Source organism: Pseudomonas sp. GW531-T4, assembly GCF_017349615.1.
Classification (GTDB): Bacteria; Pseudomonadota; Gammaproteobacteria; order Pseudomonadales; family Pseudomonadaceae; genus Aquipseudomonas; species Aquipseudomonas chlororaphis_I.
This window is the reverse complement of sequence record NZ_JACMZT010000015.1, coordinates 1-54,954: the sequence shown is the minus strand read 5'-3', so window position 1 is coordinate 54,954 and position 54,954 is coordinate 1. Positions and strand designations below refer to the sequence as shown.

At 61.8% G+C, this 54,954-nt stretch carries 58 protein-coding genes, 2 tRNA genes and 2 pseudogenes (1 of these 62 only partly in view); 25 read left to right on the top strand and 37 right to left on the bottom strand.

The window, feature by feature from the left end:
* The 5 genes in view from J4D28_RS14380 to J4D28_RS14360 are tightly spaced (at most 56 nt apart) and all read left to right on the top strand, a layout consistent with a single transcriptional unit that may run on beyond the window.
* Positions 1 to 122 carry the 3' portion of a transporter substrate-binding domain-containing protein gene (locus tag J4D28_RS14380; protein WP_009047357.1) on the top strand. Its footprint begins 661 nt before the window's first position, so only the last 122 of its 783 coding nucleotides appear in the window; the start codon falls outside the window, past its left edge; it ends in the stop codon at positions 120 to 122.
* A gap of 56 nt (positions 123 to 178) precedes the next feature.
* Positions 179 to 907 (top strand): ABC transporter permease, encoded by a 729-nt coding sequence (locus tag J4D28_RS14375; RefSeq protein ID WP_009047356.1) that lies wholly within the window; start codon positions 179 to 181, stop codon positions 905 to 907.
* On the top strand, positions 904 to 1,614 hold the full coding sequence (locus J4D28_RS14370) for an ABC transporter permease (RefSeq protein WP_009047355.1): 711 nt from the start codon (positions 904 to 906) through the stop codon (positions 1,612 to 1,614). Before J4D28_RS14375 ends, J4D28_RS14370 begins: the two co-directional genes overlap by 4 nt.
* Positions 1,615 to 1,634: 20 nt before the next feature.
* Positions 1,635 to 2,753 (top strand): succinylglutamate desuccinylase/aspartoacylase family protein, encoded by a 1,119-nt coding sequence (locus J4D28_RS14365; protein ID WP_009047354.1) that lies wholly within the window; start codon positions 1,635 to 1,637, stop codon positions 2,751 to 2,753.
* Positions 2,754 to 2,766: 13 nt separating this feature from the next.
* Positions 2,767 to 3,531 (top strand): ABC transporter ATP-binding protein, encoded by a 765-nt coding sequence (locus tag J4D28_RS14360; RefSeq protein ID WP_009047353.1) that lies wholly within the window; start codon positions 2,767 to 2,769, stop codon positions 3,529 to 3,531.
* A gap of 77 nt (positions 3,532 to 3,608) precedes the next feature.
* Here the strand turns inward: J4D28_RS14360 and J4D28_RS14355 are convergent, their stop codons facing one another.
* The gene (locus J4D28_RS14355) at positions 3,609 to 3,815 is read right to left on the bottom strand and encodes a hypothetical protein (protein ID WP_009047352.1); all 207 of its coding nucleotides are present in this window, start codon (positions 3,813 to 3,815) and stop codon (positions 3,609 to 3,611) included.
* A gap of 106 nt (positions 3,816 to 3,921) precedes the next feature.
* The gene (gene dcd, locus J4D28_RS14350; RefSeq protein WP_009047351.1) at positions 3,922 to 4,488 is read right to left on the bottom strand and encodes a dCTP deaminase; all 567 of its coding nucleotides are present in this window, start codon (positions 4,486 to 4,488) and stop codon (positions 3,922 to 3,924) included.
* Positions 4,489 to 4,840: 352 nt separating this feature from the next.
* On the opposite strand from dcd, the gene J4D28_RS14345 reads away from it, so the two are divergent.
* The gene (locus J4D28_RS14345; RefSeq protein WP_002554837.1) at positions 4,841 to 5,050 is read left to right on the top strand and encodes a cold-shock protein; all 210 of its coding nucleotides are present in this window, start codon (positions 4,841 to 4,843) and stop codon (positions 5,048 to 5,050) included.
* A 124-nt stretch (positions 5,051 to 5,174) separates the two neighbouring features.
* Positions 5,175 to 6,593 (top strand): toxin-antitoxin system YwqK family antitoxin, encoded by a 1,419-nt coding sequence (locus tag J4D28_RS14340; protein ID WP_039967765.1) that lies wholly within the window; start codon positions 5,175 to 5,177, stop codon positions 6,591 to 6,593.
* A gap of 102 nt (positions 6,594 to 6,695) precedes the next feature.
* On the opposite strand, the gene J4D28_RS14335 is transcribed toward J4D28_RS14340, so the two are convergent.
* Entirely contained in the window at positions 6,696 to 7,703 is a 1,008-nt protein-coding gene (locus J4D28_RS14335) for a DUF481 domain-containing protein (protein ID WP_009047349.1), read from the bottom strand.
* Positions 7,704 to 7,867: 164 nt separating this feature from the next.
* Between J4D28_RS14335 and J4D28_RS14330 the strand changes: the two genes are divergently transcribed.
* The 4 genes from J4D28_RS14330 to J4D28_RS14315 all read left to right on the top strand — a co-directional run bounded on the left by J4D28_RS14330 (position 7,868) and on the right by J4D28_RS14315 (position 12,659).
* Positions 7,868 to 8,221 carry an MGMT family protein gene (locus J4D28_RS14330; protein ID WP_103331127.1) on the top strand — a complete coding sequence of 118 codons (354 nt, stop codon included), beginning with the start codon at positions 7,868 to 7,870 and terminating at the stop codon, positions 8,219 to 8,221.
* Between the two features lie 44 nt (positions 8,222 to 8,265).
* Positions 8,266 to 9,843 (top strand): AmpG family muropeptide MFS transporter, encoded by a 1,578-nt coding sequence (locus J4D28_RS14325; RefSeq protein WP_028681821.1) that lies wholly within the window; start codon positions 8,266 to 8,268, stop codon positions 9,841 to 9,843.
* A 129-nt stretch (positions 9,844 to 9,972) separates the two neighbouring features.
* The gene (locus J4D28_RS14320; RefSeq protein WP_009047346.1) at positions 9,973 to 11,688 is read left to right on the top strand and encodes a proline--tRNA ligase; all 1,716 of its coding nucleotides are present in this window, start codon (positions 9,973 to 9,975) and stop codon (positions 11,686 to 11,688) included.
* A gap of 17 nt (positions 11,689 to 11,705) precedes the next feature.
* Positions 11,706 to 12,659 carry a hypothetical protein gene (locus tag J4D28_RS14315; protein ID WP_103331126.1) on the top strand — a complete coding sequence of 318 codons (954 nt, stop codon included), beginning with the start codon at positions 11,706 to 11,708 and terminating at the stop codon, positions 12,657 to 12,659.
* A gap of 200 nt (positions 12,660 to 12,859) precedes the next feature.
* On the opposite strand, the gene dinB is transcribed toward J4D28_RS14315, so the two are convergent.
* Positions 12,860 to 13,924, bottom strand: coding sequence for a DNA polymerase IV (gene dinB / locus J4D28_RS14310; RefSeq protein WP_009047344.1), 1,065 nt, complete (start codon positions 13,922 to 13,924; stop codon positions 12,860 to 12,862).
* 299 nt (positions 13,925 to 14,223) lie between these two features.
* Here dinB and J4D28_RS14305 point away from each other — a divergent pair.
* The 5 genes and pseudogenes from J4D28_RS14305 (at position 14,224) to J4D28_RS14285 (ending at position 19,579) form a co-directional block, all read left to right on the top strand.
* Positions 14,224 to 14,300 (top strand) — tRNA-Met (locus J4D28_RS14305).
* 206 nt (positions 14,301 to 14,506) lie between these two features.
* Positions 14,507 to 14,583, top strand: a tRNA-Met gene (locus J4D28_RS14300).
* Between the two features lie 279 nt (positions 14,584 to 14,862).
* Positions 14,863 to 17,511 (top strand): bifunctional lysylphosphatidylglycerol flippase/synthetase MprF, encoded by a 2,649-nt coding sequence (gene mprF, locus J4D28_RS14295; protein WP_009047343.1) that lies wholly within the window; start codon positions 14,863 to 14,865, stop codon positions 17,509 to 17,511.
* Positions 17,511 to 18,806, top strand: coding sequence for a virulence factor family protein (locus tag J4D28_RS14290; protein WP_009047342.1), 1,296 nt, complete (start codon positions 17,511 to 17,513; stop codon positions 18,804 to 18,806). Before mprF ends, J4D28_RS14290 begins: the two co-directional genes overlap by 1 nt.
* Before the next feature lie 497 nt (positions 18,807 to 19,303).
* Positions 19,304 to 19,579: pseudogene (locus J4D28_RS14285) on the top strand (DUF3077 domain-containing protein).
* A 199-nt stretch (positions 19,580 to 19,778) separates the two neighbouring features.
* Here J4D28_RS14285 and J4D28_RS14280 read toward each other — a convergent pair.
* A complete protein-coding gene (locus tag J4D28_RS14280) occupies positions 19,779 to 21,620 on the bottom strand; it encodes a potassium transporter Kup (RefSeq protein WP_371920935.1) in 1,842 nt (613 codons plus the stop codon).
* 391 nt (positions 21,621 to 22,011) lie between these two features.
* On the opposite strand from J4D28_RS14280, the gene rimO reads away from it, so the two are divergent.
* The 6 genes from rimO (at position 22,012) to tsaA (ending at position 26,936) form a co-directional block, all read left to right on the top strand.
* Complete coding sequence (gene rimO, locus J4D28_RS14275; protein ID WP_016702026.1) at positions 22,012 to 23,349, top strand: 30S ribosomal protein S12 methylthiotransferase RimO; 1,338 nt, start codon at positions 22,012 to 22,014, stop codon at positions 23,347 to 23,349.
* A 106-nt stretch (positions 23,350 to 23,455) separates the two neighbouring features.
* Complete coding sequence (locus tag J4D28_RS14270; RefSeq protein WP_009047338.1) at positions 23,456 to 23,929, top strand: GNAT family N-acetyltransferase; 474 nt, start codon at positions 23,456 to 23,458, stop codon at positions 23,927 to 23,929.
* 82 nt (positions 23,930 to 24,011) lie between these two features.
* Complete coding sequence (locus J4D28_RS14265) at positions 24,012 to 24,722, top strand: rRNA pseudouridine synthase (protein ID WP_016702025.1); 711 nt, start codon at positions 24,012 to 24,014, stop codon at positions 24,720 to 24,722.
* Positions 24,723 to 24,788: 66 nt separating this feature from the next.
* Positions 24,789 to 25,250: a DUF1456 family protein gene (locus J4D28_RS14260; RefSeq protein WP_009047336.1), complete on the top strand. Its 462-nt coding sequence runs from the start codon at positions 24,789 to 24,791 to the stop codon at positions 25,248 to 25,250.
* Between the two features lie 133 nt (positions 25,251 to 25,383).
* Positions 25,384 to 26,154: an SDR family oxidoreductase gene (locus tag J4D28_RS14255; protein WP_103331125.1), complete on the top strand. Its 771-nt coding sequence runs from the start codon at positions 25,384 to 25,386 to the stop codon at positions 26,152 to 26,154.
* Positions 26,155 to 26,240: 86 nt separating this feature from the next.
* A complete protein-coding gene (tsaA, locus tag J4D28_RS14250) occupies positions 26,241 to 26,936 on the top strand; it encodes a tRNA (N6-threonylcarbamoyladenosine(37)-N6)-methyltransferase TrmO (protein WP_028681824.1) in 696 nt (231 codons plus the stop codon).
* 72 nt (positions 26,937 to 27,008) lie between these two features.
* On the opposite strand, the gene fpr is transcribed toward tsaA, so the two are convergent.
* Entirely contained in the window at positions 27,009 to 27,788 is a 780-nt protein-coding gene (gene fpr / locus J4D28_RS14245; RefSeq protein WP_009047333.1) for a ferredoxin-NADP reductase, read from the bottom strand.
* 133 nt (positions 27,789 to 27,921) lie between these two features.
* Here fpr and J4D28_RS14240 point away from each other — a divergent pair, with 133 nt between their 5' ends.
* Positions 27,922 to 28,848, top strand: coding sequence for a LysR family transcriptional regulator (locus tag J4D28_RS14240; RefSeq protein ID WP_009047332.1), 927 nt, complete (start codon positions 27,922 to 27,924; stop codon positions 28,846 to 28,848).
* On the opposite strand, the gene J4D28_RS14235 is transcribed toward J4D28_RS14240, so the two are convergent.
* The 3 genes from J4D28_RS14235 to J4D28_RS14225 all read right to left on the bottom strand — a co-directional run bounded on the left by J4D28_RS14235 (position 28,845) and on the right by J4D28_RS14225 (position 30,979).
* On the bottom strand, positions 28,845 to 29,207 hold the full coding sequence (locus tag J4D28_RS14235) for a diacylglycerol kinase (protein ID WP_009047331.1): 363 nt from the start codon (positions 29,205 to 29,207) through the stop codon (positions 28,845 to 28,847). The genes J4D28_RS14240 and J4D28_RS14235 overlap by 4 nt on opposite strands.
* Positions 29,208 to 29,283: 76 nt before the next feature.
* Entirely contained in the window at positions 29,284 to 29,934 is a 651-nt protein-coding gene (gene erdR / locus J4D28_RS14230) for a response regulator transcription factor ErdR (RefSeq protein ID WP_009047330.1), read from the bottom strand.
* Between the two features lie 334 nt (positions 29,935 to 30,268).
* The gene (locus J4D28_RS14225) at positions 30,269 to 30,979 is read right to left on the bottom strand and encodes a tRNA-uridine aminocarboxypropyltransferase (protein ID WP_103331124.1); all 711 of its coding nucleotides are present in this window, start codon (positions 30,977 to 30,979) and stop codon (positions 30,269 to 30,271) included.
* A gap of 189 nt (positions 30,980 to 31,168) precedes the next feature.
* Here J4D28_RS14225 and J4D28_RS14220 point away from each other — a divergent pair, with 189 nt between their 5' ends.
* Positions 31,169 to 31,591, top strand: a complete 423-nt coding sequence (locus tag J4D28_RS14220) for a PA3611 family quorum-sensing-regulated virulence factor (protein WP_007923938.1) — start codon at positions 31,169 to 31,171, stop codon at positions 31,589 to 31,591.
* Position 31,592: 1 nt separating this feature from the next.
* On the opposite strand, the gene J4D28_RS14215 is transcribed toward J4D28_RS14220, so the two are convergent.
* Complete coding sequence (locus tag J4D28_RS14215; RefSeq protein ID WP_103331123.1) at positions 31,593 to 31,787, bottom strand: hypothetical protein; 195 nt, start codon at positions 31,785 to 31,787, stop codon at positions 31,593 to 31,595.
* Between the two features lie 483 nt (positions 31,788 to 32,270).
* Here J4D28_RS14215 and J4D28_RS14210 point away from each other — a divergent pair, with 483 nt between their 5' ends.
* Positions 32,271 to 33,386: a TIGR00730 family Rossman fold protein gene (locus J4D28_RS14210; protein ID WP_016702021.1), complete on the top strand. Its 1,116-nt coding sequence runs from the start codon at positions 32,271 to 32,273 to the stop codon at positions 33,384 to 33,386.
* A 45-nt stretch (positions 33,387 to 33,431) separates the two neighbouring features.
* Here J4D28_RS14210 and recX read toward each other — a convergent pair whose 3' ends face one another.
* The 27 genes and pseudogenes from recX to J4D28_RS14075 form a co-directional block, all read right to left on the bottom strand.
* The gene (gene recX, locus J4D28_RS14205; protein ID WP_016702020.1) at positions 33,432 to 33,899 is read right to left on the bottom strand and encodes a recombination regulator RecX; all 468 of its coding nucleotides are present in this window, start codon (positions 33,897 to 33,899) and stop codon (positions 33,432 to 33,434) included.
* 8 nt (positions 33,900 to 33,907) lie between these two features.
* A complete protein-coding gene (gene recA / locus J4D28_RS14200) occupies positions 33,908 to 34,960 on the bottom strand; it encodes a recombinase RecA (RefSeq protein WP_007923942.1) in 1,053 nt (350 codons plus the stop codon).
* Positions 34,961 to 35,043: 83 nt separating this feature from the next.
* Positions 35,044 to 35,544 carry a CinA family protein gene (locus J4D28_RS14195; protein ID WP_103331122.1) on the bottom strand — a complete coding sequence of 167 codons (501 nt, stop codon included), beginning with the start codon at positions 35,542 to 35,544 and terminating at the stop codon, positions 35,044 to 35,046.
* 82 nt (positions 35,545 to 35,626) lie between these two features.
* Entirely contained in the window at positions 35,627 to 36,160 is a 534-nt protein-coding gene (locus tag J4D28_RS14190) for a lysis system i-spanin subunit Rz (protein ID WP_103331121.1), read from the bottom strand.
* Positions 36,142 to 36,705 (bottom strand): glycoside hydrolase family 19 protein, encoded by a 564-nt coding sequence (locus J4D28_RS14185; RefSeq protein ID WP_009047322.1) that lies wholly within the window; start codon positions 36,703 to 36,705, stop codon positions 36,142 to 36,144. Before J4D28_RS14185 ends, J4D28_RS14190 begins: the two co-directional genes overlap by 19 nt.
* Before the next feature lie 21 nt (positions 36,706 to 36,726).
* Entirely contained in the window at positions 36,727 to 37,329 is a 603-nt protein-coding gene (locus J4D28_RS14180) for a tail fiber assembly protein (RefSeq protein ID WP_009047321.1), read from the bottom strand.
* A 7-nt stretch (positions 37,330 to 37,336) separates the two neighbouring features.
* The gene (locus J4D28_RS14175; RefSeq protein WP_009047320.1) at positions 37,337 to 38,419 is read right to left on the bottom strand and encodes a hypothetical protein; all 1,083 of its coding nucleotides are present in this window, start codon (positions 38,417 to 38,419) and stop codon (positions 37,337 to 37,339) included.
* A gap of 392 nt (positions 38,420 to 38,811) precedes the next feature.
* Entirely contained in the window at positions 38,812 to 39,282 is a 471-nt protein-coding gene (locus tag J4D28_RS14170) for a tail fiber assembly protein (protein WP_041985690.1), read from the bottom strand.
* Position 39,283: 1 nt separating this feature from the next.
* A complete protein-coding gene (locus J4D28_RS14165; protein WP_009047319.1) occupies positions 39,284 to 40,837 on the bottom strand; it encodes a hypothetical protein in 1,554 nt (517 codons plus the stop codon).
* A gap of 383 nt (positions 40,838 to 41,220) precedes the next feature.
* Positions 41,221 to 41,862: a hypothetical protein gene (locus J4D28_RS14160; RefSeq protein ID WP_009047318.1), complete on the bottom strand. Its 642-nt coding sequence runs from the start codon at positions 41,860 to 41,862 to the stop codon at positions 41,221 to 41,223.
* 4 nt (positions 41,863 to 41,866) lie between these two features.
* On the bottom strand, positions 41,867 to 42,724 hold the full coding sequence (locus J4D28_RS14155; protein WP_009042431.1) for a hypothetical protein: 858 nt from the start codon (positions 42,722 to 42,724) through the stop codon (positions 41,867 to 41,869).
* A gap of 11 nt (positions 42,725 to 42,735) precedes the next feature.
* Complete coding sequence (locus J4D28_RS14150; RefSeq protein ID WP_103331120.1) at positions 42,736 to 43,335, bottom strand: YmfQ family protein; 600 nt, start codon at positions 43,333 to 43,335, stop codon at positions 42,736 to 42,738.
* Positions 43,323 to 44,363: a baseplate J/gp47 family protein gene (locus J4D28_RS14145; RefSeq protein ID WP_009047316.1), complete on the bottom strand. Its 1,041-nt coding sequence runs from the start codon at positions 44,361 to 44,363 to the stop codon at positions 43,323 to 43,325. The genes J4D28_RS14150 and J4D28_RS14145 overlap by 13 nt, the downstream gene beginning before the upstream one ends.
* Entirely contained in the window at positions 44,353 to 44,751 is a 399-nt protein-coding gene (locus J4D28_RS14140) for a phage GP46 family protein (protein WP_009047315.1), read from the bottom strand. The genes J4D28_RS14145 and J4D28_RS14140 overlap by 11 nt, the downstream gene beginning before the upstream one ends.
* Positions 44,751 to 45,260: a phage baseplate assembly protein V gene (locus J4D28_RS14135; protein ID WP_009047314.1), complete on the bottom strand. Its 510-nt coding sequence runs from the start codon at positions 45,258 to 45,260 to the stop codon at positions 44,751 to 44,753. Before J4D28_RS14135 ends, J4D28_RS14140 begins: the two co-directional genes overlap by 1 nt.
* A gap of 116 nt (positions 45,261 to 45,376) precedes the next feature.
* Positions 45,377 to 46,417 (bottom strand): phage baseplate assembly protein, encoded by a 1,041-nt coding sequence (locus J4D28_RS14130; RefSeq protein WP_009047313.1) that lies wholly within the window; start codon positions 46,415 to 46,417, stop codon positions 45,377 to 45,379.
* A 3-nt stretch (positions 46,418 to 46,420) separates the two neighbouring features.
* Positions 46,421 to 47,659, bottom strand: a complete 1,239-nt coding sequence (locus tag J4D28_RS14125; RefSeq protein WP_009047312.1) for a DNA circularization protein — start codon at positions 47,657 to 47,659, stop codon at positions 46,421 to 46,423.
* Positions 47,646 to 49,721 (bottom strand): tail protein, encoded by a 2,076-nt coding sequence (locus J4D28_RS14120; protein WP_039967758.1) that lies wholly within the window; start codon positions 49,719 to 49,721, stop codon positions 47,646 to 47,648. The genes J4D28_RS14125 and J4D28_RS14120 overlap by 14 nt, the downstream gene beginning before the upstream one ends.
* 130 nt (positions 49,722 to 49,851) lie before the next feature.
* Positions 49,852 to 50,148: a phage tail assembly protein gene (locus J4D28_RS14115; protein WP_007923972.1), complete on the bottom strand. Its 297-nt coding sequence runs from the start codon at positions 50,146 to 50,148 to the stop codon at positions 49,852 to 49,854.
* Positions 50,145 to 50,492 (bottom strand): phage tail tube protein, encoded by a 348-nt coding sequence (locus J4D28_RS14110; protein WP_007923973.1) that lies wholly within the window; start codon positions 50,490 to 50,492, stop codon positions 50,145 to 50,147. Before J4D28_RS14110 ends, J4D28_RS14115 begins: the two co-directional genes overlap by 4 nt.
* 66 nt (positions 50,493 to 50,558) lie before the next feature.
* On the bottom strand, positions 50,559 to 52,055 hold the full coding sequence (locus tag J4D28_RS14105) for a phage tail sheath subtilisin-like domain-containing protein (protein WP_103331119.1): 1,497 nt from the start codon (positions 52,053 to 52,055) through the stop codon (positions 50,559 to 50,561).
* Entirely contained in the window at positions 52,055 to 52,237 is a 183-nt protein-coding gene (locus tag J4D28_RS14100) for a DUF2635 domain-containing protein (protein WP_007923975.1), read from the bottom strand. Before J4D28_RS14100 ends, J4D28_RS14105 begins: the two co-directional genes overlap by 1 nt.
* Positions 52,234 to 52,818 (bottom strand): hypothetical protein, encoded by a 585-nt coding sequence (locus J4D28_RS14095; protein ID WP_103331118.1) that lies wholly within the window; start codon positions 52,816 to 52,818, stop codon positions 52,234 to 52,236. Before J4D28_RS14095 ends, J4D28_RS14100 begins: the two co-directional genes overlap by 4 nt.
* A 178-nt stretch (positions 52,819 to 52,996) precedes the next feature.
* Positions 52,997 to 54,016, bottom strand: a complete 1,020-nt coding sequence (locus tag J4D28_RS14090; protein ID WP_053268350.1) for a contractile injection system protein, VgrG/Pvc8 family — start codon at positions 54,014 to 54,016, stop codon at positions 52,997 to 52,999.
* Positions 54,017 to 54,025: 9 nt separating this feature from the next.
* The gene (locus J4D28_RS14085) at positions 54,026 to 54,238 is read right to left on the bottom strand and encodes a tail protein X (protein ID WP_023969822.1); all 213 of its coding nucleotides are present in this window, start codon (positions 54,236 to 54,238) and stop codon (positions 54,026 to 54,028) included.
* On the bottom strand, positions 54,231 to 54,614 hold the full coding sequence (locus tag J4D28_RS14080; protein ID WP_007923988.1) for a phage tail protein: 384 nt from the start codon (positions 54,612 to 54,614) through the stop codon (positions 54,231 to 54,233). The genes J4D28_RS14085 and J4D28_RS14080 overlap by 8 nt, the downstream gene beginning before the upstream one ends.
* Positions 54,614 to 54,954, bottom strand: a pseudogene (locus tag J4D28_RS14075) (phage tail tape measure protein); the annotation flags it as partial. The pseudogene J4D28_RS14075 and the gene J4D28_RS14080, both read right to left, overlap by 1 nt.

Here is a 54,954-nt window from a genome sequence, read left to right as displayed (position 1 = left end):
AAGGTAACAAAGAGCTCAAGGCCCTTCTGGATAAAGGTATCAAAGCGTTACACGACGATGGCACCTACGCCACCATTCAGAAAAAGCACTTTGGCGATCTGAATCTCTACAGCGGTAAATAAGGTCCTGGCGCCCATCCTCGATGGGCGCCTTTTTTATCGCCACAGGTCTCTGATTTATGTTCGAAGAACTTCTGCAAACCCTTGGGCTTTCCGCCTTCAGCCTCAAGGGGTTCGGTCCGTTGTTGCTGGAAGGCACCTGGATGACCATCAAACTCTCGGTATTGTCGCTGTTACTCAGCGTCCTGCTCGGCCTGCTCGGCGCCAGCGCCAAACTCTCGCAGCTGGGCCTGCTGCGCCTGCCCGCCCAGCTCTACACCACGCTGATCCGCGGCGTACCGGACCTGGTGCTGATGCTGCTGATTTTCTACAGCCTGCAAACCTGGCTGACCACCTTCACCAACTTCATGGAATGGGAATACATCGAGATCGACCCGTTCAGCGCCGGGGTCATCACCCTGGGCTTCATTTATGGGGCGTACTTCACCGAAACCTTCCGTGGCGCCATCCTCGCCGTGCCGCGCGGGCAGATCGAAGCCGCCACCGCCTACGGCCTCAAGCGTGGCCAGCGTTTTCGCTTCGTGGTGTTTCCACAGATGATGCGTTTTGCCCTGCCGGGTATCGGCAATAACTGGATGGTGATGCTCAAGGCCACCGCGCTGGTGTCGATCATCGGCCTGGCCGACCTGGTCAAGGCGGCCCAGGATGCCGGCAAGAGCACCTACCAGCTGTTCTACTTCCTGGTACTGGCGGCCTTGATCTACCTGGTCATCACCAGCGCCTCCAACATTGTCCTGCGCTGGCTCGAACGCCGTTATGCCGCGGGCTCGCGGGAGGCGGTGCGATGATCGAGCTCCTGCAGGAATACTGGAGACCCTTCCTCTACAGCGACGGCTACAACGTCACCGGCCTGGCGATGACCATGTGGCTGCTCAGCGCCTCGATCTTCATCGGTTTCCTGGTGTCGATCCCGCTGTCCATCGCCCGGGTCTCGCCCAAGCTCTACCTACGCTGGCCGGTGCAGTTCTACACCTACCTGTTTCGCGGCACGCCGCTCTATATCCAGCTGCTGATCTGCTACACCGGGATCTACAGCATCGCCGCGGTCCGTGCCCAGCCCATGCTCGATGCGTTCTTTCGCGACGCGATGAACTGCACCATCCTCGCCTTCGCCCTGAACACCTGCGCCTACACCACGGAGATTTTCGCCGGGGCGATCCGCAGCATGGCCCATGGCGAGGTCGAGGCGGCCAAGGCCTACGGCCTCAGCGGCTGGAAACTGTACGCCTACGTGATCATGCCCTCGGCCCTGCGCCGCTCGTTGCCCTACTACAGCAACGAAGTGATCCTGATGCTGCACTCGACCACCGTGGCCTTCACCGCGACCATCCCGGATGTGCTGAAAGTCGCCCGCGACGCCAACTCGGCAACCTTCATGACCTTCGAGTCCTTCGGCATCGCCGCGCTGATCTACCTCACCGTGACCTTCGCGCTGGTCGGCCTGTTCCGTCTCGCCGAACGCCGCTGGCTGGCCTTCCTCGGGCCGACCCACTAGAACAAGGCAAATCATCATCCATGCGCCAACAGACTCATGATCTGCTCGCCCCGGTGCCGGGGACCTCGCGCCAGATCCACAGCTTTCACTTCGGCCCCGAGCGGGCCGAAGGCAAGATCTACATCCAGTCGTCGCTGCACGCCGATGAACTGCCGGGCATGCTCGTGGCCTGGCACCTCAAGGCGCGCCTGGCGGAACTGGAGGCCCAGGGCCGCCTGCGCAGCGAAATCGTCCTGGTGCCGGTGGCCAACCCGGCCGGCCTGGAACAGGTGTTGATGGACGTGCCGCTGGGCCGCTACGAGCTGGAAAGCGGGCAGAACTTCAACCGCTGGTTCCTCGACCTCGGCGAAGAAGTCGGCAACGACATCGAAGGCCAACTGGGCGACGACCCACGGCACAACCGCGAAATCATCCGCGCCAGCCTGCGCGACGCCCTGGCCCGGCAGACCGCCGGCACTCAGTTGCAGTCCCAGCGCCTGGCCTTGCAGCGCCTGGCCTGCGACGCGGACATGGTGCTGGACCTGCACTGCGATTTCGAAGCCGTAACCCATCTGTACACCACGCCCGAGGCCTGGCCGCAGGTCGAGCCGCTGGCCCGCTATATCGGCTCGCAAGCCAGCCTGCTGGCCACCGACTCCGGCGGCCAGTCGTTCGACGAATGCTTCACCCTGCTCTGGTGGCAATTGCAGCAGCGTTTCGGCGAGCGCTTCGCCATTCCCCTGGGCAGCTTCTCGGTCACCGTCGAGCTGCGCGGCCAGGGCGACGTCAACCACAACCTGGCCAGCCGGGATTGCCAGGCCATACTGGATTACCTGGGCCATTTCGGCGCCATCGCCGGCGAGGCTCCGCCCCTGCCCGATCTGCCCTACCCGGCCACCCCGCTGGCCGGCGTGGAGCCGGTGGCCACGCCCGTGGGCGGCCTGCTGGTGTTCACCGCCCTGCCCGGGGAGTACCTGGAAGCCGGGCAACAGGTGGCCGAAGTCATCGACCCGATCAACGATCGCGTCACCCCCGTTCATTGCAGCTGCGCCGGCCTGCTCTACGCCCGCTCGCTGCGCCGCATGGCCACGGCCGGCATGGTGATCGCCCATGTCGCCGGCCGCGAAGCCTATCGCAGCGGCTACCTACTTTCGCCTTGAGGATGCATGCCCCATGTACAAACTGACCATTGAAGGCCTGCATAAATGCTACGGCGACAATGAAGTGCTCAAAGGTGTTTCGCTCAAGGCGAAGACCGGCGACGTGATCAGCCTGATCGGCGCCAGCGGCTCGGGTAAAAGTACCTTTCTGCGCTGCATCAACTTCCTGGAAACCCCGGACGACGGCGCCATGAGCCTGGACGGCCAGCCGATCCGCATGGTCAAGGACCGCCACGGCATGCACGTGGCCGACGCCGACGAACTGCAGCGGATTCGCACGCGCCTGGCCATGGTGTTCCAGCATTTCAACCTGTGGAGCCACATGACGGTGCTGGAGAACATCACCATGGCCCCGCGCCGGGTGCTGGGCGTCAGCAAGAAGGACGCCGAGGAGCGCGCCCGGCGCTACCTGGACAAGGTCGGCCTGCTCCCCCGGGTGGCCGACCAGTACCCGGCCTTTCTCTCCGGTGGCCAGCAACAGCGGGTGGCGATTGCCCGGGCGTTGGCGATGGAGCCGGAAGTGATGCTGTTCGACGAACCCACCTCGGCCCTCGACCCGGAACTGGTGGGCGAAGTGCTCAAGGTGATCCAGGGCCTGGCCGAGGAAGGCCGGACCATGATCATGGTCACCCATGAAATGAGTTTCGCCCGCAAGGTGTCGAGCCAGGTGTTGTTCCTGCACAAGGGCCTGGTGGAAGAGGAAGGCGCGCCGGAAGAGGTGCTGGGCAATCCGAAGAGCGAGCGCTTGCAGCAGTTCCTCAGCGGCAACCTGAAGTAAGCCCTATGGATAAAGGCCAGCCCGCCGGAACTTCGATGAGGTTCGGCGGGCTGGCCTTTTTCTGAGGGTGGCGTCAATCAGGCGACAGGAGCGGGAGGCGGCTCGTCCGGCAAGGTCGGCTCGCCTGGTTCGTTCGGCTCGGCGGGTTGCGGGGTATCCGGGTCGGGCTGACCGGGAATGCCGCCTGCCACACTGGGGTGCGCCAGCAGTGACCAGGCCAGGACGCCGACCTGATTGGGCTCAAGTCTGGCAAGTGTGGCGCTTATAAGCGGATCGATCTTCATGGGGCACTCCTGAGCTAAGCACGGTCCGCTGTGCGCAAACCGGGGCAGTCCTCTGGTTAGAGTATCTGCCCGCTGAGGAATTCCCGCTATTCGTCAGACGACGGAGTCAGGTACGCGGCAGGGTCACGCCACGCTGGCCCTGGTACTTGCCGCCACGGTCCTTGTAGGACACTTCGCACTCTTCGTCGGACTCCAGGAACAGCATCTGCGCCACGCCTTCGTTGGCGTAGATCTTCGCCGGCAAGGTGGTGGTGTTGGAGAATTCCAGGGTCACATGGCCTTCCCACTCAGGCTCGAGAGGGGTGACGTTGACGATGATGCCGCAACGGGCGTAGGTGCTTTTACCCAGGCAGATGGTCAGCACGTTGCGCGGAATGCGGAAGTACTCGACGGTGCGGGCCAGGGCGAAGGAGTTGGGTGGAATGATGCACACGTCGCTCTTGATGTCGACGAAGCTGCCGGCGTCGAAGTTTTTCGGATCGACGGTGGCCGAATTGATGTTGGTGAACACCTTGAACTCATCGGCGCAACGCACATCGTAGCCGTAGCTCGAGACACCGAAGGAAATCAGCCGATCCGAGCCTTCGCCACGCATCTGGCGCTCCACGAAAGGTTCGATCATGCCGTGCTCTTGCGCCATGCGGCGAATCCACTTGTCCGATTTGATGCTCATGGCGGGTGTCCTGAAATAGCGAGGTGGAAAAAATCTGTCCGGCATCTTACCGGGGTGCGCCTGCGGGTTCAAAGTCTGCACCGCTTTTCTCGCTGAAAGCCGCAATACTTGCGGGCTGGAGGCTATGTACGGCACCGCCAGTCACTAAAAGCGCGAATCCTTGGCAAAGAACATTGGCAGGTTCCGGAAAAAGGGTTAAGGTGGCGCCACTGTGCTGCTTGTGTCACTGAGAATCTCTACACGATGTTGAATTTCGATCCAACCATCTCCAAGAATTTTTCCTGCTCTTTGCACTCAGTCTCGGCCAGGGCTTTTCCTGAGTCGCAGTTAACTTTGTCCAAGGAGATACACCATGTCTAATCGCCAAACCGGTACCGTTAAGTGGTTCAACGATGAAAAAGGCTTCGGCTTCATCACTCCACAATCCGGTGACGACCTGTTCGTACACTTCAAAGCTATCCAATCCGACGGCTTCAAAAGCCTGAAAGAAGGCCAACAGGTTTCTTTCATCGCTACCCGCGGTCAGAAAGGCATGCAAGCTGAAGAAGTTCAAGTTATCTAACTTGTACTGAAACAGTAAAAAGCCCCGCCCTCAAAGCGGGGCTTTTTTGTGCCCGGATGTTTTTGCTTAATGGCACCCACGCTATATGATCCGCCCCCTCGGACAATCATATGGAAATAGCAGGATGCCGTTCAGACACTGGAAGTTGTTGAGCGCAGCGGTGCTCACACTCGCCCTCCCTCTCGCACTCAACGCCACACCTCGCCCCGACCATCCAACGGTCATCGTCGGCATGGACAGCAACACCAGCTACATTGCCAAGGACTCGACACAACAACCCGAGTTGCGGCGCGCAGTGCTGCTGGAGCTTTCCAGCGCCCATCGTTGCGGCAGCAACGAGGTTTACCTCACGCCGGAATCCTCAGGCATCCCCGCGGAGTCGTTCGGCCAGGTCCTGGAAGAAATCCAGCAGTTGATCGATGACCAGACCCCACTTTTGCTGACACTTTCAGACTGCGACGGAAAACGAGCCTTTTTCGAAAAAGTGCGGCCCTGCACCGCCCAGGAGTGCGCTGAACTGACAGCCTCCCTGGTCGACGGCAAGCTCTACCTCGACGAACACTATGCGCCGACAGGCCAAGGCCAGGCCTCGTATTTCCTGACGATGCCGATGAGCTACGACGACCGGCAAAAGGCCTGGAACGCAAAAATCTTCTACGTCGAGTCAGGCACCCTGCGCCGGGACTATTTCGTCAGCGCCGAGGACTTCGTTTCGGGCAAGGCTGTTCACGCCTCGAAAACCTACTACCCGGACGGACAGGTCCGCCACAGCGTTGGTTATGACCTCAATGGCAAACGCCAGGGCGAGGCGCTGACCTACTCCGAGAGCGGTGTCGTGGTTAAACGCTCGAACTATCGGGACGGTCTCCTCGAGGGCTGGCAGAGCACTTATCACGACAATGGCAAAGTCGCCGACTCCTACAACTGGCGCCAGGGCAAACGCGTCGACGGCGAATACCTGGAGTACGACGAGAACGGCAAGCGGGTCGGGCGCATCAGCTACCGTACAGATCTGCCGGACGGCCCAGCTATCAGCTACTACCCGGATGGCCAGATCAAAGACAGCGGACAGTTCGTTGCCGGCAAGAAAGTCGGCCCGAGCCTGTCCTACTACCCTGACGGCACCCTGGAAAGCACAGTCGATTTCGTCGACAACCAGCCCGTGGGCTGGCAAATCCAGTACCACCCCAACGGCAAGGTAAAGCAGAAACAATTCAACGACGAACACGGCACCCAGCGCAGTTATGCCCTCTGGAACGAACAGGGCGCGCAAACCCTCCAGTGGCAATGGGATGAACAGCATCGCGAGCAGGGCGACTTCAAGGCGTGGTACGACAACGGCCAGCTCAAGGATCACAAGATCTACAAGGACGCGAAACTCGAAGGCCCTGCCGTTACCTGGTACGAAAACGGTCAGATGGAATCATCTACGGATTACCTGGATGGCAAAGAGCATGGCTGGATGCGCCTCTGGAACCAGGACGGCAGCCTGCAGAGCGAATGCCAGTACCAGACAGGCGCCCGTCAAGGCGCATGCAGTTGAGCCGGGCATGACACAGCGCTATTGAGACAGCACTTGCGCTGCCAAACAAAAAAGTCCCGCCGGTGCAAACCGCGGGACTTCTTCATTTCAGGGCCTGTGAGCTTACCAGGCGACGCCAAACCCCGCGGTGTAACGGGTCTTGTTGAGATCGCTCTCCTTGGTGCCACTGATGATGTCCCGTTCGGCCTTGAGGTTGAGCGACGCCCACTCCGTGACCTTGTAGCGCAGGCCGATTTCGGCATCCAGGGCGTAATCGGCAATATTGGACAGCGGCCTGCCCACCTCGCCATTGGTAAACAGCTCGACCCGCTTGCCAATCAGGTAACGGTTGTAGTCCCACTTCATGGCCAGGGAATAGAAGTTGTCTTTGCCGCCATCCTTGTACTCGTAGTCGGTGCGGTTGAGCAGCGAACCCAGGGAGAACGCCCCCAGTTCGTTATCCCAGAACTGGTAACCCGGGCCGGTACCCACCACACGCTGGCGGGCCAGATCCTCGACCTTGTCACGCTTGTAGTTCAGCCGCCCTTGCCAGAACCACTTATCGGTGAGGAAGCGGTCCAGCGCGTATTCGGCGCGCCAGTTGTCGGTGGTGACGACATCGTTCTGGAATTCGCGGTTGTACTCGCCTTCCGCCGTGTGTCGCCATTTGCCGTGGCGCGCCGAGGTCTTGAAGTCGATGTCGTAGTCGTCGGTGTCCTTTTCCGCCCGCTGATAGTCCAGCGCCATGTCGACATTGCCCTTCCACACCAGATCCTCGACCACTGGCTTGGGCTTCATGATCTGCTGGATGCTCGCCAGTTCGACGGTCTTCGGCGTCTCTCCATTGGCCAGGGTAACCTTGCCGTCTTCCGCCGCGTGCAGGGACTTGGCCTTCTCGCCGGTGTAGGCATCCTGCTTGACCAGCAGCTCCTGATCGCTCTCCAGCGTCTTGACCTGCTTCCAGTCGATCGGGATGGCCCCGGCATACTCGGTCTGGATCAGTAACTTGCCACCATCGAACACGTTGATCTTGCCGGTCAGACGGTCACCGTTCTTCAACCAGACGGTATCGGCGAGTAAAGGTGTGGAGGTACTGAAAACGGCAAGGCACAACAGGGTTCTGGACAACATAAACAGATACAGGACTCGAGTTTGCGAAAAAAACCGGCATTATCCACATGAATAAAACCTCAGGTAGGGACTGACTCGACTATCTATAGTGAGTTCAATCCTCAACGGTTAATAAACCCTTTGTCCTACAGACGGTTTACAGGCCTGCATCAGGAAACCCGAACGTGATCGAACCGCTCGACACCGACCAAAGCCCCGCCGAAATCCGACGCACGGCGCTCTATCTGACCCTGGCCCAGGTCCCGGAAGGCAAGGTAGTCAGCTATGGACAACTGGCGGAAATGGCGGGCCTGGGTCGCGCCGCACGCTGGGTGGGACGTACCCTCAGCCGGTTGCCCGCCGACACTACCCTGCCCTGGCACCGTGTACTGGGCGCGGGCGGGCGCATCAGCCTGCCCGTGGGCAGTGCATCGGGCGACGAACAGCGCGCGCGACTGCGTATGGAAGGTGTCTCGATCCTGAACAATCGTGTGGATATTCGGCGCCATGGCTGGCGTCCGGTAGAGCACAGCGGTTAGAGTGCGCGCTTTGTTTCCGTAATTCTTGAGGCAGACTCCAGCCCATGCCCCGTAAAACCTGGCGCGCCGCGCTCGCCGCCTATGCCAGCCCCTCGACGCTCGTGCTGTTGCTGCTTGGTTTCGCCGCCGGCCTGCCCTACATGCTGGTGTTTTCGACACTTTCAGTCTGGTTGCGCGAAGCCGGTGTGGCCCGCGAGACCATTGGCTACGCCAGCCTGATCGGCCTGGCCTACGCCTTCAAATGGGTCTGGTCGCCCTTGCTCGACCAATGGCGCCTGCCCCTGCTGGGCAAACTCGGACGCCGCCGCTCCTGGCTGGTCCTGTCGCAATCGCTGGTGCTGCTCGGGCTGATCGGCATGGGTTTCTGCGATCCGCAAAAGCACCTGTCCTGGCTGATCGCCATTGCCGTTATCGTCGCCTTTGCCTCGGCCACCCAGGACATCGCGGTGGACGCCTACCGCCTGGAAATCGCCGAAGACAGCCGCCAGGCTGCCCTGGCCGCCGCCTATATGTCCGGCTACCGCGTCGCCGCCCTGCTGGCCACCGCTGGCGCCCTGTTCTTTGCCGAAGGTTTCGGCTCCACCGGTTTCAGCTACAAGCACTCGGCCTGGACCGGCACCTATGTGCTGTTCGGCGTGCTGATGATCCCGGCCCTGCTGACCACCCTGTTCATGCGCGAACCGCCGGTGCCGCTGCGCACCCAGCTGTCGGCCGGGCGCTACAGCTTCTTGCACCAGTTGGTGTCGGTATTCGTGCTGATCGTGCTGCTGGTGTCCGTGCCGGCGATGTTCACCCAGCTGTACAACACCGACTTCGCCAGCGTGCTGTTCGAAGGTGTCAGCCTGCTGGACCTGCTGCTGGAAGACCGGGCGTTCCTGCGCGCCATTCTCTACACCATTCTGACCGCGCTGTGCCTGTCGGCCATGGGTCGCCGCGGCCTGGCCCCGGTGCTGACGCCGGTCAACGACTTCATCCTGCGCTACCGCTGGCAAGCCCTGCTGCTGCTGGGCCTGATCGCTACCTACCGGATGTCGGACACAGTGATGGGCGTGATGGCCAACGTGTTCTACATCGACCAGGGCTTCACCAAGGACCAGATCGCTAGCGTCAGCAAGATTTTCGGCCTGATCATGACCCTGGTCGGCGCCGGCATGGGCGGCCTGCTGATCGTGCGCTTCGGCATCCTGCCGATCCTGTTCATCGGCGGCGCCGCCTCGGCCGCGACCAACCTGCTGTTCCTGATGCTGGCCGACATGGGCCCCAACCTGCAGATGCTGGTGGTGACCATTTCCCTGGACAACTTCAGCTCGGGCCTGGCCACCTCGGCCTTCGTCGCCTACCTGTCGAGCCTGACCAACCTGAAGTTCTCGGCGACCCAGTACGCCCTGCTCAGCTCGATCATGCTGCTGTTGCCGCGCCTGATCGGCGGTTATTCGGGGGTCATGGTGGAAAAGTTCGGCTATCACGACTTCTTCCTGATCACCGCTCTGCTCGGCGTGCCGACCCTGATCCTGATCGCCCTGCACTGGTTCCAGGAAAGCCGCCGCGCCGAACCGCCGCAAGCGCCCGAAGCCACGCCACCCGCGCCTCCACCCGCTACTGCGATCAGCGAAGAACCCTAGGAAACCCCGGGGCATACCGGCATTCATCCGGCGCCCCGACCTCCCCCGGCCGCAATCCTGTACGCCAACGGTTCTCGCCCGTACAATGCTTCGTCATTTCTAGTCTTCAGCAACCGACAACGGCCTACCATGCGCACCAGTCAATTTTTGCTCGCCACACAGAAAGAAACGCCTTCCGATGCGGTCGTAATCAGCCATCAGCTGATGCTGCGCGCCGGCATGATCCGCAAACTGGCCTCGGGCCTGTACACCTGGCTCCCGATGGGCCTGCGGGTGATGCGCAAGGTCGAAGCCATCGTTCGTGAAGAAATGAACGCCGCCGGCTCGCTTGAAGTGTTGATGCCGAGCACCCAGCCGGCTGAACTGTGGCAGGAATCCGGTCGCTGGGAGGAGTACGGCCCTGAACTGCTGCGCTTCAAGGATCGCCACGGTCGCGACTTCTGCGCCGGCCCGACCCACGAAGAAGTGATCACCGATCTGGCCCGCAACGAGCTGAGCAGCTACAAGCAGCTGCCGATCAACCTGTACCAGATCCAGACCAAATTCCGCGATGAAATCCGTCCACGCTTCGGCCTGATGCGCGGTCGCGAGTTCATCATGAAGGACGCCTACTCCTTCCACGCCGACCAGGCATCGCTGCAGATCACCTATGACCGCATGCACCAGGCCTACTGCAACGTGTTCACCCGCCTGGGCCTGAAATTCCGTCCGGTCGAAGCCGACAACGGCTCCATCGGCGGCGCCGGCTCCCACGAATTCCACGTACTGGCCGAGTCCGGCGAAGACGACATCGTTTTCAGCAACGGCTCTGACTACGCGGCGAACATCGAGAAAGCCGAAGCCGTGCCACGGGAAACCTCGCGTCCGGCGCCGAGCGAAGAACTGCGCCTGGTCGACACCCCTGACGCGAAAACCATCGCGCAGCTGGTGGAAGGCTACAACCTGCCGATCGAAAAGACCGTCAAGACCCTGGTGGTGCACGCCGAGGAAGCCGGCAAGCTGATCGCCCTGATCATCCGTGGCGACCACGAGCTGAACGAAATCAAGGCCGCCAACCAGCCTGGCGTCGCCAGCCCGCTGGTCATGGCTTCGGAAGCCGAACTGCGTGACGCCATCGGCGCCGGCGCCGGCTCCCTGGGCCCGCTGAACCTGCCGCTGCCAATCATCGTCGACCGTTCCGTGGCCCTGATGAGCGACTTCGGTATCGGCGCGAACGTCGACGACAAGCACTATTTCGGCTTCAACTGGGAACGCGACATGCCGGTCCCAACCGTGGCCGACCTGCGCAACGTCGTCTCCGGCGACCCGAGCCCGGACGGCAAGGGCACCCTGGAAATCAAGCGCGGCATCGAAGTCGGGCACATCTTCCAGCTGGGCAACAAGTACAGCAAGGCGATGAAGTGCGAAGTGCTGGGCGAGAACGGCAAGCCGGTCACCCTGGAAATGGGCTGCTACGGCATCGGCGTGTCCCGCGTGGTGGCTGCGGCCATCGAGCAGAACAACGACGAGAACGGCATCATCTGGAGCGACGCCCTGGCCCCGTTCCAGATCGCCCTGGTACCGCTGCGCTATGAAACCGAGCAGGTTCGCGAAGCCACCGACAAGCTGTACGCGCAACTCACCGCCGCCGGCTTCGAAGTGCTGCTGGACGACCGCGACAAGAAGACCAGCCCGGGCATCAAGTTCGCGGACATGGAACTGATCGGCATTCCACACCGGATCGTGGTCAGCGACCGCGGCCTCGCCGAAGGCAACCTGGAATACAAGAGCCGTACCGAAGCCGAGGCGCAAGCGCTGCCAGTGGCTGACGTGCTGTCCTTCCTCCAAGCCCGTATCCGTCGCTGAAACCAGATAGAGAAGTCATGTTCAAGCGAAACACCTTAAACCTCGGTGGCGCCGCCTTGTGCGGCGCCCTGTTGCTCAGCGGCTGTGCCAACCAGATGTCGCAACGCAGCGAGCACGAGGAACGTGTCGAGCGCAAATTGCTCGATCACAGCCTGCAGATCGATGTCGGTGAGCCTAAGGTGCTTGAGCTGCCGCAACGCCGGGTACGCATCCACGAGCAGAAGACCTTCGAAGTCACCGAGTTCGAAGTCACGCGTCGCTACGATCGCTACACGCCCTATCAACCCTGGCGGGAGATCTACGAGATCCCGCTGGGCGCGGTAGCCGTGGTCGCCGGTATCGGCGCCAACGTGGTCAATGTGTTTGCCCTGGGCAACCTGCCGGACAGCGTCACCAAGGACTGGATCAGCTACGGCGTGGCCGGGCTCAACCCGTTCATGAACGTGCAGTCCCACGGCCGGGCGCAACAGAACCTGGCGGGGATCGATGAAGTCCAGCGCGACAAGCGCGTGGAGTATTCGAGCCTGCCCTGGAGCGAACGCCCGGTGCAGGTCAAGGCCGGCAAGGAAACCCATGAGCTGAGCACCGACCGCAACGGCATACTGCGCCTGAACCTGTTGGACAGCCCGTTTTCCGAGCAGGACCTGAACCACATCGGCAAGTTGCAGATCAGCGTCGCGGATGCCCAGGACGACGTGCATTCCGACTCGTCGCTGGCCATCAGCAACACCCTGCGCGGCAAGCTGCTGGAAGCGCACAACCTGATCTTCGACGACCTCGAGGATGACGAAGTGAGCCAGTGGGTGCACCGGGTCAAGCGTCTCTCCGAACTGGGTCTGGAAGAGGAAGCCAGCGAACTGGAGCAGAGCCTGATCGAGCTGACCCGCAACGATCCGGAGCTGCAAAGCGAGTTTCTCAAGTCGCTGACCAAGAACGCCGGCCGCCTGGTCGCCGATCCTGGCGCCCATTGACTTGGAACGGCTACAGGCTGGCACACCACACCTGTAGCCGCTGCCGAGCCCCGAGGCTGCGATCGGCCAACGGCCGTAAACCGGGCAACCTGTTCTTCCTGGTAAACCGCGCGCTCAGGCTCTGCGAGGACTGCGTCGGAATGCCGCCCACCTCGATCGCAGCCTCGGGGTTCGGCAGCGGCTACAGGGTGTTTGGGCTTTCAGGAAAGGCTGAACAACTCCAGCTGCTCATGCCCGCCACGCAAATCCTGCAAACGCACACCAATCCCCAATAGCCGCACCGGCCTGTCCCCGCGCTTGAACGCCTGGGTCAAAAGCTGCCGATAACTCTCCAGGTCCCGCCCTGCCCCTGCCTGTTCGAGCGTGGTCTGGGTAAAATCGTGAAACTTCACTTTGACGAACGGCTTGCCCGGACGGTAGCTGCTGTCGATTCGTTCGATCCGCCCGGCCAGGGTCTGCATCAGCTCCGGGAGTTTATCCAGGCAGCTCTGCAGATCGGGCAGATCGACGTCGTAGGTGTTTTCCACACTGATGGACTGCCGACGGCTGTCGTTCTGCACCGGCCGCTCATCGATGCCCCGGGCCAGGTTCCACAGGCGCTCGCCAAAACTGCCGAACTCGCGCACCAGCGCCAGCTTGCTCCATTCGCGCAACGTCTCGCAGTTGACGATGCCCAGGCGTCCCAACTTGTCGGCGGTGACCTTGCCCACGCCATGCAGCTTGTTCACCGGCAAGGCCGAAACAAAGTCCTCGACCTGGTCCGGGGTGATCACGAACAGGCCGTTGGGTTTTTTCCAGTCGCTGGCGATCTTGGCCAGGAATTTGTTCGGCGCCACCCCGGCCGACACCGTGATATGCAGCTGATTGGAGACCCGGCGGCGAATGTCCTGGGCGATACGGGTGGCGCTGCCGGCAAAGTTGGGGCTGTCGGAGACGTCCAGGTAGGCCTCATCCAGGGATAAAGGCTCGATGAGGTCGGTGTAGTCGCGAAAGATCGTATGAATCTCTTTCGACGCCTCCCGGTAGGCCTCCATGCGCGGCTTGACGATCAGCAGGTCGGGGCACAGCGTCAGCGCATGCCGCGAGGACATGGCCGAACGCACCCCAAAGGCACGGGCTTCATAGTTGCAGGTGGCGATCACCCCGCGTCGCTCCGCCGAGCCGCCCACCGCCATCGGCCTGCCGGCCAATTGCGGGTCGTCGCGCATTTCGATGGCGGCGTAGAAGCAATCGCAGTCGATGTGGATGATTTTGCGCTGCGTCATATAAAGGCAGAGTTCATGGAAGCAAGAGGTCGATCACGAAACAGGGCGACAGTATCTCACCGAGAACTGTATATAGCACCAGTAGTTTGATTTCTCCTGCCCGGCGCCAGAAAAATCGGAAGATGAATTTATTTCCTCAATCGGCCAGAGCCCTTCAATAGAGCTGAAAGCCTTGTGCAGCATGCCCCCGAGGCTGATTCAAAGGCTGCTTTTTCAAGCTAAGCGATTGAACGAGAACAGTTTTTTTCGCCTGATCGGTTGACAGACCGGCGATCCTCTGTAGAATGCCGCCACACAGACGCGGGATGGAGCAGTCTGGTAGCTCGTCGGGCTCATAACCCGAAGGTCGTCGGTTCAAATCCGGCTCCCGCAACCAAACATCAAAAAAGGCTACTCGAAAGAGTGGCCTTTTTTGTGCGCGCCGCTTTTATCGCCATGCCTTGCGCGATGTCGCGCAAAAAACAAAACCCTTTGCACCACCGGGACTTAACCCGCCTTGCGAGTCATTCAACACTTATTTGACTCAATGGATCATTAACGGTTGACACTCCAGCATTCGTCTGTAGAATGCCGCCACACAGACGCGGGATGGAGCAGCCTGGTAGCTCGTCGGGCTCATAACCCGAAGGTCGTCGGTTCAAATCCGGCTCCCGCAACCAAACATCAAAAAAGGCTACTCGAAAGAGTGGCCTTTTTTGTATCTGTCGGAAAAATCTTTTCGCAACAATGACCTGGCAATCTCCCGTGAACCGTCAGTCACCTCCCCCACTCTTTCCAACCCGCTATGCTCATTGCCAGGCTGCCGCTTGAAAACGCTGGCCGTCCGGGCTCGCAGGGCCATGGTGAGACGCGTTAATATTTGAAACTATTTTTTCTGCAGGGATTGGTAACTTGGCTGGATACCCCCATCCTGTCGCGCACAATCCACGAGGTGATTGATGCGCGCCAACTCGTCTGACTCACAAGACACCGATACCGTTACAACGAACCAACCGGTTGCGGCCACCCGCTTGCGCTGGCTGGAACTGTTGAGCAAATATCGCCAGCCGATCGGCATGGTCGTGACCCTGCTGCTGTTCGGCATAGCCCTGATTGCCTGTCGCCACCTGCTCAGCGAGCTGGATCTGTATGCCCTGCATGACTCGATCCTCGACGTGCCTAAACCGGCCCTGCTCGGCGCACTGGCCGCGACCGTGGTCGGCTTCGTCATCCTGCTCGGCTACGAATGGTCCGCCAGCCGCTACGCCGGGGTGAACCTGCCGCCGCGCACCCTGGCCCTGGGGGGCTTCACCGCCTTTGCCATCGGCAACGCCATCGGCCTGTCGCTGCTCTCCGGTGGCTCGGTGCGCTACCGACTCTATGCCCGGCATGGCGTGGGCGCTGGCGACGTCGCCCATATGACGCTGTTCGCCAGCCTGTCCCTGGGTTGCGCCCTGCCACCGCTCGCGGCCCTGGCGACCCTGAGCAACCTGCCCGCCGCGTCCGCCGCCCTGCGCCTCTCCGAAGGCCTGCTGGCCAGCATTGCCGGCGCCGTATTGCTGCTCTGCGCGATCCTGGTCATCGGTATCTACCGGCGCCGCCTGCCCGAACAGCCATTGCCGGACAACCTGCTGGTCAAGGCCGGGCGCCGCACCCTGCGCCTGCCAGGACGCCGCCTGACGCTCCTGCAACTGCTGATCACCGCCCTCGACGTCGCCGCCGCAGCCACCGTGCTGTATCTGCTGCTGCCCGAAGCACCGCCCTTCGGCGCCTTCCTGCTGGTCTACCTGCTGGCCCTGGCGGCCGGCGTGCTCAGCCATGTACCCGGCGGCGTCGGGGTGTTCGAAGCGATTCTGCTGGCCGCCTTCGCCGACAAGCTCGGCGCGGCGCCACTGGCCGCCGCCCTGCTGCTGTACCGGTTGATCTACGTGATCCTGCCGATGCTGGTGGCCTGCGTCCTGCTGCTGATCAATGAAGCCCAGCGCCTGTTCCAGACCCGTCAATCGCTGCGGGCGGCCTCGGGCCTGGCGGCGCCGATCCTCGCGGTACTGGTGTTCCTGTCCGGCGTGGTGCTGCTGTTTTCCGGCGTGACTCCGGAAATCGACACCCGCCTGCAACACATCGGTTTTCTGATCCCGCACCGCCTGGTGGATGCCTCGCACTTCGGCGCCAGCCTGGTCGGAGTGCTTTGCCTGCTGCTGGCCCAGGGCCTGCGCCGGCGCCTGTCCGCGGCCTGGATCCTCACCACCATCCTGCTGCTGGTCGGCGCGGTGCTCTCGCTGCTCAAGGGCTTCGACTGGGAAGAAGCCAGCCTGATGACCCTGACCGCCAGCCTGCTGGCGATCTTCCGGCGCTCCTTCTACCGGCCGAGCCGCCTCACCGAACTGCCGTTCTCGCCGCTGTACCTGGTGGCCAGCGTCTGTGTGCTGGGCGCGTCGATCTGGCTGCTGCTGTTCGCCTACCAGGACGTGCCCTACAGCCATCAGCTGTGGTGGCAGTTCACCCTCGACGCCGATGCCCCGCGGGGCCTGCGTTCGCTGCTGGGGGCCGCGGTACTGCTGGTGGTGGTGTCCCTGACCTGGCTGCTGCGCACCGCGCGCCCGGTGATTCACCTGCCCAATGGCGAGGAACTGGACCGCGCGGCGAAGATCCTCATGGCCTCGTCCCAGCCCGATGGCGGCCTGTCCCTGACCGGCGACAAGGCCCTGCTGTTCCACCCCAACGACGATGCCTTCCTCATGTATGCCCGGCGCGGCCGCAGCCTGGTGGCGCTGTACGACCCGATTGGCCCGACCCAGCAACGGGCCGAGATGATCTGGCAGTTCCGCGACCTGTGCGACGTCCACCATGCGCGTCCGGTGTTCTACCAGGTGCGCGCGGAAAACCTGCCGTACTACATGGACATCGGCCTGACCGCGATCAAGCTTGGCGAAGAGGCCCGGGTCGACCTGAATCGCTTTGACCTCGAAGCCAAGGGCAAGGAGATGAAGGACCTGCGCTACACCTGGAACCGTGGCACCCGGGACGGCCTGTCGCTGGAAATCCATGAGGCCGGGCACGCGCCGATGGACGAACTGAAAGTCATTTCCGATGCCTGGCTGACCGGCAAGAATGTCCGCGAGAAAGGCTTCTCCCTCGGACGTTTCAGCGAGGACTACCTCAAGCATTTCCGTATCGCGATCATTCGTTTTGAAGGACGTCCGGTGGCCTTCGCCAACCTGCTCGAGACCTACAGCCATGACCTGGCCAGCCTCGACCTGATGCGCGCCCATCCGGAGGCTCCCAAGCTGACCATGGAATTCATGATGGTCGGCCTGATCCAGCATTATAAAAACCATGGGTATGCCCGCTTCAGTCTGGGCATGGTGCCGTTGTCGGGCCTGCAACCCCGGCGTGGCGCGCCACTGACCCAGCGCCTTGGATCGATGGTTTTCCGTCGGGGTGAGCAGCTGTACAACTTCCAAGGGTTGCGCCGTTTCAAAGACAAATTCCAGCCTGACTGGGAACCTCGTTACATGGCCGTGCCCGCCGGACTGGATCCGCTGGTGGCACTGGCCGATACCGCCGCCCTGATTGCGGGCGGCCTGACTGGATTGGTGAAACGCTGATGATTCAACGCTCCTGGCGGTATGTATTAGCCACTCTGGTGGTGTTTGCCCTGATAGCGGGAGGCGGCTACTGGTACTGGAATCGTCCAGCGCCACAACCGACCCTGGAACACCTGGCCCAGACCGATGGCTCGACCCTGACCCGCGTCACCCCGGCCGCCCAGGCCAAGGCCCGGGTCGCTGTGGCCGTCCTCGCCGACGAAGCCCTGACCGATACCCAACTCCTGGCCCTGAGCCGCGGCGGCGCGGCGCAGATCGTCCAGGTGATCCTGCCCAAGGACGATTGCAAGCTGCAGGAACAAGCCCTGCAGAACGCCCTTGGCCAACTCAAGGGCCCGGCGACCCTGGTCAGCGGCATCGGCCCTGGCGCCGCCCTGGCCTGGCGCTGGATCGCCACCCAGAACGATGACAAGGCCCAGGCCGTGTCGGTGGGCTTCACCATTAACCCGGCTCCAGGTTGCACCGACCCACTGCCCAAGACCCTGGCCCACGGCCACTGGCTGGTGGCCTGGAACGACAACCCGGATGACGAAAGCGCCGGCTTCGTGCGTGACACCCCCAATGCCACCACCAGCATCAGCGACTACGACATTCACCTGCCCCAGGTGCTGAACAACGAGTTGCGCAAGCTGCTGGTGGGCTCGGACAACGGCGGCCTGAACATCCCGGTGGTCGAAGTACCGGCCGGCCAGGCCAAGGACACCGTGACCCTGTTCCTCTCCGGCGACGGCGGCTGGCGCGACCTGGACCGCGACGTGGCCGGCGAGATGGCCAAGATCGGCTACCCGGTGGTCGGCATCGACACCCTGCGCTACTACTGGCAGCACAAGACCCCGGAACAGAGCGCCACCGACCTGACCGAACTGATGCAGCACTACCGGCAGAAATGGGGCACCAAGCGCTTCGTGCTGACCGGCTATTCGTTCGGCGCCGATGTCTTGCCGGCCATCTACAACCGCCTGCCGGAAGCCGAGCAGCAGCGGGTCGACGCCATTATCCTGCTGGCCTTCGCCCGCACCGGCAGCTTCGAGATCGAAGTCGAAGGCTGGCTGGGCAACGCCGGCAAGGAAGCCGCCACCGGCCCGGAAATGGCCAAGCTGCCAGCGGCCAAGGTGGTGTGCATCTATGGCGAAGAAGAAGTCGACGAAAGCGGTTGCACCGACAAGACCGCCGTCGGCGAAGCCATGAAGCTGCCGGGCGGCCACCACTTCGACGAGAACTACCCGGCCCTGGCCCAGCGCCTGGTCAACGTCATCGAGAAACGCCAGAGCAAGGACAAGGTCGCCGACGAGTGATCTGATTGCCGTTGTATCAAAAGCCCCTGCAGCCTGATGGTTGCAGGGGCTTTTTTTCGCCTGCTGAAAACGCAAGGCCGACCCGTTGGAACCTCCCCGCCAGCACGCTGCCGGAACGCCTCAAGGTGCCAAACGAAGGTGAAACATCGCAATGCCGGATGACTCCCGCGGAGGTTGTAGGCAAACTCCGAACATTGCGTAAGGGGATGCGCTAGAGCACTTTGCTGCCTTGTTGGCCTTCGCTTCGACGGGATAGGCTCCAGACGTCGCTGACTATTCAGCGATCGGGCTTGGAAACCCGAAGAGTCTGGGCAACTAGCACCCCATAGTGATTGCAGGCGAATTTAGCGCCTGCAATCCATCAGTTATGGCGGCTGTGCGTGGGAGACCTTCGGGTCTGCCGGTTTCCTGGATTCCCGGTTTTCCAACCTGCGTACAGCTACCACCCATTCGCTTGGAAACGAACGTGGCAGCTCCTCAAATTCAGGAGTTGGTCCATGAACAATGCAAATCCGCCCCAATCTTCAAACCTGACAACAGTCGGCTTAACCCCTTTCCTCTACTGATCAGAACGCCCGCTGCTCCACGTCAGCGCCGGCGTCCCCATTGGCGACGCCCTGGCCCAAGCCTCCGACCTGCTGTTCCTGGCCAAGGCCTTTGCCGAGGACGTCGCCTACACCAAAGACACCGACCGCCACGCCTGGGCTGCGCATTACCTGACGGCCATGGGCAAGGCCGTGATTGATGACGTGGTGAAGGTGTTGAGATTATGACCAGCTCGCCCAAAGATCAGGCCTGACCGCAGTTCTTCTGTAGGAGCGAGCTCGCTCGCGAAAAACTCAAACACAGCGCATTTCTTCAATGCCTACGCATTATCGTTGGCCATCTTCGCGAGCAAACTCGCTCCTGCAAGGGCCACAAAAAAGCCCCCGTCACCACTGAGGTGACGGGGGCTTCTGCTGTCGCGCCAGCTTACATCTCGATCTGCGTACCCAGCTCGATCACCCGGTTCACCGGCAGCTTGAAGAAGCGCAGGTTGCCATTGGCGTTCTTGAGCATGAAGGCGAACAGCGTCTCGCGCCAGCGCGCCATGCCGACGATCTTGGAGGTGATGACCGTCTCGCGGCTGAGGAAGTAGGTGGTGCGCATCGGGCTGAAGTCCAGCTCGTCCAGGTGGCACAGCTTCAGCGCTTCAGGCACGTCCGGCTCGTCGGTGAAACCGAAGTGCAGGATCACCCGGAAGAAGCCTTCGCCATAGGAATCCACCTCGAAGCGCCGTTGCGTCGGCACCCGTGGGATGTCTTCATAGACCACGGTCAGCAACACCACTTGCTCGTGCAGCACCTGGTTATGCAGCAGGTTGTGCAACAGCGCATGGGGCACGGCGTCGGAGCGTGCAGTGAGGAACACCGCGGTGCCCTGGACCCGATGCGGCGGCTGCACACGGATGCTGTTGATAAAGATCGGCAGCGGCAACGCGCCCTCACCAAGGCGCTCCATCAACAGTTCCTTGCCGCGCTTCCAGGTGGTCATCAGGGCGAACAGCACAATCCCCGCCACTACCGGGAAAGCACCGCCCTGGAAGATTTTCGGCACGTTGGCGGCGAAGAACAGCCCGTCCACCAGCAGGAAGCCCACCAGGATCGGCACCGTCAGCACCGGCGACCACTTCCATAGCAACAGCATCACCGCCGACACCAGGATGCTGGTGATCAGCATGGTCCCGGTCACCGCCACGCCGTAGGCCGAAGCCAGTGCGCCGGAAGACTCGAAGCCCAGCACCAGGAGGATCACACCGACCATCAGCGCCCAGTTCACCGCGCCAATGTAGATCTGCCCCTGCTCCGCGCTGGAAGTGTGCTGGATGTACATGCGCGGGATATAACCCAGCTGGATCGCCTGGCGGGTCAGGGAGAACGCACCGGAGATCACCGCCTGGGAGGCAATCACCGTGGCCAGTGTGGCCAGCACCACCAGCGGGATCAGGGCCCAGCTCGGTGCCAGCAGATAGAACGGGTTACGCGCCGCTTCCGGGTTCTCCAGGAGCAAGGCGCCCTGGCCGAAATAGTTGAGCACCAGCGCCGGCAGCACCAGGGCGAACCAGGCGCGGGCGATCGGCTTGCGACCGAAGTGGCCCATGTCGGCGTACAGCGCTTCGGCACCGGTCAATGCCAGCACCACGGCGCCCAGAATGGCCACGCCCATGCCCGGATGCACGATGAAGAACCGCACACCCCAGACCGGGTTCAGCGCCTGCAGCACTTCCGGATGCTGGGCGATGCCGTAGACCCCCAGCCCACCCAGGGTCACGAACCACAGGACCATCACCGGTCCGAACAGCTTGCCGATGCGATCGGTACCGTGCTTCTGGATCAGAAACAGCGCCACCAGCACGATCAGCGCCATCGGCACGACCCAGTGCTCGAGCCCGTCGAAGGCAATCTCCAGCCCCTCTACCGCCGACAATACGGAAATCGCCGGGGTGATCATGCTGTCGCCGTAGAACAAGGCCGCGCCGATCAGGCCCAGGATGACCAGAACCACCCGCAGCCTCGGATAGGGCGTCGACGCCCGCCGGGCCAGGGCGGTCAAGGCCATGATGCCGCCCTCGCCCTGGTTGTCGGCCCGCAGGATGAACAACACGTATTTGATCGAGACCACCCAGATCAGCGACCAGAAGATCAATGCAAGAATGCCGAACACACCGTCGTGGTTGACCGGAACCCCGTAATGCCCCGCGAATACCTCCTTCAAGGTATAAAGCGGGCTGGTCCCGATGTCGCCATAAACCACCCCGACCGCCGCCACCAGCATCCCCAGGGGCCTGGCCCTGGAATGCTCGCTGCCTACCGCCTGACTACTTGCCTGACCCATCCACCACTCCTACTACCCAGATCGGGGCTTCTTATAAAAGGCATGACATTCAAGACAACGCTAAGCTTGCAAGACTCTCGTGAATGCCCATGCAGCATGCACCCTTTTACTTACAGTTACAGACGTTCTGTTGACTATAAGAATTCACCCGGGCGCAACGGCGCGAAGCATAACGCAGCACTCGTCGTATTTCCCTGCATAAAGCTGGTCAAGTGCGCCAGCCGTCGCTAGAATTGCGCACTTTTTGATCAGAGGCGCCCCTAGCGCCCGTTCGTCGCCAGCGGTTTTATCCAGATCGCCGAGCGACCCGACACCTATACCGAGGTTAGACATGTCCACCCCTACCGCGCCAGCCAACCCCAAGGTCGGCTTCGTTTCCCTGGGTTGCCCGAAAGCGCTGGTCGATTCCGAGCGCATCCTCACGCAACTGCGTATGGAAGGTTATGACGTGGTGTCCACCTACCAGGACGCCGACGTCGTGGTGGTCAACACCTGCGGTTTCATCGACTCGGCCAAGGCCGAATCCCTGGAAGTGATCGGCGAAGCCATCAAGGAAAACGGCAAGGTCATCGTCACCGGCTGCATGGGCGTGGAAGAAGGCAATATCCGCGACGTGCACCCGAGCGTGCTGGCCGTGACCGGTCCGCAGCAGTACGAGCAAGTGGTCAGCGCGGTGCACGAAGTGGTGCCGCCGAAACAGGACCACAACCCGCTGATCGACCTGGTACCGCCACAAGGCATCAAGCTGACCCCGCGTCACTATGCGTACCTGAAGATTTCCGAAGGCTGCAACCACAGCTGCAGCTTCTGCATCATCCCGTCGATGCGCGGCAAGCTGGTCAGCCGCCCGGTCGGCGATGTGCTGGACGAGGCCCAGCGCCTGGTCAAATCCGGAGTCAAGGAACTGCTGGTGATCTCCCAGGACACCAGCGCCTACGGCGTCGACGTCAAGTACCGCACCGGCTTCTGGAACGGCGCGCCGGTGAAAACCCGCATGACCGAGCTGTGCGAAGCACTCAGCACCCTGGGCGTCTGGGTCCGTCTGCACTACGTCTACCCGTACCCGCACGTCGACGAGCTGATCCCGCTGATGGCCGCCGGCAAGATCCTGCCGTACCTGGACATCCCGTTCCAGCACGCCAGCCCGAAAGTGCTCAAGGCCATGAAACGCCCGGCCTTCGAAGACAAGACCCTGGCCCGGATCAAGAACTGGCGCCAGATCTGCCCCGAGCTGATCATCCGCTCGACCTTCATCGTCGGCTTCCCCGGCGAAACCGAAGAAGACTTCCAGTACCTGCTCGACTGGCTGACCGAAGCCCAGCTCGACCGCGTCGGCTGCTTCCAGTACTCGCCGGTGGAAGGTGCGCCGGCCAACGACCTGGACCTGGAAGTGGTCCCGGACGAGGTCAAGCAGGACCGTTGGGAGCGCTTCATGGCGCACCAGCAGGAAATCAGCTCGGCGCGCCTGCAACAGCGCATCGGCAAGGAAATCGAAGTGCTGATCGATGAAGTCGACGAACAGGGCGCCGTGGGCCGCTGCTTCTTCGACGCCCCGGAAATCGACGGCAACGTGTTCATCGACGGTGCCGGCGACCTCAAGCCAGGCGACAAGGTCTGGTGCCGGGTGACCGACGCCGACGAATACGACCTCTGGGCCGAAGTCCTGTAAGGCGTAAAAAACCGCACAGCCCCGCTCTCTTCGCGAGATGCGGGGCTTTTTTACGTCTATCGTTTGCTCAGGACCACGGATGCGTCACCACACAGGAGCAGGCGGCATGCGCCATCATTCGGTCATCCATACCCCGAAACACAGCGACTACCCGGAACTGACCCGGGTCTGGGAAGCCTCGGTGCGCGCCACCCACGACTTCCTGCCGGACAGCTACATCGAACTGCTGAGAAACCTGGTGCTGAACCGCTATCTGGATGCGGTGATGCTGATCTGCACCCGGGACCAGCGCCAGCACATCACCGGCTTCGCCGGGGTCGCCGCCGGCAAGATCGAAATGCTCTTCATCGATCCCGACCATCGCGGCCAGGGCCTGGGCAAGCAATTGCTCAGGTACGCCATCGAACACCTGAACGCCGACGAGCTGGACGTCAACGAGCAGAACCCGCAAGCCCTGGGCTTCTACTTCAAGCAGGGCTTCGAGATCATCGGCCGCTCCGAGCACGACGGCATGGGCCAGCCCTACCCGCTGCTGCACATGCGTCTGAAACAGCCCCAGCAGCAGGCACTGCGCGGCTAAAAGCCACAGCGGGCAAATGGACCCGCGATTAACCGGCGCCGGGCAGGTACAATGCCTGCCCCCTTTTGTTACGGCCCCTGTCATGACTGACCCGATTCGTCTCTCCAAACGCCTCATCGAACTCGTCGGCTGCTCCCGCCGGGAGGCTGAGCTGTTCATCGAGGGCGGCTGGGTCACCGTGGATGGCGAGGTCATCGACGAGCCGCAGTTCAAGGTCGACACCCAGAAAGTCGAGCTCGACCCGCAGGCCAAGGCCACCGCACCGGAGCCGGTGACCCTGCTGCTGAACGTGCCGGCCGGCCAGGACGTCGACAGCGCCATGCAGTCGCTGGGCGCCGCCAGCCTGTCCGAGGAACACCGCTTCGGCAAACGGCCGCTCAAGGGCCACTTCCTGCGCCTGACCGCCAGCGCCGACCTGCAAGCCAACGCCAGCGGCCTGCTGGTGTTCACCCAGGACTGGAAGATCCTGCGCAAGCTGACCGCCGATGCGGCCAAGATCGAGCAGGAATACGTGGTCGAGGTGGAAGGCGAGATGGTCGCCCACGGCCTCAACCGCCTGAACCACGGCCTGACTTACAAGGGCCGGGAACTGCCGCCGGTCAAGGCCAGCTGGCAGAACGAAAACCGCCTGCGCTTCGCCATGAAGAACCCGCAACCGGGCGTGATCGCCCTGCTCTGCGAAGCGGTAGGCCTGAAGGTCGTCGCCATTCGCCGCATCCGTATCGGTGGGGTTTCCATCGGCAAGGTGCCGGTCGGGCAATGGCGCTACCTGTCCGCCAAAGAGAAATTCTAGGCCGACACCCATTCAGACGCCGCGCTTGCCTGCGGCGCTCAACGTGAACAGACCAGGACTGTAGACATGATTCATAACGATGTACTGCGCAGCGTGCGCTACATGCTCGACATCAGCGACAAGAAGGTCGTCGAGATCATCAAGCTCACCGGCTTTGAAGTGAGCCTGAACGACATCGTCGGCTACCTGAAAAAGGACGAGGAAGAAGGTTTCGTGCATTGCCCGGACGAGGTCATGGCGCACTTCCTCGACGGCCTGGTGATCTTCAAGCGTGGCAAGGACGAAAGCCGTCCGCCGCTGCCGATCGAACTGCCGGTGACCAACAACATCATCCTGAAGAAGCTGCGGGTCGCTTTCGAGCTGAAGGAAGACGACATGCACGCCATCCTCAAGGCCGCCGATTTCCCGGTGTCCAAGCCCGAGCTGAGCGCGCTGTTCCGCAAGTTCGGCCACACCAACTACCGCCCGTGCGGCGACCAGTTGCTGCGCAACTTCCTCAAGGGCCTGACCCTGCGCATTCGCGGCTGATTGCCCCTCGATCCGCGGTGGCCACCCTCGGCCACCGCCATGCATGACCCTTCATTCCTCCGCACAATAATGGCTCCGCTCACCGCGACTGACGACTAGGGTATGCACTGCCCCTCAACCCTCAGGATTCGCCATGCATCCCTACTTTTCCCTGCAAGGCCGTACCGCCCTGGTGACCGGCGGCACCCGCGGCATCGGCAAGATGATCGCCAAGGCTTTTGTCGAGGCCGGCGCCACTGTCTATGTCTGCGCCCGCGATGCCGAGGCCTGCCAGCAGACCGCGACGGAGCTCGGGGCCCTGGGCAGCTGCCACGCCCTGTCCGCCAACCTGGCGAGCGAAGAAGGCATCCAGCAACTCGTCTCCCGCCTCGAAGCCCAGGTCGATCAACTGGATATCCTGGTGAACAACGCCGGCACCACCTGGGGGGCGCCGCTGGAAAGCTACCCGGTCAAGGGCTGGGAAAAGGTCATGCAATTGAACGTGACCTCGGTGTTCAGCTGCATCCAGCAATTCCTGCCGCTATTGCGCAAGGCGGGCTCCACGGCCAATCCGGCGCGCATCATCAATATCGGCTCGGTGGCCGGGATCTCCTCCTTTGGCGAACAGGCGTACGCCTATGGCCCGAGCAAGGCGGCGCTGCACCAGCTGTCGCGGATCCTCGCCCGCGAACTGGTCAGCCAGCACATCAACGTCAACGTGATCGCCCCCGGGCGCTTTCCGAGCAAGATGACCCAGCATATCGGCAACGACGAGCAGGCCCTGGCCGAGGATACGGCGCTGATCCCGATGAAACGCTGGGGCCGCGAGGAGGAAATGGCTGCCCTGGCCATCAGCCTGGCGAGTACCGCCGGGGCCTATATGACCGGGAATATCATTCCGCTGGATGGTGGGTTCAGCCTCTGACTCCACCTGTAGCCGCAGCCTGCGGCAGCGGCTACAGGTCAACGCGGGTTATCATGGCGGCCCCTACCCCGTCTCGACCCCAGACCATGACCTACAGCGTTTCCCCCATCGGCTTCGTACGCTCCTGCTTCAAGGAAAAGTTCGCCATCCCGCGCCAGCCGCAACTGGCCCCGGCGGCCCGTGGCGTGCTGGAGCTGGTGGCGCCCTTCGACCAGGGCGACGCGGTGCAGGGCCTGGAACAGGTCAGCCACATCTGGCTGCTGTTCCTGTTTCACCAGGCGCTGGAAGACAAACCGCGGCTCAAGGTCCGCCCGCCGCGCCTGGGCGGCAACAAGTCCATGGGCGTATTCGCCACCCGCGCCACTCACCGCCCCAACGGCATCGGCCAGTCGGTGGTCAAGCTGGACAAAGTCGAGGCCAATCGCCTGTGGATCTCCGGCATCGACCTGCTGGACGGCACGCCGATTCTCGATATCAAGCCCTACGTGCCCTATGCCGACATCATCGACAGCGCGAGCAATAGCATCGCCAGCGCGGCACCGGAGCTGATCCCGGTGCAATGGAGCGACAATGCCCTGCAACAGGCCCATACGCACGCTCAACGCCTGCAGGAGCCGCTGGTGGAGCTGATCGAACAATGCCTGGCCCAGGACCCGCGCCCGGCCTACCAGACACCCACTCCAGAGCGTGAATACGGCGCGCAATTCTGGGACCTGGACGTGCGCTGGCACTATCCGCAGCCGGGCCTGATCCAGGTCCTGGAAGTGGTTCCAGCGCGCTGACAGCCGGCCGGAAACGAAAAAGCCCGCGCTGCCTTCTCAGGCAACGCGGGCTTTTTCTGTGCTGCGAGTCGCTTACTTCTCGACGAAGGCGCGCTCGATCAGGTAGTCACCCGGCTCGCGCATGCGTGGCGAAACGGTCAGGCCGAAGCTGTTGAGCACTTCGCTGGTCTCCTCGAGCATGCTCGGGCTGCCACACAGCATGGCGCGGTCGTCCTGCGGGTTGATCGGCGGCAGACCGATGTCGCTGAACAGCTTGCCGCTGCGCATCAGGTCGGTCAGGCGGCCTTCGTTCTCGAACGGCTCGCGGGTCACGGTCGGGTAGTAGATCAGTTTTTCACGCAGCGCTTCGCCGAAGAACTCGTTCTGTGGCAGGTGCTCGGTGATGAACTCGCGGTAGGCGACTTCGTTGACGTAACGCACGCCGTGGCACAGGATCACTTTCTCGAAACGCTCGTAGGTTTCCGGATCCTGGATGACGCTCATGAACGGCGCCAGGCCGGTGCCGGTGCTGAGCAGGTACAGGTGTTTGCCAGGCTTCAAGTCGTCCAGTACCAGGGTACCGGTAGGCTTCTTGCTGATGATGATCTCGTCGCCTTCCTTCAAATGCTGCAGCTGGGAAGTCAGCGGACCATCGGGAACCTTGATGCTGAAGAACTCGAGATGCTCTTCCCAGTTCGGGCTGGCAATCGAGTAAGCGCGCATAAGCGGGCGGCCGTTGGGTTGTTGCAGGCCGATCATCACGAACTGACCGTTCTCGAAGCGCAGGCCCGGATCGCGGGTGCACTTGAAGCTGAACAGAGTGTCGTTCCAGTGGTGAACACTGAGGACACGCTCGTGGTTCATGTTGCTCATGTACGGGGGACTCCTGGAAAGTTGTCAGCGCACGCTCTGACAGGCGAGCCGAGCGCAATTGCACAGCATTCTAATGGCGGCGACAATATCTGTTAACTGGATTATTAAGATAAGGGTTATCGGTTATATCGATATGCGATTCACTCTCCGTCAACTGCAAGTATTCGTCGCCGTCGCCCAGCAAGAGAGCGTTTCTCGTGCTGCCGGCCTGCTGGCCCTTTCCCAATCCGCGGCGAGCACTTCGATCACCGAGCTCGAACGGCAATCCAGTTGCCAGTTGTTCGATCGCGCCGGCAAACGCCTGAGCCTCAACGCCCTGGGCAAACAGCTGCTGCCCCAGGCGGTGGCGTTGCTGGACCAGGCCAAGGAAATCGAAGACCTGCTCAACGGCAAATCCGGCTTCGGCTCGTTGTCGGTGGGCGCGACCCTGACCATCGGCAACTACCTGGCGACCCTGTTGATCGGCAGCTTCATGCAAGTCCACCCCGAGAGCCAGGTCAAACTCCATGTGCAGAACACTGCGCATATCGTGCAACAGGTCGCCCACTACGAAATTGATCTGGGTCTAATCGAGGGCGACTGCAGCCACCCGGACATCGAAGTGCAAACCTGGGTCGAGGATGAGCTGGTGGTGTTCTGCGCGCCACAACACCCCTTGGCCAAACGCGGCCATGCGAGCATGGAGGAGCTGACCCACGAGGCCTGGATTCTGCGCGAACAGGGCTCGGGCACGCGCCTGACCTTCGACCAGGCCATGCGTCATCACCGCAGCGCGCTGAATATCCGGCTCGAACTGGAACACACCGAAGCAATCAAGCGCGCAGTGGAGTCAGGGTTGGGGATTGGCTGCATTTCCAGACTGGCGCTGCGCGACGCCTTTCGCCGCGGCAGCCTGGTCCCGGTAGAGACGCCGGACCTGGACCTGGCCCGGCAGTTCTACTTCATCTGGCACAAACAGAAGTACCAGACCTCGGCGATGCGCGAGTTCCTCGAGCTCTGCCGCTCCTTTACCGCCGGAGTGCAGCGCAGCGACGAGATCGTGCTGCCGAGCATTCCCTAGATCAGGATCACGGCCCAGACCACAGTGATCATGCTCAAGGCCACGAGTTGCGCGGCGCTGCCCATGTCCTTGGCATTTTTCGACAGTGGATGGCGATCCAGGGAGATGCGGTCGATCGCCGCCTCGACCGCCGAATTGAGCAATTCGACAATCAATGCCAACAGGCAGACCGCGATCAGCAACGCCCGCTCGACCCGGCTGACATTCAGCAGGAAAGACACGGGGATCAGAATCGCGTTGAGCAGCACCAACTGACGAAACGCAGCTTCGCCGGTGAAGGCGGCCCGCAGGCCATCGAGGGAGTATCCCGAGGCATTGAGGATGCGTTTAAGACCGGTTTGACCTTTGAAAGGCGACATAAATTAGGCAACTAGAACAATAAGGAATGGGAAAGCTAGTTCAACCAAAGTCAAAAAAGCGTGAAGAAATAGCCGGTTACTGGCTGGAAATTGACTCAAGTTGTTGCAGGAGCAGTGCCGCCTGAGTGCGGGTACGCACCCCCAGCTTACGGAAGATCGCCGTCACGTGGGCCTTGATGGTCGCTTCCGAAACGCTCAGTTCATAAGCGATCTGCTTGTTCAGCAAACCTTCGCAGACCATGGTCAGCACGCGGAACTGTTGTGGCGTCAGGCTCGCCAGGCCTTCGCTGGCCGCCTTGGCCTCAGCGGAGACGCTGACCTGTTCGAAGGCCTGCGGCGGCCACCAGACATCGCCGTCGAGCACACTGCGCACGGCCTGTTGAATGACTTCGAGAGAACTGGACTTGGGAATAAAACCACTGGCGCCAAATTCACGTGAACGCACCATCACGGATGCTTCTTCCTGTGCCGACACCATCACCACCGGAATCTGCGGGTACTGACCGCGCAACAGCACCAGACCGGAAAAACCGTAAGCACCAGGCATGTTCAGGTCCAGCAGCACCAGGTCCCAATCAGCCTTTTCGGTCAGGCGGGCTTCCAGTTCGGCAATGCTCGCCACTTCCACCAGACGGACATCCGGGCCGAGGCCCAGGGTCACCGCTTGGTGCAGTGCGCTACGAAAGAGGGGGTGGTCATCGGCAATCAGGATTTCGTATGTGGCCATTTTTCAAATGATCCTGTTTTTTATGGGAGAACCGATGCATTCGGTCCTCGCCAAGGCAACACAGGTGTCAGCCAGAATGCTGCACCCAAAGAGCACGATCAACGCCAAGAGCCCGAAAATGCGGCGTTTCAAGGATCGGTCGCGCCCTAATCGGCGCCAAGCATGCCCAGCGAAGCCGGGGTGGTCAAGCTTCGGGCCGTGCAGCATCTTAGCTTGCTAACTAATAAGAGTGCCATCACGCAAAGCCCGCGCCCTGCGCGACTGTGCCTCGATGCTGAGCGCGATACTGGTGGCACAACTCTGGCCGAAAAAACTCCAACCCCTGCCTCAGGCTTTACAGAAAAAGCTTGAGGCGCGTGTGCGTCTCGTCATCAGGGTCGATCTCAAGCTGGAACTTGGCCGACAAGTAATGGGTGCTGAACACATCCAGGTAAGCATCCAGCACTTCGCCGGCCTGCCGGTCGGCGGCCAGTTCCAGGCACAGCGCCGCAACCTCCGCGGTGCAGAAATGGTCATCGCGCTTGGAGCGCCGCAGCTTGTAGCGCGACAACTGTTCCGGCTCCAGGCTCAATACCGGCAAGTGCTCTAGATAGGGGCTCTTGCGAAACATCTTGCGCGCTTCGCTCCAGGTCGCATCCAGCAGGATAAACAGCGGGCGCTTGCCCGCCTCCAGGCGGACTTCGCTCACCACCCGCTGTGGCGCGACGAACTCTCCGGGGAACACCACATAAGGCTGCCACTGGGGATCGGCCAGCAAGGCCAGCAATTGTGGGTCGACTTCCGTCCGTGACCAGGGGAACGCCATGGTGTCTTCTATGACATCGGCGATCAGCCAGCCGGTATTGCTCGGCTTCATGGGTTCGACGTCATGCATGATCAGGCACATCGCCGACTGCGCGGAAACCTTGGGGCGCCAGGCGCACATGCAGTGGCTGGGAATCACCCGACAGCCCGCACAGCGTTCCGCCCGGGAACCACGGGCAGTAAAAGGCCTGACCGCACGCGCAAGACGTTGGGCACGCAGGCGGGAAACGGCGTGACTCATTAGAAGCCGCCCTGACAGAAAGAAGGAATCGACACGAAAGGAACTCGGAAAGCTGAAAATTCGCACAAGTTTATCAGAGCTCTCTGCTCAAACCTGTACCGCCTACCCTCGCTCCCCTATAATTCGCCGCCACTGAACGCACAGTCGCGTGACTGGTCGAAGCATCAGTCACTGAACCAGGAGAGTTTCATGTTGCGCTTTATCGTTCCCACCGCCGCCCTTCTGCTGGCCTTGCCGTTCAGTGCTCAGGCTGCATCGCTGCAAGACTTCGAACTGAACAAGACCCTGCAGAAAACCGCCGAGGAAAGTAACGTCGGCACGCCTCGGGAAGTCAACGAGAACATCCTCGACCAGGGTTATACCGTCGAAGGCAAGGAACTGATCAACCACCTCAGCGTCCAGGCCGAACACGCTGAAAAAATGCGCGCCAACCCCAAGGCGGTCTACCTGCAACTGGGCGCCAGCGTTTGTCGTGACCCGAACTACCGCAAGCTGATGGCCAAGGGCGCAATCATGCGCTACGAATTCACCGAAAACCGCACCAACCGCCCGGTCGCTTCGGCGCGCTTCCAGGAGTCGGACTGCCCGGCCCCGGCGAAGAAGAAAAAGTAATTCAGTGCCCTGCTGCGCGCCGCTGTTGATCATCGGCCCGCAGCTCCGCCAACAGGGCCTGCAAGTAGCTCGAACGGCGCTCCCCACCTTCAAGCCGGAGTCGGCATTCCTCTTCAAGAGTCAGATGATTGGCGTCTGCCGCTGACTTCAGCAGTTGATACAGCTGCGCATCTATATCCAGCACGACTTTGTGCATGACCAGCCTCCGTGCCCCCACTCGCCATTACCTGCGCGACAACCCCGTCCCGTGCATCCTGCCCTTTGACGCCAAGCTGTCTTGCTGGCGCTGTAACTTAGTAAATCAGAGCCCCCACTGGTTGGTACTCGTTCAGACAAGCGGTGAAAACACTGCGCGCCTGCGGCAATAAGTGATTGCCAGCCCCGACTTTCAAGGGCCATGATCAAGTCAGCGCGAATCATCATGAAGGTCTAGATTTCAAAGTGTTCATGCTGAATTTTCCTGGGTAGATCCGGAGGCTGCCCAAGCGCGTCTTGCAGTGCACATGCTTTCTAAATCAAGGAATAGCAGAACCTGTATGGATGGCCCGCTGGCCACGACAGGGTTTTTCCACCCTGGCGAATCAGCCGCCAAAGCCGGGCTGACAGCGACACATGCAGTGTCGGGATGCCAACGAATGCTTCGTTCGTGTCAAAGGTTCTGTGCAGAAGGAGAAGTTGAATGCCTTACGAACCGAATGACCTCCTCAGTCGTCATTTTCAGAGCAACGGTATCGATCTTAGCAAGGTCGAAGAACAACTCAACCTGATCGCCCCCAACAGCCCCAACATCCCTCTTTATCGCGACATGATTCTCACCGTCCTGCGCATGGCCCAGGACGACCTCAACCGCTGGAACGCGAAAATCACCCTGCAGGCCCTGCGCGAACTGGAACATGCTTTCCGCGTACTGGAACAGTTCAAGGGACGACGCAAGGTGACGGTATTCGGCTCCGCGCGCACGCCGATCGAACACCCGCTGTATGGCCTGGCGCGAGAGCTCGGCGCGGCCCTGGCCCGCTCCGACCTGATGGTCATCACCGGTGCCGGTGGCGGCATCATGGCCGCGGCCCACGAAGGTGCCGGTCGCGATCATAGCCTGGGGTTCAATATCACCCTGCCCTTCGAGCAGCATGCGAACCCGACGGTGGACGGTACAGAGAACCTGCTGTCCTTCCACTTCTTCTTTACCCGCAAGCTGTTCTTCGTCAAGGAAGCCGATGCCCTGGTGTTATGCCCGGGTGGCTTTGGCACGCTCGATGAGGCGCTGGAAGTACTGACCCTGATCCAGACCGGCAAGAGCCCGCTGGTACCGGTAGTGCTGCTGGATGTCCCGGGAGGAACCTTCTGGCAAGGGGCGCTGGACTTTATCCACAACCAGCTCGAGAACAACCGCTACATCCTGCCAACCGACATGAAGCTGATGCGCCTGGCGCATAACACCGAGGAGGCGGTGGAGGAAATCAACCAGTTCTACAGCAACTTCCACTCCAGTCGCTGGCTGAAACATCAGTTTGTCATTCGCATGAATCACAAGCTCAGCGAACCGGCGCTCGAGCAGATGCAGACGGCTTTCGCCGACCTGTGCCTGAGCGATCGCTTCCATCAACATGCTTACAACGTGGAAGAACACAACGAACCGGAGTTCAGCCATCTGGCACGCCTGTCGTTCACCTTCAACGCCCGCGACAATGGTCGCTTGCGCGAGCTGATCGACTTCATCAACCTGCCGGAAAACTGGGCGGTAAATCAGGCCAGGACGTCACAACGCAGCAGAGAACCGATCAAGGTCACTTGAGCGCAAATGCAGCGGCCTGCGCATTCAATTCGCGGGCCCTACAGGTCAGTCGTCCACCCTTCGGCCGCTCAACAAGCGGCCGATCATGTCCATCGAATATCCCCGATAGCCCAGAAAGCGGCCTTGTTTGGCACGCTCCTTGGCATCTATCGGGAAATGCCCGGCAAACTTGCGCTGCCAGACCTCTTCCAGTTGCGCCTGCCAGTCAATACCGCTCTCACGCAGGGCGAGTTCGATATCGGCACGCTGCAAACCGCGCTGGCTGAGTTCTTCGCGAATACGCATGGGGCCGTAGCCGGAACGGGCACGATAGGAAACGAAACTTTCGAGGTAGCGGGATTCGGATAACAGCCCCTCTTCCGTCAAACGGTCGAGGGCTGTTTCGATCATCTCGGGAGAGGCGCCGCGCTGACGCAGTTTACGCGTCAGCTCGACTCGACCGTGCTCGCGTCGCGCGAGCAGGTCCATTGCGGTTCGCCGCACCGCGACGAGGGTATCGAGTACGGCGGTCATCGGATCGATCAGATATCCGCGTCAGCCATGTCATCGATGGTCTCGTTGACCGGCGAAGCTTTGACATCAGCGGTTGGAGCCAGCAGCTTGTCGCGAATCTGCTTCTCGAGGGCATTGCCGATTTCCGGATTGTCCTGCAGGAACTTGGCCGAGTTGGCCTTGCCCTGACCGATCTTGTTGCCCTGGTAGCTGTACCAGGCACCGGACTTCTCGAGGAAACCGTGCAGCACGCCCAGATCGATGATCTCGCCGTTCAGGTAGATACCCTTGCCGTACAGGATCTGGAATTCAGCCTGACGGAACGGTGGAGCCACCTTGTTCTTGACGATCTTGACCCGGGTTTCGCTACCGACGACTTCGTCGCCTTCCTTCACCGCGCCAGTACGACGGATGTCCAGACGAACCGAGGCGTAGAACTTCAGCGCGTTACCGCCGGTGGTGGTTTCCGGGCTGCCGAACATCACGCCGATTTTCATACGGATCTGGTTGATGAAGATCACCAGACAGTTGGCGTTCTTGATGTTACCGGTGATCTTGCGCAGCGCCTGGGACATCAGGCGGGCCTGCAGGCCCACGTGCATGTCGCCCATCTCGCCTTCGATCTCGGCCTTGGGCACCAGTGCCGCCACGGAGTCGATCACGATCACGTCGATGGCATTGGAGCGCACCAGCATGTCGGTGATTTCCAGCGCCTGTTCGCCGGTGTCCGGCTGGGAAACCAGCAGGTCGTCAACGTTGACCCCCAGTTTGCCGGCGTATTCCGGGTCCAGTGCGTGCTCGGCGTCGACGAAGGCGCAGGTGGCGCCCATCTTCTGTGCCTGGGCAATCACGGACAGGGTCAGGGTGGTTTTACCGGACGATTCCGGACCGTAGATTTCAACAATACGGCCTTTTGGCAGGCCGCCGATGCCGAGCGCGATGTCCAGACCCAGAGAGCCAGTGGAAATGGCCGGGATCGCCTGGCGATCGTGATCGCCCATACGCATTACGGCACCCTTGCCGAATTGACGTTCGATCTGACCCAGGGCCGCAGCCAAGGCTTTCTTCTTGTTGTCGTCCATTAAAGTCCTCACGTAATCAATAAGGCCTGACGGCCAACACCTGTATAAGTAGCCAGTATTATTCCACAGCGTTCGTGGATCGCCTACCCCTGTTTTGAGATTTCTGCCGCGGCATGTTGCAGCAAGCCCTCTAGCGCGGCCTTCACCGTTTGTCGGCGGACTTCGTCCCGATTCCCGGCAAAGTGTCGGCACTCGGCCGTTACTGCCTCTCCGACGCCCCAGGCCAGCCATACGGTGCCCACCGGCTTCTGCGGCGAGCCGCCATCCGGGCCGGCCACGCCGCTGACCGCCACGGCAAAACGCGCCCTGCTTTTGCCCTGCGCGCCCCGCACCATCGCCTCGACCACTTCGCGGCTGACCGCGCCGACGGAAGCGAACAGCGCTTGCGGCACCCCCAGTTGCTGGGTTTTCTGCCGATTGGAGTAGGTCACATAACCCGCCTCGAACCAGGCCGAACTCCCCGGAATGCGGGTAATGGCCTCGGCAATCCCGCCACCGGTGCAGGATTCGGCGGTGGTGACGTGGGTATTCAGAACCTGCAAGCGCCTGCCAAGTTCAGCGGCAAGCTGGGTGATTTCGTTCACGGTCCTCTCCTGATCGGGCTGGCGGAGGTCTTACCGTACACGAGCGATACGCGCTTGCAAGGCACGCAACGGATCAAAATGTTTAGCGGCCTAGCGCCCTGACATAGGCCTGACAGGCCTGCAGGGCGATCAGTCCCCGGTCGCCGGCATCGGTGATGCCGACAATTCGTTGAGCATGCGCCGGGTCAAGTCGGGCTCGCGGGGCTCCATGAACCAGGCCGCCGGCGGCGGTGGCAGGCACTGTACAGCCGGCGGCGCTGTCGTGGGCGTCGAGGAGGACTGACAGGCGCAGATCAGCAGTGGCAAGACGGTCGCGCAGGCGACCTTGATCACGTTGGGCATCGCTCAAGGCTCGGTAATGGGTTTGGTCGCTGGCTTGCAGCTGTTGCTCCAGGGCCAGGCGTTTGTCCTGTTCGTCCCGCTGCCGGGCAGCGGCCGCCAGGTTCAGCTGATTCAGCGCTTCACCGTGCAGCCTGGCCTGCTCCGCCAGTTGCCGGCCAAAACGCCACTCCTGGACCTGCCAGGCCAGCGTCCCGGCAACGCCGGCCACCACGGCCAGCAGTACGACGACAGCCATTGCCCGGTAAGACAGCGGCATCAGGCCGAAGGCTGGCATAACACCTCCCGCGCCCGCGCCCAGAGTTGCAGGCGGTCCTCCAGCCCGTTCAAGCCGCCGTTGATACGACGGGTGATGCTGTTGAACTGGTCGCGGTCAGCCAGTTCATTAAGGCCGTTCTGCTGCCAGAACCAGGCGGCCGACTCGGCGGCCCACTGCGGTTGTTCCAGCAATTGCGGCAACGCCAGCAAACGCTCGTCGCCGAACAGTCCGAGGCTGCATTGCCGGTAGTTGTCGCGACCGGTGACCTGGATCAGACCACGGCCCCGGTATTTCTGGCCGTCGCCATCGGCCTCCGGGGTATTGCCCAGACGGGCCGCCAGGCTGCCGGTGTCGTATTTGCTCAGGTACTGGTCATTGCCCAGCTCCCGCACATAACGCAACTGCCCCGACTCATGACCGACCTGCGCGAGGAAGGCGGCCATGCGTTTGGGGGTGTTGATATAGCGGTGCGCCATGGCGGTGTTAAGCGCAGAAACAAAAACGCCCGCTTGGGAGCGGGCGTTGGGCATGATCTTGAGGAGTTGTCCCTCGGTCACAGACATTAGTCTCTCCCTGACTTGGGTTCATTTACTACGGAAGAAGGAGCGCAGTGTTTTCAGCGGGCCGCGGGGGGCCTCAAGGTTGAGCACTGGCCACTCAACTTCAAAGGGATAGCCCGGCTGCTGCTCGATACGGTTCAAGGCAACGCAGTAGCGCTTCCACTCCAGCAAGGTGGATTGCTCCTCGGACGAGGCCTCTCCCAGCTCAAGGGCGTATTGAAGTGGGGCTATGCGTAACGACGCTTCACGTAAACGACTATCGCGCTCCGCCTGGGTGCTTTTACTCTCAGCAGCAGATTTCGCCTCTTCATCCAGCTTCCAGTCACCCTCTACCCATATAAAGTGCTTACCCGGCCAAGGCTTGTCGGTAAAACCAACAGGTAACTCCCCGAGTTCTGTCCACTGCGTCAATGTGCCCGTTTGTATGTGGTAGATCGTGCCGCGCCGATCAGGTAACTGTATTGGGGCATTATCTATCCACGCCCATACGTAACCACTTTCAGGTTCCGGAAGTTCATGAGGCAGCTCCACCGCGTTACTCGGTAACTGCACACCGAGACCGGGAACAGCTGGAAACGTCACCGGCCCCACTAAGGCTTGTACTTGATTGATTAGATAATTAGCCATAAAAACCTTAAATAAGCTTGATTCGCCCCGGATAGGCAATGTTTCTGGGACGAGCAACGCCGCTATGATTCATCAATTCAGAATCAGGTAGTCTTGTCACAGTAGAGGCATCCGGCCAGATGTACTTAACAGTACATCCCGGATATGCAGCCAAATTGCCAATATCGAAGCCCAGTTGCTTTCTCTGATTAAGCATGTCGGTAGCAAATATGATGTTGTCTCCTATGCCATTATCCCCATGCACTAGGGACCCCGCCTGCCATGAACCTGGAGTACGACCGGAGTCGACTGTATTGTCCTCGGACCAGACCCGCAGAAACTCACCACGCGCCTCGGGTGTCCGGAAAGTAGTAACCCCATCCCCGGGAGACCAAGCCCCAGCTCGGTCACTTTCAGGACGTAACATTCCAGACTGCTGGGCGTGATCCCACAACCAGGGCCATTCCGTACGTTTCAGGGTTGATCCATTCAAGGCACCATATCCACCAGGGGCCAGAACCACCGTAGTTTCAAATACAGGTCGCCCCAGAGCGGTGCCATCAAATCGTCCGACCGGCCACCAACTACCGCTCCCATCGCTGCGTAAATGCCACCAGTCACCAGCCCCCATAAGCACCAGGAAGGGATAACCGGCAGAACGCAAATGAGTGTGGAACTTGATGTTGTCGGTCCCCGAACATTGCACTACCAAGCGGTTACCGCTGTTGTCCACGCGACGCACAATAACGTCACGCACACCTAAACTTGCGTTGCTGGGAGGAAGCGTTATCGACACTGTATCTGCTGCACCATTGATGAGTAGCAAACCCAGTTCGTCAGACTCCAGCAATCTGGAAACTGCAATATTCTTCACGACTGAAAGCATCGGGCTTGCTTTACCAACAATAACTTTCAATGCCTTCAGCAACTGAGCGTTATCGTTCTCATCCGGTGCTATACCTGCGCTTTTTACTACCGAGAGTATTTCTTGAGTTACACCATTGCCCCATGCCGCAGGGATCAATGATCCTGGAACACCAGAAACTGCATTTTCATCAATAAATCGACCATCTACCAAGCCAACACTTGGAACACTAATCGGATAATCCATTACTTAACCTTCTACCTCGAACATGATTGATCTTACCCACAACTCCCCCTCCACTAGAGATGACACGCATGAAACATGCTTCAACCCAGCAATACCGTCGAATAAAAACGATTCAAGTAGTACACTTGGGTAGAAAGTCCAAAAATAGTTTCTATAAAAATACTAATATCCCGACAACCACTCAGGTGGCGCTGGGTGACTTTCTGGAGTTGGAAAAACTGGGAGTGGGCCAGTCACGTAAAGACTGAATACAATTCAGAAACTCGTGAGACTGAGCCTCGGAAAACGTTGTATTTCGATTAATCAGCTGTTCATCAATATGGCGTTCGCAAAGCGGGTTCAGTAATCAGCATGGATGAAAGTCCTCCACCGCAAACGTCTGCAAACTGGCCTCACTCACCAGGGGCCTCGGGCCACTCGACAACCGTTGGAAATCCCTCTTGCTCCTGCACTCGCGATAGCAGCACCCGATACTTTTTCCAGGCACTCAGAGAGACCTTCTTGGTCGCCAAAGCTGCGATTTCCTTATCCGTGGCAATTTCAAGTTCCACGGAGTCCTGCAGGATATTCACGTCAGCCTGCAACTTCTCGATCACGGAGTTGGCGACAGCCGTCAGCTCGGCGCGTTGTAGCAGCATATTGCTCTTTATCATATCCACCCCCGGTTCGGCGATATCACCAAATTCCAAAGCCACTGCACGATCAAATAAGTCCCGACCATGAGATTCCGGGTCATTTGGAGAGGCAGTAAATATGATTTCGCCAAGAGAGTCCTTGGTATCTTCAAATGTCACATACAGGTTAAGCGTTGTATGTGCCACATCATTCCAGCAAGGTGTGTGAGCACTTAGTACTTTCATCATCTCAAGAAACCCTCAAGCATAGAGTTGTAGAGTCGGAGCTCGCGCCGTCTGTATTTCTGACCCCACCCATAATTCGCCAGGTGCCAGCAGGTGCGCCGCCCCAGTCATTGCCATCCGCAGCTGCGTATCTGCAATTCACACCCGCTACAAGTGAGCTAGGTCCGGTACCGCCACCGCCACCAACAAGCAGGAGTGCATAGGAGCCTACCGCGCCCGTGCCGGCCGTGGACTGCGCAGCTACTGCCCTCCCGTTACCGATGTGATCAGTCCAGATGGTTCCCAAATCGAAAGCATCTACTTGCGCCCTGAGACCCGAGCCGTCAGTAGCCCAGCCAAGCATGACCTGATTGGAGCCCTGAGCATTCCCTCCCCCCTGGCGTACAGGGGTATAGCCGAGCTTAAGTTGAAGAGCATAAACACCATTATCGGAAGCCCTTCTGAAGTAGGGAGTGTTCGGGTCATTACTTGCAAAACCGGCATAGGTAATCCCATCCCTTAGAACACGTTCACCTAAAAAGGAATTAACCTGAGTCGCGGTATATGCGTCGGTAATGCCATACCCCCCCAGAGTAGTCGCAGCCCTGGCCAGCCCCACATACTCGTTATTATTTTTATTGCGCATATAAGGCGTTGCCGAGTTACCGCTGGCAAAACCGGCAATGGAACAAGCATCGGAACTGATTTTTGCATCCAGCAAAGTATTGGCTGCTGTTTTGTTGTACACCTCGGAAACATCGGCCTTTTTGGCAGGGTCGAAGTTTCGCGAACACCACAGGCTGCCAAAGTTGGTGGCATCGACCTGGATAAGAACGTTCTGCCCATCCCAACCGATATAAACAGCGTTGGTTAGTTGGGTACCGACCCCACCCTGCTTGACGAAGGCATTGTTCGCCGCCGTTTTGCTGTAAGCGTCAGTAATCGCATAACCGTCCAGGGTGGTCGGGTTCGATCCCGATGTGACCTGGCCGCGTGCATTGACCACTACTTTCCGATACTCCCCGGCAGCCACACCGGTGGGCCCGGCCATCAGTTCGAAAACCAGGGGCGTGGCGCCGACGGTAATCGGCCCTGGAGTGGTCATTTGCCAGATACGCGACTTGTTAACCTGCCCTTCATCCGTCCCGACAATAAAGTTAGAGGTCACCTGATAATCCAGCGCCGCATCCGGTGCTCGCGACCAGGAATCGGCCGAAACGATATAAAGCCCGTTCTGCGCCGCATTCGCCTGGTCCTTGACCAACACACGATCGGCGACTGTGAGCTGCACGCCATCGATGGCTTGCAGACCGCTCAAGGCAACGGAGCCCGTGGTGGCGACACGCACAGAGTCCTTGAAATCCCGGGCAGCGAAACTCTGGATCGCCTGCAGCAACTGAGTGGTCGATGCCTCGTCGGGGACCAGGCCGGCCGATTTGATGACGTTCAGGATCTCCTGGGTAACCGCATTGCCCCAGGTAGCGGGAATCAATGATCCCGGAGTACCTGCCACCGGGTTTTCATCGACAAACTTCCCATTCAGCAGCCCGACCCCGGGCACGCTCTTTGGATAATCCATTGCTCTATTCTCTAGTCATGATTGATGTTCACCAGCCCATGGGCCGGAGCACTGTGTTGAATCAGGTATTGCAGAGCGCTGCCGGCGCCTTTCACGAAGTGCTGGGGCCGAAACGCCGGCCCAGCGACAGCCATCCGCCGGCGCTGAGGGGTCAAGTGAATTACGTCCTCCAGGTGCCGAAATGATCGAGCGCCCCATGCAAGGCGCATGGAGCCCGATAACAGAAGCGCTCGGATAATCCAGGCTGCGGGCAATTTTGACGAAGTACGCCGCGCTCTGATTGCCTCTGGCGAGCAGGCACCGCAACGCTGAAACTCACCAAACCGTTGGCCGCCTGGGCGGCCTTGGACTGGACGGCTGCAAACGCAACACGGCGTTCCAGTTCAGTTGCCGGCAACCTTGCGAATCGCCTCAATCGCTGCCTCGCAGGCGTCTTTCGCAGCCTCCTGCTTGCCCTTGCCGGCCTGGGCCCGGATGCGCTCTTTTGCCTGCAAGCGCAGCGTGCGAAGTGCGAGCAGCTTGCTGTTGAGCTCAGCCGCCTTGTCGAGAATCTGGTCGGCCGCTGCCTTGGCGGTACGGCCTTTCACTACCCAGGCGCTTACCGCGAGGGGCACTGCCTTTTTCGGGTAGCCGGCCTCCTTGAACGCCTGGGCGTCGCTGGCGGCCTGGGCATACTCCATGGCACGCAGCGGGTCGCCGCCGAGCATCTGCCGGGCGGCGTCAGCCTCCGCGTCCACTCGCCGGCAAAGTTGCTCCGCCTCCTGTTCGGCGATTGCCGCGGCCTTCGAGGCGTCCAACGACCACTGACTACCGTCCCAGTAGTGAGCTGCAGAGGGTGGAGTTCCATCGGCCCGAGTCAGTTCGCCATCCAGCACGAAATGCAGCGCATCTTTCTGCTTCCATTGCTCGGCCGTCACCTGCAGGACACTATTGCCCTCGGCTGTCGCCGCGTAGGCCAGTACTTCAGTGTCTTGCCACTCGATGACCACCCCGGACGCAAGGCAGTAAAGAACTTGCTTAGTCATATGTTCACCACTCAATGATCATCAGACCAGGAGCACCACGCCCCCCCGAGACGGCCAAAGCACCAGATATATACCAGCCTCCCGCGCCGCTGCCGCCAGCCCCGAAGCCGTAGGCATCCCGTGCCGCATACCCTCCCGATGTTCCATACCGACAGGCGCTACCACCGCCACCAAATGGCCCGCTTGCGCCAGCCCCCGACAGTCCTGCCGTCACCTGGGCCTGAGAGTCAGTAGCATCGCCACCGGCGGGAAATCCCTCTCCCCCTCTGGGACCGGCCACACGGTCTACAGGAAGATTTGCCCCCGAGTTACCGGCGCCTCCGCCACTCAGCACCAACAAAGCACCCCCCACACCCACGAGCGTGTTTCCTCCGCTTGTCGGGTTACTGACTCCGCTGACGCCCCCCACACCCGCCGCTCCAATCGTGATGGGGATCACTTGGCCAGGAGTGACGGTGACGGGTACCTTGATGGCCGGCTGGCCAGCACCACCGCCGCTGCCGCCGGATGCGGATCCGGTCGTTCCAGCTGGACACGAACCGCCACCACCCCCACCCGCACACCCACTGAGCCAGATCTTCGTCACGCCCTCCGGCACGGTGAAGCTGCCATTGGCGGTAAAGCGCTGAATGCCCAGCCCCGCGCTCTTGCGGCTGATGCTGCGGATCGCGCTCAGCAGCTGCGTCAGGTTCGCCTCGCTGGGTGTCAGGTCAGCCGCCGTGATCACGGCCAGCAGTTCCTGGGTCACCCCATTGCCCCAGTCCGCCGGAATCAGCGATCCCGGGGTGCCGGTCAGCGGGTTCTCATCGACGAACCTGCCGTTGACCAACCCGGCACTGGGCACACTCTTCGGATAATCCATCGGTCTATCCCCTAGTCATAATTGATGTGCACCCGCGTATGGGCTGGTGCGCTGCGGTGGATCTGGCACTCCAGGGCGGAGCCCGGGTTCATGCCGAAACGCTCGCCCCAGTAACTCGCGCCAAAGCGCCGGCCCAGGAGCAGTCGCCCACCGGTGTTGAGCGTCCACATGAATTGCGCCTGCCAAGTGCCGAAATGCGCGTCACCAAACCGTGCGCGGCCCATGCGCGGGGCTTCGTGCTCGGTGATGGTGGCGTTCGGATACCCCTGGCTACGGGCGATCTCGATGTAGTAGGCGAGCGCCTGGCTGCCGACGGCCAGCAGCCGCCGGCGCACGGCCAGGCGGCGGTCGTCGAACAGCGGGGTCGCACCCAGGCAGGGATCGGGCAGGTTCATCACCCGCTCCCAGTCCGGCACCAGCTCGCTGGCGCCCGCCGGGTCCATTTCGTTGAGCAGGTCGGCGGCGCGGGCGTCGAGGCGGGCCAGTTCCTGGGAGACGCCTTCGAGCACCTCCTCGAGTTCCGGCACCCGCTCCGGGTCCCAGGCCGGGCCGCTGGGCAGCAGGCTGCGCAGCTGGCTCTGGTACTGCGCGGAGGTTCTTACTCCAGCCATACGCAACCTCCGAACGTCAGCAACTGGTTACTGGCAGCGGGAACATCCGCGGCCGGCGCGCTGAGCCGGTGATCGTTCTCGCCGGCGGCACTGCTAATGGCCTCGCGGATATGGCTGATCAACAAGGTGTCGCCCAGGCCGGCCTCGCGGTTGTGCAGATCGCGCAACTGCGCCTCGACCGCCGCGCGTACCGCGCTGGTGTCCGGCGACAGCCGCAGGCTGTAGGTCACCGGCAATTGCTGCGGCGCCAGCACATGCAACTCGGCCGTCACCGGGCGCAGCGGTTCGATGTAGGCCTTTACCTCCGCCAGTTGCTCGGCATTCGGGATCGGTTGCGCATCGTCGTCGCGCATCACGAACAGGCCCACGGTGCCCGGCCCCAGGTAGCTGCCACGGCACCAGGCGCGGGTAATCCCCGGACACTCCAGCGCCCAGGTTTCATAGTCCTGGGCCGAGCCGCCGTGGGGGATGATGCGGTAGGAGCGGATCACCCGCGCGCGCAGCGATTCCAGGCTTTCCGCGGCGACGCCGCCGCTCAGGCCGGGGGCGAGCACGGTGAAGCTGTTGCCGATGCCCTGGATCGGTTGCACCGGGATCAGGTCCAGGCCGGCCTCGGCATTGCCCAGGGTGCCGGCGTCGAGGGCCTGGACGGTGGTGCTGTTGTTGCCGGCGCTGGTGGTGCGGGCGGCGGTGACTTTGTAGGTGCGGCCGTCACTGGCCTGCAGCAGGGTATCGACGTCCAGTACGGCGCCCGCCGCGGCGCTGAAGCTCACCGAACCGCTGGCCGCCTGGGCGGCCTTGCGTGGCTGGTTGAGGCGCAGCGCGGCGATGCGTTCCAGGGTCGACTCGTCGGCCTTGTCCGGCAGGATCTGATCGGCGATCCAGTCCAGGTAGCCGTAGAGGCCATAGGCGGCGCCACCGAGGGCGCGGGCCAGCACTTGCGCATCGGACTGGCGCAGCGCATCGCTGGCCAGGTCGCTTTGGGTGCGCTTGATCAGCACCGGCAGCGAAGGGGTATCAAAGGGCATAGGTCACCTGCCAACTGTTATCGGGGTTGATGTCCAGGCGTTCACCGTTGGCCAGGACCAGCGTCGTGCGCAGGTTCAGGCGCTGGTCGTCGAGACGTTCGCTGATGATCTCGACGGCGCTGCAATGGCCATCGTCGATCAGCCATTGCAGGGCTTCGCGGGCATAGAACTCGGCGTCGAGCTGGGTCTGGCGGGTGAGCTTGACCCGCCGCAGCAGCCACAACCGCGAGCCGATGCGGTCGTCGGCCACGGTGGGGAAACTGTCGCCCCACCAGCCGAAGCGCTCCTCGTCATCCAGCGGGTCGTCGTCTGCCGCGCGGCGCCAGGTGAACAGGCTGATCAGCACGGCACGGGTCAGTGCGCGATGCAGGTCTTGGCTGATGAACATCATTGGCCTCCCGCCGGCGCGCCGGTCTGCCCGCTACCCGACTGCACGCCGCCATGCACGTGCTGGATCTGGCTGATGCCGCCAGCGACCTGATCGCCCTGGGAGACGATCTTGCCGGTCTGGGTCAGGGTCGGGGTGTCGATGTGCACCGCGCTGCTGGCGCGGATATTGAGGGTGGCGGTCTCGATGTCGATGATCCGCCCGCGCTTGAAATGAATCTTGTCGCCTTCGTCGGTGTAGATCGCCACTTCGCCGGGGGCCAGGGCCTTGAGGCGAAAACGGCGGTCGGCGACCACCAGCACGACGGCATGGGAGCGATCGCCGCCGAGAAAGGTGGCGATGCCTTCGGCGCCGGCCAGCGGGTTGCTGGTGAAGCCGTAGGGTTCGAAGTGCTCCATGTCGTCGTTCACTTCGCCGGCGGTCAGGCGCATTTGCAGCGATTGCAGTTTGTTGGCCGAGTTGGCGAGCACGACGGTGCCGCGCGCCAACAGGCGTGTCAGTAGGCTCATGGTTTTTCCTTGACCTCTGTAGGAGCGAGCTTGCTCGCGATGGAGGCAGCACGGGGTGTCAGGCGGAGCGCTATCGCGAGCAAGCTCGCTCCCACACATGCATAAGGGGAACGACGTCAGGTTTTGGGGGGCACGGGGCTGGCGTCGAAGGTATGGGGCGGCGCCACCTGCAGGGTGGTGATCGAGCCCTGCTCGGAGAGCGAGTAGGTGACCTTGGAAATCAGCAGGTCCTGGTCGAAACCCAGCACCGGGTCGATCACCCGCACCAGGGTGTTGTGGCGCCACAGCTCGCCGTTGCTCTGGCGCCAGCCCTGCACCTTGTAGGTGCTGGTCAGGGCCTTGCCGGTACGGATGGCGCTTTCCCAGTCGGCCCGTTGCTGGGCCAGTTCCTGGGTCAGCTGGGCCGGCTCGTTGATCACCGTGACCCGCTTGCGCTTGGCCGTGCTGTCGCTGGCCACGCCCGACACTTCGCTGACCGCGGCGCCGCTTTTCTGGTCGTTGCCCTTGTGCTGGCCGATCACCCGGTACTCGGAAAACACCTGGCTGAAGTCCATCGGCGCACTGGCCGAAAGGATGTTCTGGCCCAGCTCCAGCACATCCACCGCGCGCCCGCCGCTGCCCGGCCGGGCCAACAGCACCCGGCCTTCGGCGTCGTCGGTGGAGAACACCCGGAACAACGTCAGCAGGCGGTCGATAGACTGGAACACGGTTTCCCCGGGCACGATGCTGTGGCTGCTCAGCCGCGTGGTTTCCGCGATCTCGCTGACTACACCAACGCCGTAGGACGCGGCCAGGGCCTGGACGATTTTCAACAGGCTCTGTTCGCGCCATTGGCCGGGCTGGTTGATCGCCGCGCAATCCACCAGGTCCTGGGTCAGGGAGCTGCCCTCGATGCTCAGGCCGATCTGCCGACCGTCATAGCTGATCGGCGCCTTGAACACATGGCCGCTGAGCAACAGGTCGGCGCCGATGCGCACCTGGCACTTGGCGCCGGGACGGATGCGCTGGTCCAGGGTCTGCCCGGGCCATTGCCAGGTCACGTCGAGCTTGAAGGTGCGAAACTGCCGCTCCAGGTCGGCGCTGATTTCGACGCTTTTCCAGCCGCCGTAATCCTGGCCGTCCACCGTCAACAGCACCCGGTTATCGAAGTTGCTCATGGCTCACTCCCCCGCCACTTTGACGTTGGTCGGCGGCAGGAAACCGGGATGGGCCACGCCGTTGCGCTGCTGCACTTCGGGCGCCCGGGTGGCGTCGCCGAACAGCCGGTAGGCGAGCACCACCGTCGGCAGGCTCTGCATCGGGTTCTTCACCACCAGCCGCACACCGGACGAAGCCACCGCGGTGAGGTGGCCGTAGACCAACTGGCGCAAGCCGTTGAGCACCTCGTAGTGCACAGCATCGGCTTTTTCCGCCGCCTGCCAGATCGCTTCGTTGATCGAGTTGCGCAGCGCCAGCACCTCATCGGCCACCGGCACTTCCGCACGGGTCACCGGCTGGATCGCCTGCTTGGCCAGCGACGGCGTGCCGCTCAGCTTGACCGCCGGGGTCGCCACCGGCAGCGACGCCACGGCCTGGGCGATCCGCACCAGCACGGCGTCCTGCACCAGGTCCGCCATGGCTTGCGCCGCGGCGGTGGTGTCCTTGCCGGTGGTGAGTTTCGGCGTGTCGATCTTCTTCACCGCCTCGACCTGCTGCGAAACGTTGGCCAGCACGCCGCGATAACCGTTGCGCGCATAGTCCTTGAGGTCCTTGATGTCCCCCAGCAAGCCCTTGAACTCGGCGCTGACTTCCTTGGGCAAGTCCTTGATCGCCCGCACCAGCAGATTGAGATCGCGGTAGGTGTCGATCAGCGGCTTGAGCTCCTGCTCGATGGTCTGGTAGACCTCCTTGAGGCTGTTGCGCAGATCGGCGATGCCGATGCGCGCGGCCTTGACCAGGGTCATGGCCTCCTCGAAGCGGCGCACCGCCGAGCCGATAAGGCTGTCGGCCGACACCAGCAACAACTGGCGGGTGTTGACCGTGGCGCTGGGGAACTGCAACGGCTGGTCGGGGTAGAACTTCAGGGTGAAGGTCACCAGGCCGCCGTCCTGGCGGCTCTGGGTCATCTCGCATTCACCGACCTTGACCTGCAGGCGCCCCAGCCACGGATGCACCAGCTCGCCACTGCCCTGCTCCAGCGCCTGGAGCAGCTTGTCACGCTGCTCCAGGCAATCGGCGCCGACGATGAACGCCGTCAGGTCGTGGGTCCGCGCCTGCCGCCCCAGGCTCTCGTAGAACGGCAGGTCACGCTGCGGGTACTCGTGCAACTGGCCCTTGTGGCCGACCGGGGTTTTCGCCTGGTCGACCCAGAACCCGACGCCACGAAACGACGCCGGCAACAAACGATCACGCCAGCTCATTGGAACCTCCTAGCGAAAGTGAGCGATAGCCGACACGCGACGACAGCGCCACGCCGGGTTGGTTGATTTGCGGCGCGCTGGTACGCAGGCCCGCCGGGGCGTTTTCGAAACTCACTGTCAGCCCGCCCTGCAATTGCGTGCGGTTGTTGGCCGCGCTCTGTTGCAGCAGCGAGGTGGAGCTTTGCGGCAGGCTGCCGGAAAGCGCCGAAGAACCCGGTGCCGGCTGGCCACCACCGAAAAACGCCGGCGCCAGCGCACCTTTGCCTTCGGCATTGGTTTGCCGCTGCGCCTCGGTGAGGTTTTCCACCTTGCCGGTGACGCGAGCGACGAAGCCGGCGAACCCACCGTCGAACAGTTCCCTGATCGGCGCGATCACCGCCTGCAGCCGTTGCCACAGGCCACTGAACCACTCAGTGATCGGCTCCCAGTTCTTGATGATCTGCCCCAGGGGCGACCACTCGAACATACCGCGCATAAACTCGATGGCCGGCGCCGCCAGGGCTTTCAACACCTCCCAGAGGGCCGCGAACACGTCGCTGATGGGCTGCCAGTTGGCGATGACCTGCCCCACGGGCGACCACTCGAACAGGGTGACAAAAAAGTCCTTGATGACCTGTGCCGCGCTTTTCAGGGTGGCCCAGATGGAGTCGAAGTAGGTGCTGATGGCACCCCAGTTGTTGATCACCATCCCCAGTGGCGAGGTATCGAACAACCTGACGAAGAAGTCCTTCACCTGTTGCGCCGGACCTTGCAGGCCGGCCCAGAGCGAAGCGAAGTAGGCGCTGATCGCGCCCCAGTTGTTGACCACCATCCCCAGTGGCGAGCTGTCGAACAGCCCGATGAAGAAGGCCTTGAGCCGTTGCGCCGGACCTTGCAGGCCGGCCCAGAGCGAAGCGAAGTAGGCGCTGATGGCGCCCCAGTTATTGATCACCAGCCCCAGCGGCGAGCTGTCGAACAGCCCGATGAAGAAGGCCTTGACCCGTTGCGCCGGACCTTGCAGGTCAGCCCAGAGCGAGGCGAAGAAACCGCTGATCGCTCCCCAGTTGTTGATCACCATCCCCAGCGGTGTCCAGTCGAACAGGCCTTTGAGGAAATCCATCGCCGGAACGGACAACGCCTTGAGCAACTCCCAGAGCGCCGAAAACAGGCCGCTCAGGGGCGTCCAGTTCTCAATCACCAGCCCCAACGGCGTCCAGGAAAACACCTGCTTGAAGAAGTCGACCACTGACGCGGCCATCGTCTTGAGCTGTTCCCAGAGACCGGCGAAAAAGCCGGTGATCGATCCCCAATTGGCGATCACCATGCCCAGCGGGGTCCAGCCGAAGACAGTCCTCAACCCCGCCATCAGTTGCGTGGCGGCGTCCTTGATGCTTGCCCAGAGGGTGACAAAAAACGCCGACAGCGGCTCCCAGTTGGCCACGATCAGGCCAGCCGCCACCGCGATCCCCAGGGCGACCAGGCCGATGGGCGAGGCCAGCAGGCCGCTGCTGAACAGGGTCACGGCGGACGAAGCCAGGGTCATGGCGCCGCGGATCGCGGTGAAGGCCAAGGCGCCGGCGGCGAGGCCCTGGACCAGTTGCGGGTTGCTTTCAATGACCTTCGCCACAAAGCCCAGCAGCGGTTGCACGGCGGTCACTACCGAGTTGACCGCCGGCAGCAGCGCACTGCCGAACTTTTGCGAAATATCGTCGACGCTGTCGCTGAAGGCCTTCAGGTTGGTGCCCGTCTCGCCCAGCACATCCTTGGGCGGTTCGATGCCCTGCGCCACCAGCTTGGCCCGCGCCGCCTGGTTCTCGAATTCGATGGCGGAATTGACCCCCGCCACGAAGGGCGCGGCCAGGCCACCGCCCTTGATCAGGCCGGAAAAATCCAGCCCGCCCAGGCCGCTGTCTTCGATGCTTTTCTTGAAGTTGCTGACTTTCGAACGAACCTCGCCCAGCTCGGCGTCCAGTTTCTGCATGCCTTGCATGACCACCAGCATGTTCACCGTGGTCTGCACATGGGTCACGCTCAGGCGCTGTTTGATGCTCGTCTGATTCAAGCTTTGATTGATGTTCGCCATCACTGCACCTGCTGCATCGCATTGATCCGTTGCGCGTGCTCCAGGGACTCCCGGAGCACATCCAGTGGCCTGGCCATCATCTGTTCGGGGTCAACCTTCCAGAACCAGGCCAGGTCATAGGCAACCGCGATCAGGTCGCTGATGGCTCCGATGCCGCACTCATGAAAAAACTCGCGACCGCCCAGCTCAGGGCGTTGAGGTCAGCCAGGTCCAGCTGGTTGACCGAGGACGGAGGAATGCCGGCACAGACCGCGATGTACTTGGCCGCGACGTCCATGTCGAGGCTGACTTCTTCGCTCTTGTCGATCTTGTACGGCAGCGCCTTGATCGCCCGCACTTCCTGCACCGTCGGGCGGCGCAGGGTCAGTTCGGTCAGCGGTTCGCCGTGGGCTTCGATGGCCACACGCAGCTTTACGCTATCGCTCATTGCCAGGTCCCCTTGATGCCTTCGAACTTCAGTTCGATGCTCGCGTCGTCACCCTTGGAAACCGGCTCTTCCACCAGGTAGGCGCCGGCCAGGACGTAGACCTTGCCGTTGCTGAATTCGCAGGTGACGGTCATGTCGGAACCGGCCACCAGCTGCTTGAGCGGGAAGTCCGGGGTGTGCAGCGCCGTGACCTTGAAGGACGGGGCAATGTCGGTTTCCTTGTAGAAACCCGGCACGATGGTTTCCCGTTTCACGGACATCAGCGGTGCTTCGCAGCCGCCGTTGATGGTCAGTTGAGCGCCGTCCACTTTGACGTAGCAGGTGCCCGCAATCAGTTGACCCATGGTGTTTCTCCCAAAAAATGAGCCCGCACCAGGCGGGCTGGAAAAGCGCAGTGAAAGAGGCTCGGCTTAGGCCGCCGCGTCGTACTGCAGACGGAATTGGTTGAGCAGCGCGAACACTCGCAGGCCGTTGATGTAGTCCGGCGGGAACAGCACGTTGACCCGGCTCGGGTCCTGGCTGTCGCGCTCGACGATCAGGTGCTCGGCGAACAGCTCGGCGTTCTCCACATGGCCTTCCAGTTCCAGCTTGGCGTACTGGGCGATCAGCTCGCCGCGGATGGTGCTCGGGGTCACGATCGGCTGGCCGGCACCGAAGCGGGTACCGTCGGCGGCCAGTTTGTGGCGCCCGTACTTGCTGGTGATCACGCTTTGCAGGCGGCGCACGATAAAGGCCGACTGGTGCATGGTTTCGCTGTCCAGGTAGGAGTTGTCGGCCTGGCCGTAGGCGTTCTTCTGGTAGGTGGTGATCGAACGCTGGATGCGCACGTAACCGCCTTCGTAGTAGGCGGTGGCGATGCCGTAGCTGAGCAGCGACTGACGCTCGGTCAGGGTGAAACGCTCGCTGGCCGGCGCCGGATCGACACCCGGCAGGCTGCCGCTCTGGGTCGGACGGCTGGCATCGGCGGAGATGAACACCGAGGTGCGCGCGGCCAGTGCGGCGGCCTGCACCCAGAACGGTTGCGGTACGCCCGGCTCCAGGGCCTGGATGGTGATGTGCTGGTCGTTGCGGGCCTGACCGGCCGCCACCAGGGTGCCGACGGTACCGCGCTTGGCGCTGTAGACATGACCGAACAGTTGCTTGGCCCAGGACCAGCGACCGGTGCTGTCATCCATGACGGCTTGCCAGGCGTTGAGGGTCGCGGTGTCGGTCCACGGCATGCAGATGAACTCGAACGGTTCATCGCCCAGGGCCGCCAGGGCAGCGACCTGATCCGGCACGCCGGCGCCGCCGGCCATTTTGCCGACCGTCACGCTCAAGCCAGCCGGGGTTTCTTCGCCATTGCTCTTGCCCAGGCGGTTGAGCTGCAGGCTGATGTCGTTAGCGCTGTCGCCGGTCCACTTGGCGGTCAGGGTCAGGGTGCCTTCGACCGCGGCGGCGCTCACCGGCAGGTCGGCGGCGGCGTTGATTTTCAGCGCCAGCGCGCTGGCGGCCTGCGCCGCGGTGGCGGCATTGACGATGGCGGCCTGAACCCGCACACCACCGACATACAGGTTGAGCACGCCGCTTTCGCTGGCGGTGCCGGTGAACTTCAGCTCGGCCTTGGCCACGCTGCCTTCGACGTTGTGCAGCGGCAGGCACCAGATCTCACCGATCGGGTCGGTCTTGCGCCAGGTCTCGTACATGGAGGCGAGCATCGAGCCCTGACCGCCGATGCTCTTGGCCAGCGCGATGCTGGAGACCAGCACCAGCTTGCCGGTTTCGGCCGGCGCGACGTTGTCGTTGACCTGGGCCACGATCAGTCGACGCATGGCCGAAGACGCGCTATTGGCCGCCGAATTGTCCATCTCGGCGTAGAACAGCGGCACACGAATGTCCGCCGGAATATTACTGAATCCGATCGCCATTATTTGGCTCCTTGTGGTTTGGCCGCCTTCGCGGCCTTGAGGGTGATATCGCCATCGGCCAGACGCCGGCGCCACCAGGCGTTGTCGTCGACTTCACGGCCTTCCAGCGGCAGCAGGTCGCCGGCTTCGGGGTCCGGCACGGCGCGGCCCGCGGCCGGCAGCACAGTGATGCGTTTGCTCATTGCGTTACGTCTCCAGAGAAAGTCAGTTCCAGGCGCCCGTCGGGCCCCGGGTGTTGCAGGTTGGGGTCCGCCGGATCGATGGCATCGACCCGCACCGTGACCCCGGTAAAGGACGGCAGGCCGTCCAGTTCACGCTCACGCCAGGTTTCCGCCGGCTGGCTGGCCAGGTTGCGTCCCAGCTGGAACTCGGCGAAAAAGCGCAGCTGATAGAACAACCGCGTGGCACTGAGCGAAACCATCTCGCCACCGTCGTATTCGATCGGGTTGTAGTCCGCGCCCGGCTTGAACCCCACCAGCGCCCGCCACAACTCGGCCCGCAGGCTTTCGAGTTGCTCCAGCGCCTGCCGGGCATCGCTGGCATCCAGCACCAGGGTGATCACAAAGCGGTCGCGGATGGCCTGGCGGGTGACGTTCTGCCCGGTGCTCGGGCTGGCCAGATCGGCGATCGGCGTCACATGGGCACTGGGGGTGGGCAACGCGGTATTGCTTTGCAGCAGCGCGAGATCGACGCCGACGGCCACCTGATTGGCCAGGCCGGGGCAGTGATCGCGCAGCTGCGTGAGGATCGGAGTGATCTTCATGAAGAAGCTCCAGAATCGAATGAGATAAGAAAACCGAGGGCGATACCCAGCAGCCATTGGCGATGCACAAAGGGCGAACGCTCCCCTCCCAACATGTGCTTGAGCTTTATCAGGGGGGGTGACAGGGGGAAGGTTGCGGACGGCCAGAGAGATCAGGCCGCCGTTGCGCCGGGCAAACTCAGTCCGGCTGGGGCTCCAGGCATTTGGCCGAGAGGGTGCAGCGATAGCCCTGGGTACGGGAGCCGCTGGAGGTCACCTTCTTGATCGACCAGCGTCCCCGCATGAAGCCGGGCCAGGTATCGTCAAGCAGGACCAGCCCCTCGGCCGACAACGCCGGGTTGCCAGGGCACTCGATCTGGATATTGCGCGCCTCACGCTCCTGCCTGCGCATCTCGCTGATGGCCGCGGCCAGGGCTTCCTGCTCGCTGGCCCGGCGCTTGCCCAACTTGTTGAAGGGCGCGCTACCGACCTGCACCACTCGCTCCTTGGCGGCGGCGCTGTCCCACCAGGTGCTTTGGCAGCCCTGGAATTTCGAGCGACTTTCCTCATCGACCTTGGCCGAAATGAAGGCCGAATCCCCCGGGCGGTTATCCCGGGTCACCGACAAGCGCACATCCGGCAGCGTTTGTCCCGACAAAGACTTGACCTGACCGCTGCGAGCCAGCACATACAGGCCGTTCACCGGTTTGGTCACCGCGCCGTACTCCCTGGCCAGGCGCGTCAGAAAACTCATGTCGGTTTCGTTGGACTGATCGACATGAGCGATCTGTACCCCATCCAGCTCCGGCGCCACCCGCGGCGAAAACCCGTGGCGGGTGACCAGTTGACGAAACAGCGCGCCAAGGGTGATCGGCCCGTAGCTGGCGGATCGGCGACGCCTGAAACCCGTCTCGTCGCTCTCCTTGAACGGCGCGGCGGTGGCCACCAGCACCAGGCGCATGGGGTACAGGAAGGGTGTGCGCCGGGCAATGATGAATTGCCCCTTGTCCACCATGCCCGACTCCAGGTAACCGACCCGCAAGCCGATGCGGCCGCCCAGGCTGGGCAATCCGTCGAGCCCTTCGGTATCGAGGGTCAGGGTCAGTTGATCGGATTCGATCCCGGCCGCGTCGATGTGCTGCCATTGCACCAGACGCTCATTGAGCAGCGCCGCGTTGGCGCCGTAGATCTCTACCGACGGCGTAAATCCAAGTGCCATGTCGCCTCCTTAATCCCAGGCCGATACCGGCGTTGCGAGTACCGGCCGGGTCTCCAGCTCGGGCAGTTTCACCCAGAGCCCCGCCGGCAGCACCGGCCCATGCTCGGCCAGCCCTGGATTGAGCCGCCAGAGCGCTTCCTCGGCGGCATCGTCGTTGCGACCAAGCTCGCGGTAGAGCAACAGGTTCACCGAATCGCCAGCAATGCTTCTGACCTTACGCATTGATGAACTCCGTCAGTTCTATGACCCAGTCGTTGACCATCGCCGTGCCGTCATCGATCACGTAGCTTTGGCTCTCGGACACACTGTCGATTCGCCACAGGCCCCAGTTGCGGCCGATGCCATCGACCAGCGGCAGCGGCACCCGCAACGCCTGCAAGGCACGCAACTCATCGAGCCGCGTCATGGCGATCGCACGCATGGACTTGCCACTGATTGTCAGCCCTTGCAGGCCCTGACCGGTCTGGCTGGATTTAGGCTTGCTGGTGAGAATCTCCAGGCTCACCCAACCACCACCCGACTTGCGCACCAGGGAGCTGTAAGCGAACCCTCGCGACTGGCCGAAAATAAAACTGCCCAGCACCATTTGCTGTCGCATCAAACACCTCCATCGCTCAGGGCGGCACCGCGTCTTACCGCGAGTGGGTCGGTCATCATCAAGGGTATGAACTGCGCCCTGAGCTGTTGCAGCACGAGGTCGGCAATATGCTGGGAGCTGGCTTGATCGGGACCGCTGATCTGAATGACCGGGGCGAAGGTGATCGGCGGGCTGACTGCCTGACCGGCACCCGCCGGGTTCGCCGGCTGGCCGCCCACCAGGTCGTTCTTGACCTGCTCCGGCGAGCCGAGGCGATCGACCAGGGCGCCGAGTTTGTCGCCCAGGCTGGCGCCGTAGTCACCGCCATAATAGCCACCGAACAGTCCACCGACGGCCGCAC

Bases quoted from the DNA above. Each gene is read 5' to 3' on its own strand.
- J4D28_RS14100 (WP_007923975.1), bottom strand. From the start codon at position 52,237: ATGAGCAAACGCATCACTGTGCTGCCGGCCGCGGGCCGCGCCGTGCCG.
- mprF (WP_009047343.1), top strand. From the start codon at position 14,863: ATGCGCGCCAACTCGTCTGACTCACAAGACACCGATACCGTTACAACG.
- J4D28_RS14115 (WP_007923972.1), bottom strand. From the start codon at position 50,148: ATGAGCGATAGCGTAAAGCTGCGTGTGGCCATCGAAGCCCACGGCGAA.
- J4D28_RS14375 (WP_009047356.1), top strand. From the start codon at position 179: ATGTTCGAAGAACTTCTGCAAACCCTTGGGCTTTCCGCCTTCAGCCTC.
- J4D28_RS14290 (WP_009047342.1), top strand. From the start codon at position 17,511: ATGATTCAACGCTCCTGGCGGTATGTATTAGCCACTCTGGTGGTGTTT.
- J4D28_RS14125 (WP_009047312.1), bottom strand. From the start codon at position 47,659: ATGAGCTGGCGTGATCGTTTGTTGCCGGCGTCGTTTCGTGGCGTCGGG.
- J4D28_RS14340 (WP_039967765.1), top strand. From the start codon at position 5,175: ATGCCGTTCAGACACTGGAAGTTGTTGAGCGCAGCGGTGCTCACACTC.
- J4D28_RS14110 (WP_007923973.1), bottom strand. From the start codon at position 50,492: ATGGGTCAACTGATTGCGGGCACCTGCTACGTCAAAGTGGACGGCGCT.
- J4D28_RS14255 (WP_103331125.1), top strand. From the start codon at position 25,384: ATGCATCCCTACTTTTCCCTGCAAGGCCGTACCGCCCTGGTGACCGGC.
- J4D28_RS14260 (WP_009047336.1), top strand. From the start codon at position 24,789: ATGATTCATAACGATGTACTGCGCAGCGTGCGCTACATGCTCGACATC.
- J4D28_RS14265 (WP_016702025.1), top strand. From the start codon at position 24,012: ATGACTGACCCGATTCGTCTCTCCAAACGCCTCATCGAACTCGTCGGC.
- recA (WP_007923942.1), bottom strand. From the start codon at position 34,960: ATGGACGACAACAAGAAGAAAGCCTTGGCTGCGGCCCTGGGTCAGATC.
- J4D28_RS14235 (WP_009047331.1), bottom strand. From the start codon at position 29,207: ATGTCGCCTTTCAAAGGTCAAACCGGTCTTAAACGCATCCTCAATGCC.
- J4D28_RS14165 (WP_009047319.1), bottom strand. From the start codon at position 40,837: ATGGATTATCCAAAGAGCGTGCCCGGGGTCGGGCTGCTGAATGGGAAG.
- J4D28_RS14220 (WP_007923938.1), top strand. From the start codon at position 31,169: ATGTTGCGCTTTATCGTTCCCACCGCCGCCCTTCTGCTGGCCTTGCCG.
- J4D28_RS14155 (WP_009042431.1), bottom strand. From the start codon at position 42,724: ATGGATTATCCGAAGAGTGTGCCCAGTGCCGGGTTGGTCAACGGCAGG.
- J4D28_RS14090 (WP_053268350.1), bottom strand. From the start codon at position 54,016: ATGGCACTTGGATTTACGCCGTCGGTAGAGATCTACGGCGCCAACGCG.
- J4D28_RS14190 (WP_103331121.1), bottom strand. From the start codon at position 36,160: ATGCCAGCCTTCGGCCTGATGCCGCTGTCTTACCGGGCAATGGCTGTC.
- J4D28_RS14210 (WP_016702021.1), top strand. From the start codon at position 32,271: ATGCCTTACGAACCGAATGACCTCCTCAGTCGTCATTTTCAGAGCAAC.
- J4D28_RS14120 (WP_039967758.1), bottom strand. From the start codon at position 49,721: ATGGCGAACATCAATCAAAGCTTGAATCAGACGAGCATCAAACAGCGC.
- erdR (WP_009047330.1), bottom strand. From the start codon at position 29,934: ATGGCCACATACGAAATCCTGATTGCCGATGACCACCCCCTCTTTCGT.
- J4D28_RS14180 (WP_009047321.1), bottom strand. From the start codon at position 37,329: ATGGCTAATTATCTAATCAATCAAGTACAAGCCTTAGTGGGGCCGGTG.
- J4D28_RS14160 (WP_009047318.1), bottom strand. From the start codon at position 41,862: ATGACTAAGCAAGTTCTTTACTGCCTTGCGTCCGGGGTGGTCATCGAG.
- dcd (WP_009047351.1), bottom strand. From the start codon at position 4,488: ATGAGCATCAAATCGGACAAGTGGATTCGCCGCATGGCGCAAGAGCAC.
- J4D28_RS14270 (WP_009047338.1), top strand. From the start codon at position 23,456: ATGCGCCATCATTCGGTCATCCATACCCCGAAACACAGCGACTACCCG.
- dinB (WP_009047344.1), bottom strand. From the start codon at position 13,924: ATGACGCAGCGCAAAATCATCCACATCGACTGCGATTGCTTCTACGCC.
- J4D28_RS14365 (WP_009047354.1), top strand. From the start codon at position 1,635: ATGCGCCAACAGACTCATGATCTGCTCGCCCCGGTGCCGGGGACCTCG.
- J4D28_RS14095 (WP_103331118.1), bottom strand. From the start codon at position 52,818: ATGAAGATCACTCCGATCCTCACGCAGCTGCGCGATCACTGCCCCGGC.
- J4D28_RS14345 (WP_002554837.1), top strand. From the start codon at position 4,841: ATGTCTAATCGCCAAACCGGTACCGTTAAGTGGTTCAACGATGAAAAA.
- J4D28_RS14170 (WP_041985690.1), bottom strand. From the start codon at position 39,282: ATGATGAAAGTACTAAGTGCTCACACACCTTGCTGGAATGATGTGGCA.
- J4D28_RS14185 (WP_009047322.1), bottom strand. From the start codon at position 36,705: ATGTCTGTGACCGAGGGACAACTCCTCAAGATCATGCCCAACGCCCGC.
- J4D28_RS14130 (WP_009047313.1), bottom strand. From the start codon at position 46,417: ATGAGCAACTTCGATAACCGGGTGCTGTTGACGGTGGACGGCCAGGAT.
- fpr (WP_009047333.1), bottom strand. From the start codon at position 27,788: ATGAGCAACATGAACCACGAGCGTGTCCTCAGTGTTCACCACTGGAAC.
- J4D28_RS14320 (WP_009047346.1), top strand. From the start codon at position 9,973: ATGCGCACCAGTCAATTTTTGCTCGCCACACAGAAAGAAACGCCTTCC.
- J4D28_RS14315 (WP_103331126.1), top strand. From the start codon at position 11,706: ATGTTCAAGCGAAACACCTTAAACCTCGGTGGCGCCGCCTTGTGCGGC.
- J4D28_RS14280 (WP_371920935.1), bottom strand. From the start codon at position 21,620: ATGCTGGTGGCGGCGGTCGGGGTGGTTTATGGCGACATCGGGACCAGC.
- J4D28_RS14150 (WP_103331120.1), bottom strand. From the start codon at position 43,335: ATGGCTGGAGTAAGAACCTCCGCGCAGTACCAGAGCCAGCTGCGCAGC.
- tsaA (WP_028681824.1), top strand. From the start codon at position 26,241: ATGACCTACAGCGTTTCCCCCATCGGCTTCGTACGCTCCTGCTTCAAG.
- J4D28_RS14355 (WP_009047352.1), bottom strand. From the start codon at position 3,815: ATGAAGATCGATCCGCTTATAAGCGCCACACTTGCCAGACTTGAGCCC.
- J4D28_RS14215 (WP_103331123.1), bottom strand. From the start codon at position 31,787: ATGCACAAAGTCGTGCTGGATATAGATGCGCAGCTGTATCAACTGCTG.
- J4D28_RS14105 (WP_103331119.1), bottom strand. From the start codon at position 52,055: ATGGCGATCGGATTCAGTAATATTCCGGCGGACATTCGTGTGCCGCTG.
- J4D28_RS14135 (WP_009047314.1), bottom strand. From the start codon at position 45,260: ATGAGCCTACTGACACGCCTGTTGGCGCGCGGCACCGTCGTGCTCGCC.
- J4D28_RS14225 (WP_103331124.1), bottom strand. From the start codon at position 30,979: ATGAGTCACGCCGTTTCCCGCCTGCGTGCCCAACGTCTTGCGCGTGCG.
- J4D28_RS14140 (WP_009047315.1), bottom strand. From the start codon at position 44,751: ATGTTCATCAGCCAAGACCTGCATCGCGCACTGACCCGTGCCGTGCTG.
- recX (WP_016702020.1), bottom strand. From the start codon at position 33,899: ATGACCGCCGTACTCGATACCCTCGTCGCGGTGCGGCGAACCGCAATG.
- J4D28_RS14370 (WP_009047355.1), top strand. From the start codon at position 904: ATGATCGAGCTCCTGCAGGAATACTGGAGACCCTTCCTCTACAGCGAC.
- J4D28_RS14360 (WP_009047353.1), top strand. From the start codon at position 2,767: ATGTACAAACTGACCATTGAAGGCCTGCATAAATGCTACGGCGACAAT.
- J4D28_RS14335 (WP_009047349.1), bottom strand. From the start codon at position 7,703: ATGTTGTCCAGAACCCTGTTGTGCCTTGCCGTTTTCAGTACCTCCACA.
- J4D28_RS14080 (WP_007923988.1), bottom strand. From the start codon at position 54,614: ATGCGACAGCAAATGGTGCTGGGCAGTTTTATTTTCGGCCAGTCGCGA.
- J4D28_RS14325 (WP_028681821.1), top strand. From the start codon at position 8,266: ATGCCCCGTAAAACCTGGCGCGCCGCGCTCGCCGCCTATGCCAGCCCC.
- J4D28_RS14175 (WP_009047320.1), bottom strand. From the start codon at position 38,419: ATGGATTATCCGATTAGTGTTCCAAGTGTTGGCTTGGTAGATGGTCGA.
- J4D28_RS14145 (WP_009047316.1), bottom strand. From the start codon at position 44,363: ATGCCCTTTGATACCCCTTCGCTGCCGGTGCTGATCAAGCGCACCCAA.
- J4D28_RS14240 (WP_009047332.1), top strand. From the start codon at position 27,922: ATGCGATTCACTCTCCGTCAACTGCAAGTATTCGTCGCCGTCGCCCAG.
- rimO (WP_016702026.1), top strand. From the start codon at position 22,012: ATGTCCACCCCTACCGCGCCAGCCAACCCCAAGGTCGGCTTCGTTTCC.
- J4D28_RS14085 (WP_023969822.1), bottom strand. From the start codon at position 54,238: ATGCGTAAGGTCAGAAGCATTGCTGGCGATTCGGTGAACCTGTTGCTC.